Annotated in this window: 48 protein-coding genes (2 of these 48 running past the window's edge); 23 read left to right on the plus strand and 25 right to left on the minus strand. The window is 72.1% G+C overall.

The window, feature by feature from the left end:
* Together AB0B72_RS15605 and AB0B72_RS15610 are read left to right on the plus strand one after the other, a co-directional pair.
* Positions 1–251, plus strand: the end of a protein-coding gene (locus tag AB0B72_RS15605) for a LacI family DNA-binding transcriptional regulator (protein ID WP_367739420.1). The gene continues 742 nt to the left of window position 1, outside the view; only the last 251 of its 993 coding nucleotides appear in the window; its start codon lies beyond the left edge, outside the window; the stop codon is at positions 249–251.
* On the plus strand, positions 248–1,531 hold the full coding sequence (locus AB0B72_RS15610; RefSeq protein WP_367739421.1) for a GH1 family beta-glucosidase: 1,284 nt from the start codon (positions 248–250) through the stop codon (positions 1,529–1,531). The genes AB0B72_RS15605 and AB0B72_RS15610 overlap by 4 nt, the downstream gene beginning before the upstream one ends.
* 34 nt (positions 1,532–1,565) lie before the next feature.
* Here AB0B72_RS15610 and AB0B72_RS15615 read toward each other — a convergent pair whose 3' ends face one another.
* A complete protein-coding gene (locus tag AB0B72_RS15615; protein ID WP_367739422.1) occupies positions 1,566–2,192 on the minus strand; it encodes an FMN-dependent NADH-azoreductase in 627 nt (208 codons plus the stop codon).
* A 90-nt stretch (positions 2,193–2,282) separates the two neighbouring features.
* Here AB0B72_RS15615 and AB0B72_RS15620 point away from each other — a divergent pair, with 90 nt between their 5' ends.
* A complete protein-coding gene (locus AB0B72_RS15620) occupies positions 2,283–2,840 on the plus strand; it encodes a MarR family winged helix-turn-helix transcriptional regulator (protein WP_367739423.1) in 558 nt (185 codons plus the stop codon).
* Positions 2,841–2,849: 9 nt separating this feature from the next.
* On the opposite strand, the gene AB0B72_RS15625 is transcribed toward AB0B72_RS15620, so the two are convergent.
* Both AB0B72_RS15625 and AB0B72_RS15630 read right to left on the minus strand, forming a co-directional pair.
* A complete protein-coding gene (locus AB0B72_RS15625) occupies positions 2,850–3,974 on the minus strand; it encodes a low temperature requirement protein A (RefSeq protein WP_367739424.1) in 1,125 nt (374 codons plus the stop codon).
* Positions 3,975–4,027: 53 nt separating this feature from the next.
* Positions 4,028–5,023, minus strand: coding sequence for an isopenicillin N synthase family dioxygenase (locus AB0B72_RS15630; protein WP_367739425.1), 996 nt, complete (start codon positions 5,021–5,023; stop codon positions 4,028–4,030).
* 248 nt (positions 5,024–5,271) lie between these two features.
* On the opposite strand from AB0B72_RS15630, the gene AB0B72_RS15635 reads away from it, so the two are divergent.
* The 4 genes from AB0B72_RS15635 (at position 5,272) to AB0B72_RS15650 (ending at position 9,298) form a co-directional block, all read left to right on the plus strand.
* Positions 5,272–6,633 carry a sensor histidine kinase gene (locus AB0B72_RS15635; protein ID WP_367739426.1) on the plus strand — a complete coding sequence of 454 codons (1,362 nt, stop codon included), beginning with the start codon at positions 5,272–5,274 and terminating at the stop codon, positions 6,631–6,633.
* Between the two features lie 92 nt (positions 6,634–6,725).
* The gene (locus tag AB0B72_RS15640; protein WP_367739427.1) at positions 6,726–7,670 is read left to right on the plus strand and encodes a serine hydrolase; all 945 of its coding nucleotides are present in this window, start codon (positions 6,726–6,728) and stop codon (positions 7,668–7,670) included.
* 112 nt (positions 7,671–7,782) lie between these two features.
* Positions 7,783–8,178 carry an ArsR/SmtB family transcription factor gene (locus AB0B72_RS15645; protein ID WP_367739428.1) on the plus strand — a complete coding sequence of 132 codons (396 nt, stop codon included), beginning with the start codon at positions 7,783–7,785 and terminating at the stop codon, positions 8,176–8,178.
* 115 nt (positions 8,179–8,293) lie between these two features.
* Positions 8,294–9,298 carry a DMT family transporter gene (locus AB0B72_RS15650; protein ID WP_367739429.1) on the plus strand — a complete coding sequence of 335 codons (1,005 nt, stop codon included), beginning with the start codon at positions 8,294–8,296 and terminating at the stop codon, positions 9,296–9,298.
* Between the two features lie 29 nt (positions 9,299–9,327).
* Here the strand turns inward: AB0B72_RS15650 and AB0B72_RS15655 are convergent, their stop codons facing one another.
* Both AB0B72_RS15655 and AB0B72_RS15660 read right to left on the minus strand, forming a co-directional pair.
* A complete protein-coding gene (locus tag AB0B72_RS15655; RefSeq protein ID WP_367739430.1) occupies positions 9,328–10,164 on the minus strand; it encodes a DoxX family membrane protein in 837 nt (278 codons plus the stop codon).
* Positions 10,165–10,240: 76 nt separating this feature from the next.
* Complete coding sequence (locus tag AB0B72_RS15660; protein WP_367739431.1) at positions 10,241–11,920, minus strand: MFS transporter; 1,680 nt, start codon at positions 11,918–11,920, stop codon at positions 10,241–10,243.
* Positions 11,921–12,131: 211 nt separating this feature from the next.
* Between AB0B72_RS15660 and AB0B72_RS15665 the strand changes: the two genes are divergently transcribed.
* The 3 genes from AB0B72_RS15665 to AB0B72_RS15675 all read left to right on the plus strand — a co-directional run bounded on the left by AB0B72_RS15665 (position 12,132) and on the right by AB0B72_RS15675 (position 18,183).
* Positions 12,132–13,970, plus strand: a complete 1,839-nt coding sequence (locus AB0B72_RS15665) for a tetratricopeptide repeat protein (protein WP_367739432.1) — start codon at positions 12,132–12,134, stop codon at positions 13,968–13,970.
* 57 nt (positions 13,971–14,027) lie between these two features.
* The gene (locus tag AB0B72_RS15670) at positions 14,028–16,376 is read left to right on the plus strand and encodes an AAA family ATPase (RefSeq protein WP_367739433.1); all 2,349 of its coding nucleotides are present in this window, start codon (positions 14,028–14,030) and stop codon (positions 16,374–16,376) included.
* 106 nt (positions 16,377–16,482) lie between these two features.
* Positions 16,483–18,183, plus strand: a complete 1,701-nt coding sequence (locus AB0B72_RS15675) for an ABC transporter family substrate-binding protein (protein ID WP_367739434.1) — start codon at positions 16,483–16,485, stop codon at positions 18,181–18,183.
* On the opposite strand, the gene AB0B72_RS15680 is transcribed toward AB0B72_RS15675, so the two are convergent.
* From AB0B72_RS15680 to AB0B72_RS15700, 5 genes are all read right to left on the minus strand, one after another.
* On the minus strand, positions 18,144–19,073 hold the full coding sequence (locus AB0B72_RS15680) for a biotin-dependent carboxyltransferase family protein (protein ID WP_367739435.1): 930 nt from the start codon (positions 19,071–19,073) through the stop codon (positions 18,144–18,146). The genes AB0B72_RS15675 and AB0B72_RS15680 overlap by 40 nt on opposite strands.
* Positions 19,070–19,681, minus strand: coding sequence for an allophanate hydrolase subunit 1 (locus AB0B72_RS15685; protein WP_367739436.1), 612 nt, complete (start codon positions 19,679–19,681; stop codon positions 19,070–19,072). The genes AB0B72_RS15680 and AB0B72_RS15685 overlap by 4 nt, the downstream gene beginning before the upstream one ends.
* Positions 19,678–20,454 (minus strand): LamB/YcsF family protein, encoded by a 777-nt coding sequence (locus AB0B72_RS15690; RefSeq protein ID WP_367739437.1) that lies wholly within the window; start codon positions 20,452–20,454, stop codon positions 19,678–19,680. The genes AB0B72_RS15685 and AB0B72_RS15690 overlap by 4 nt, the downstream gene beginning before the upstream one ends.
* A gap of 68 nt (positions 20,455–20,522) precedes the next feature.
* Complete coding sequence (locus AB0B72_RS15695; protein WP_367739494.1) at positions 20,523–22,022, minus strand: hypothetical protein; 1,500 nt, start codon at positions 22,020–22,022, stop codon at positions 20,523–20,525.
* A gap of 257 nt (positions 22,023–22,279) precedes the next feature.
* A complete protein-coding gene (locus AB0B72_RS15700; protein WP_367739438.1) occupies positions 22,280–22,534 on the minus strand; it encodes a hypothetical protein in 255 nt (84 codons plus the stop codon).
* Between the two features lie 113 nt (positions 22,535–22,647).
* Here AB0B72_RS15700 and AB0B72_RS15705 point away from each other — a divergent pair, with 113 nt between their 5' ends.
* From AB0B72_RS15705 to AB0B72_RS15720, 4 genes are all read left to right on the plus strand, one after another.
* Positions 22,648–23,214: an HhH-GPD-type base excision DNA repair protein gene (locus tag AB0B72_RS15705; RefSeq protein WP_367739439.1), complete on the plus strand. Its 567-nt coding sequence runs from the start codon at positions 22,648–22,650 to the stop codon at positions 23,212–23,214.
* A 176-nt stretch (positions 23,215–23,390) separates the two neighbouring features.
* Positions 23,391–25,472: a SpoIIE family protein phosphatase gene (locus AB0B72_RS15710; RefSeq protein WP_367739440.1), complete on the plus strand. Its 2,082-nt coding sequence runs from the start codon at positions 23,391–23,393 to the stop codon at positions 25,470–25,472.
* A 218-nt stretch (positions 25,473–25,690) separates the two neighbouring features.
* Positions 25,691–27,373, plus strand: coding sequence for an RNA polymerase sigma factor (locus tag AB0B72_RS15715; RefSeq protein WP_367739441.1), 1,683 nt, complete (start codon positions 25,691–25,693; stop codon positions 27,371–27,373).
* 70 nt (positions 27,374–27,443) lie between these two features.
* Positions 27,444–28,418, plus strand: coding sequence for a hypothetical protein (locus AB0B72_RS15720; RefSeq protein ID WP_367739442.1), 975 nt, complete (start codon positions 27,444–27,446; stop codon positions 28,416–28,418).
* Here the strand turns inward: AB0B72_RS15720 and AB0B72_RS15725 are convergent, their stop codons facing one another.
* The 4 genes from AB0B72_RS15725 to AB0B72_RS15740 are packed head-to-tail and all read right to left on the minus strand — an operon-like array spanning position 28,419 to position 32,352.
* A complete protein-coding gene (locus AB0B72_RS15725; RefSeq protein ID WP_367739443.1) occupies positions 28,419–29,192 on the minus strand; it encodes a YaaA family protein in 774 nt (257 codons plus the stop codon).
* 26 nt (positions 29,193–29,218) lie between these two features.
* Positions 29,219–30,082 carry a carbohydrate ABC transporter permease gene (locus AB0B72_RS15730; RefSeq protein ID WP_367739444.1) on the minus strand — a complete coding sequence of 288 codons (864 nt, stop codon included), beginning with the start codon at positions 30,080–30,082 and terminating at the stop codon, positions 29,219–29,221.
* The gene (locus AB0B72_RS15735) at positions 30,079–31,011 is read right to left on the minus strand and encodes a carbohydrate ABC transporter permease (RefSeq protein WP_367739445.1); all 933 of its coding nucleotides are present in this window, start codon (positions 31,009–31,011) and stop codon (positions 30,079–30,081) included. The genes AB0B72_RS15730 and AB0B72_RS15735 overlap by 4 nt, the downstream gene beginning before the upstream one ends.
* 3 nt (positions 31,012–31,014) lie before the next feature.
* Positions 31,015–32,352: an ABC transporter substrate-binding protein gene (locus tag AB0B72_RS15740; RefSeq protein WP_367739495.1), complete on the minus strand. Its 1,338-nt coding sequence runs from the start codon at positions 32,350–32,352 to the stop codon at positions 31,015–31,017.
* A gap of 103 nt (positions 32,353–32,455) precedes the next feature.
* Here AB0B72_RS15740 and AB0B72_RS15745 point away from each other — a divergent pair, with 103 nt between their 5' ends.
* Positions 32,456–33,211 (plus strand): GNAT family N-acetyltransferase, encoded by a 756-nt coding sequence (locus AB0B72_RS15745; RefSeq protein ID WP_367739446.1) that lies wholly within the window; start codon positions 32,456–32,458, stop codon positions 33,209–33,211.
* A 103-nt stretch (positions 33,212–33,314) separates the two neighbouring features.
* On the opposite strand, the gene AB0B72_RS15750 is transcribed toward AB0B72_RS15745, so the two are convergent.
* Entirely contained in the window at positions 33,315–33,545 is a 231-nt protein-coding gene (locus AB0B72_RS15750; RefSeq protein WP_367739447.1) for a hypothetical protein, read from the minus strand.
* 245 nt (positions 33,546–33,790) lie between these two features.
* Between AB0B72_RS15750 and AB0B72_RS15755 the strand changes: the two genes are divergently transcribed.
* The gene (locus tag AB0B72_RS15755; RefSeq protein WP_367739448.1) at positions 33,791–35,863 is read left to right on the plus strand and encodes a type IIA DNA topoisomerase subunit B; all 2,073 of its coding nucleotides are present in this window, start codon (positions 33,791–33,793) and stop codon (positions 35,861–35,863) included.
* Between the two features lie 61 nt (positions 35,864–35,924).
* Here AB0B72_RS15755 and soxR read toward each other — a convergent pair whose 3' ends face one another.
* The 6 genes from soxR to AB0B72_RS15785 form a co-directional block, all read right to left on the minus strand.
* A complete protein-coding gene (soxR, locus tag AB0B72_RS15760; protein WP_367739449.1) occupies positions 35,925–36,380 on the minus strand; it encodes a redox-sensitive transcriptional activator SoxR in 456 nt (151 codons plus the stop codon).
* 46 nt (positions 36,381–36,426) lie between these two features.
* Positions 36,427–38,664 carry a protein kinase gene (locus tag AB0B72_RS15765; RefSeq protein ID WP_367739450.1) on the minus strand — a complete coding sequence of 746 codons (2,238 nt, stop codon included), beginning with the start codon at positions 38,662–38,664 and terminating at the stop codon, positions 36,427–36,429.
* Between the two features lie 168 nt (positions 38,665–38,832).
* Entirely contained in the window at positions 38,833–39,327 is a 495-nt protein-coding gene (locus AB0B72_RS15770; protein WP_367739451.1) for a beta-class carbonic anhydrase, read from the minus strand.
* A 109-nt stretch (positions 39,328–39,436) separates the two neighbouring features.
* Complete coding sequence (locus tag AB0B72_RS15775) at positions 39,437–39,760, minus strand: hypothetical protein (protein ID WP_367739452.1); 324 nt, start codon at positions 39,758–39,760, stop codon at positions 39,437–39,439.
* Positions 39,761–39,774: 14 nt separating this feature from the next.
* The gene (locus AB0B72_RS15780; RefSeq protein WP_367739453.1) at positions 39,775–40,782 is read right to left on the minus strand and encodes an SPFH domain-containing protein; all 1,008 of its coding nucleotides are present in this window, start codon (positions 40,780–40,782) and stop codon (positions 39,775–39,777) included.
* A gap of 183 nt (positions 40,783–40,965) precedes the next feature.
* The gene (locus tag AB0B72_RS15785) at positions 40,966–41,466 is read right to left on the minus strand and encodes a beta-class carbonic anhydrase (protein WP_367739454.1); all 501 of its coding nucleotides are present in this window, start codon (positions 41,464–41,466) and stop codon (positions 40,966–40,968) included.
* A gap of 185 nt (positions 41,467–41,651) precedes the next feature.
* On the opposite strand from AB0B72_RS15785, the gene AB0B72_RS15790 reads away from it, so the two are divergent.
* Entirely contained in the window at positions 41,652–42,032 is a 381-nt protein-coding gene (locus AB0B72_RS15790; protein ID WP_367739455.1) for a VOC family protein, read from the plus strand.
* A gap of 237 nt (positions 42,033–42,269) precedes the next feature.
* Here AB0B72_RS15790 and AB0B72_RS15795 read toward each other — a convergent pair whose 3' ends face one another.
* On the minus strand, positions 42,270–44,801 hold the full coding sequence (locus AB0B72_RS15795; RefSeq protein ID WP_367739456.1) for a DNA topoisomerase (ATP-hydrolyzing) subunit A: 2,532 nt from the start codon (positions 44,799–44,801) through the stop codon (positions 42,270–42,272).
* Positions 44,802–45,397: 596 nt separating this feature from the next.
* Between AB0B72_RS15795 and AB0B72_RS15800 the strand changes: the two genes are divergently transcribed.
* A complete protein-coding gene (locus tag AB0B72_RS15800; protein ID WP_367739457.1) occupies positions 45,398–46,906 on the plus strand; it encodes an alpha-L-arabinofuranosidase B in 1,509 nt (502 codons plus the stop codon).
* A 179-nt stretch (positions 46,907–47,085) separates the two neighbouring features.
* Here the strand turns inward: AB0B72_RS15800 and AB0B72_RS15805 are convergent, their stop codons facing one another.
* Positions 47,086–47,661: a GNAT family N-acetyltransferase gene (locus AB0B72_RS15805; RefSeq protein ID WP_367739458.1), complete on the minus strand. Its 576-nt coding sequence runs from the start codon at positions 47,659–47,661 to the stop codon at positions 47,086–47,088.
* A 72-nt stretch (positions 47,662–47,733) separates the two neighbouring features.
* Between AB0B72_RS15805 and AB0B72_RS15810 the strand changes: the two genes are divergently transcribed.
* Positions 47,734–49,905: a DEAD/DEAH box helicase gene (locus AB0B72_RS15810; protein ID WP_367739459.1), complete on the plus strand. Its 2,172-nt coding sequence runs from the start codon at positions 47,734–47,736 to the stop codon at positions 49,903–49,905.
* 148 nt (positions 49,906–50,053) lie between these two features.
* On the opposite strand, the gene AB0B72_RS15815 is transcribed toward AB0B72_RS15810, so the two are convergent.
* Positions 50,054–50,944 carry a carbohydrate kinase family protein gene (locus AB0B72_RS15815; protein ID WP_367739460.1) on the minus strand — a complete coding sequence of 297 codons (891 nt, stop codon included), beginning with the start codon at positions 50,942–50,944 and terminating at the stop codon, positions 50,054–50,056.
* Positions 50,945–51,223: 279 nt separating this feature from the next.
* Between AB0B72_RS15815 and AB0B72_RS15820 the strand changes: the two genes are divergently transcribed.
* The 4 genes from AB0B72_RS15820 (at position 51,224) to AB0B72_RS15835 (ending at position 57,154) form a co-directional block, all read left to right on the plus strand.
* A complete protein-coding gene (locus AB0B72_RS15820) occupies positions 51,224–53,848 on the plus strand; it encodes a GNAT family N-acetyltransferase (protein ID WP_367739461.1) in 2,625 nt (874 codons plus the stop codon).
* Positions 53,849–54,034: 186 nt separating this feature from the next.
* The gene (locus tag AB0B72_RS15825) at positions 54,035–54,625 is read left to right on the plus strand and encodes a DUF5998 family protein (protein ID WP_367739462.1); all 591 of its coding nucleotides are present in this window, start codon (positions 54,035–54,037) and stop codon (positions 54,623–54,625) included.
* A 34-nt stretch (positions 54,626–54,659) separates the two neighbouring features.
* Positions 54,660–56,093 carry an alkaline phosphatase family protein gene (locus AB0B72_RS15830; RefSeq protein ID WP_367739463.1) on the plus strand — a complete coding sequence of 478 codons (1,434 nt, stop codon included), beginning with the start codon at positions 54,660–54,662 and terminating at the stop codon, positions 56,091–56,093.
* A gap of 83 nt (positions 56,094–56,176) precedes the next feature.
* On the plus strand, positions 56,177–57,154 hold the full coding sequence (locus AB0B72_RS15835; RefSeq protein ID WP_367739464.1) for a threonine/serine dehydratase: 978 nt from the start codon (positions 56,177–56,179) through the stop codon (positions 57,152–57,154).
* 69 nt (positions 57,155–57,223) lie between these two features.
* Here AB0B72_RS15835 and AB0B72_RS15840 read toward each other — a convergent pair whose 3' ends face one another.
* Positions 57,224–57,671 carry the 3' portion of an SAM-dependent methyltransferase gene (locus AB0B72_RS15840; protein ID WP_367739465.1) on the minus strand. Its footprint extends 371 nt past the window's final position, so only the last 448 of its 819 coding nucleotides appear in the window; the start codon falls outside the window, past its right edge — the gene reads right to left on this strand; its stop codon occupies positions 57,224–57,226.

Consider the following 57,671-nt stretch of genomic DNA (forward strand, 5'->3'; position numbering starts at 1 on the left):
CGGCGGTCGGCCATGTGCTCGGCGCGCTGCGGATCCTGGGCAGGCGGGTGCCCGAGGACGTCTCGGTGATGGCGATCTGCCCCGACGACATCGCCGAGCGGGCCAGCCCTGCGCTGACCTCCGTTCTGATTCCCGCCGAGGACGTCGGCCACCAGGCCGTCCGGCTGCTCATGGCCAAGCTGGAAAGCCAGGCCGTGCCGCAGTCGACGCTCCTCGAACCCCGGTTGACGATTCGCGAAAGTACAAGATGATCTCTTTTCCGGATGATTTCCTGTGGGGCGCGGCGACCGCGTCTTACCAGATCGAAGGCGCCGTCGACGAGGACGGCCGCGTCCCCTCCATCTGGGACACCTTCTCCCACACCCCCGGGAAGGTCGCCGGCGGCCAGACCGGCGACGTGGCGTGCGACCACTACCACCGTTACGCCGACGACGTCGAGCTCATGGCGTGGCTGGGGCTGCGGGCCTACCGCTTCTCCGTGGCCTGGCCGCGCCTGGCCGACCTGAGCTTCTACGACCGGCTCGTCGATGCCCTCCTCGCCAAGGGCATCACGCCCGTCGCCACGCTCTACCACTGGGACCTGCCGCAGTCGCTGCAGGACGAGGGGGGCTGGACCAACCGCGACACGGCGTACAGGTTCGCCGACTACGCGACGGCCGTCCACGAGCGGCTCGGCGACCGGGTCGCCACCTGGACGACGCTGAACGAACCGTGGGTGTCGGCGTTCGTCGGACACGGCTCCGGACGGCACGCGCCGGGAGTGACCGACCCGGCCGCCGCGTTCACCGCCGCCCACCACCTCATGCTCGCGCACGGCCTCGGCGTGCAGGCACTCCGGGCGGCCGGCGCCCAGTCGGTGTCGCTGACGCTCAACCTGTCGCCGGCCCTCGGTGAGCCGGGGCCGGCCCAGCTGATCGACGGCCTGGCCAACCGGCTCTTCCTCGACCCGGTCCTGCGCGGCGAGTACCCGCCGGACGTCCTGGAGCACATCAGTCGCTTCACCGACGTCAAGCTGGACGACCTGCCCACGATCGCCCAGCCGATCGACGTGCTCGGCGTGAACTACTACTCGGTCAACCGGGTGCTCGCCGACCCGGGCTCGCCTGGCAACCCCGAGTTCCCGGGCAGCGAGGGCATCGCCTGGGCCACCCCGCACGGGGAGCTCACGGAGATGGGCTGGGAGGTGAACCCCTCCGGCCTGGAGGACCTGCTCCTGCGGCTCACCCGCGATTACCCGGGTGTTCCGCTGATGATCACCGAGAACGGCGTGGCGTACCCCGACGCGGTGGCCGACCCCGACCGGATCGCCTTCCTCGACGCCCACTTCCGCGCGGCCCGCGCCGCGATGGACAAGGGCGCGGACCTGCGCGGCTACTTCGTGTGGTCGCTGATGGACAACTTCGAGTGGGCCAGGGGCTACGACATGAGGTTCGGCGTCATCCGGGTCGACTACGAGACCCTGGAGCGCACGCCCCGCGACAGCGCCCGCTGGTACCGGGACGTCATCGCCCGGGGCGGCCTGGAGGGCTGACCCGGCTCGTCCCCGCTCGTTTCCGCCGGCGGGGTCAGACCAGAGCGAGGCGGCCGGCGCGCAAGCGGGCCGCCTCGTGGGCTCTGGCCAGCGACTCGGCCGCCAGGCCGCGCAGGCTCTCCATCTGCGGGGTGGTGTCCGCGAGTGTCAGCTCGGCCGTGATCACGTGCACGTCGAGCTCCAGCACCTCGGAGAGAATCTTGACCAGGTAGGGCTCGGAGAAGTCCCAGCCCTCCTTGGGCGTCCCCGGGCCGTACGCGCCTCCCTTGCTCAGCACGAGCGTCGCCGGGCGGCCCGCCACCGGACTCGGCTCCACACCGACCGTCTGGCCCACGACGAAGATGTGATCGATCCACGCCTTGAACGCCGACGGCACCCCGTAGTTGTACATCGGCACCGCGAACAGGTAGGCGTCGGCGCTCAGCAGTTCGTCTATGAGGGTGTCCCGCAGCGCGGCGGCCTCCTTCTGCTCCGCCGTGTAGCCCTCCGCCGGAGTGAATCCGGACGTGAACAGCGGCTCCGACAGGTGCGGCAGCGGCTCCCTTCCCAGGTCCCGGTGGGTGACGGTGCCGGGCCAGCTGTCCCGGAACGTCGCGGCCACCCCGCGGGAGACCGAGCCCTCCAGCCGGAACGAGGCGTCGATGTGCAACAGATGAGGCATGAGACTCGCCTTTCTTGTGAGCAGATTGTCTGTATCTCAGACTGTCTTTAGGGCAGCTCATCTGTCAAGTCACCGGTTATCATGGAGGACGTGAGAGAACTGGCGTGTGAGCTCCCGGCCGGCCTCGAGGTGGACTTCGGCTGGCTGCTGGGTCAGGCGCTGAACGCCCATCTGTCCGCCACCAAGCGCGCAGCGGAGACCATCCCGTCGGGTCATCGGGGTTACCAGGTCCTGTCCGCGGCCGTGCACGAGAGCGCGCGCAACCAGATCGAGATGGCCCGGCAGCTCGGTCTCGACCGCACGGTGATGGTCTATCTCGTCGACGACCTGGTGAAGGCCGGGCTGGTCGAGCGGCGGCCGGACCCGGGTGACCGGCGCAACCGGCTGATCGTGGCGACCGCGGAGGGCCACCTCGCGCTCGCCCGGGTGGCCGAGGCCCTGGAGCACGCCGAGGCCTCCCTGCTGGCACCGCTGGAGGAGGCCGAGCGGGAGACGTTCAGGGAGTTGCTACGGCGCGTCGTCGCCGGTCACCTGGCGGACGGCGACGCGCAGCCCGCCTCGCTGTGCGAGGTGGCGCAGACCCTGAAGGACACGCTGACCATGGACGACGGCGACGCCGGGCACGGCAGGGGCGCCACCAGGCTTTGAGACGGGCCCCTAGGCGCGCTCCACGCAGATGATCACGACGATGAGCGCGACGAGGGCGCCCAGCTGGGCCGTGGGGGACCACAACCCGATCGGGAAACTCGCGGCGGCCACCGCGGCCCCGGCGAGCCGCACCGGGGAGCGTCCCAGGCCGAGGACCCGGCGGAACCAGGCGTGGCCGAGCAGGAACAGCGCGACACCCCCGGCCAGCGCGACAGCGGGGCCCAGGTCGACGTGGTCGTGCCCGACGGCCTTCTTGACGCCGGCCGCCGTCGCGACGATGCCCAGCAGCATGGGGATGTGCGCGTAGAAGTACGCGCCGAGGATGAGCCGCGTACGGCGGACGACGTCGGCCCGCAGCAGCGCGTGCTCCGGCCCCTCCTCGTCGCCGCCGAAGTAGATCCACCACATCGCCGCGGTGAGGGCGAGCCCGAGCAGGGCGACGGCGATCAGCCCGGCGCTCGGATGACCGCCTGCGCCGATTCCGATGGCGACGATCGACTCGCCCAGCACGATGATGACCAGCAGCCCGTGCCGCTCCACGATGTGCGCGGGATGCAGGGCGAAGCCCTTCTGCCCGATGAACAGCGGGCTGGTCCACAGCAGGACGAGCGCCGCTCCCCAGAGGACGTACTTCCAGGGGGATCCGGCGAAGGCCGCGGCGAGGATGAGCGCGGTCGCGGTCAGGTTGAAGGGCAGCACCCTGGCGATGGCGGCGGCGGCCTGGAGGTAGAGCCCGCCGTGGACGAGCACGATCACCAGGTAGCCGAGCGCGAACGCCACGCCGGTGCCGCCGAAGGCGTCGGGGATGGCGAGCGCCATGATCATGAAGCCCGCCATGCCGCACAGGATGAGCACCCGCCGCGCGGGCCGGTGGGGCGGGACGGTGTTGGTCAGCCAGGCGTAACCCGAGTACATCCACCACAGCACTCCGAAGATCAGGAGCGCCTGCAGCGTGCCCTGCCCCGTGAAACCGCCGCCGGCCGGACGGGTGAAGTCGCTCACGAGCAGAGAGGTGAGCTGGGTGACCGTGAAGACGAACACCAGGTCGAAGAACAGCTCGACCGTGGAGACCCGGAGCTCCTCTTCGGGAGAGGTCGGCGCGAGCCGCTCGGCGAACCAGCGGGGAAGGGGCATACTGATCATTGTGCCGCTGTGATGATTACATGTTTACACCGTTTCGGTGACAGCTAGTCGAGCACTCCGGACCGCAGGGCCGGGAAGACCTTGCCGACCTTGCCCAGCAGATACTCCCCGTACGTCCCGGAGAACGCGCGCAGGTCCTGGCCGTCCCATCGGGGGCGGGCCTTCTCCCGCCCGGCGGGGGAGGGCAGCGGCGGCACCTCGCAGTCCCACCCGGGGTCGAAGAAGAAGGGGAACGACAACCGGCTCCTGCCGGTCAGATTGCGTACGCGATGGGGGGTCGACCGGTAGTGGCCGCCGGTCAGCCGGTCGAGCATGTCGCCGATGTTGCACACGAGCGTGCCAGGGATCGGCGGAGCCTCCACCCAGCCGCGGGAGGTGTGTACCTGGAGCCCGGCGTTGCCGTCCTGCAGGAGCAGCGTCAGCAGGCCGTAGTCGGTGTGCTCGCCGACACCCCACCCGCCGGCCTCGGCGGCGGGCGGGGCCGGAGACGGCGGGTAGTGGAAGATCCGGAACAGCAGCGTCGGGCTGGCGGTGTACCCCGAGGCGAAGTAGTCCTCGTCCAGGCCGAGGCTGAGCGCGACGCCCCGCATCACCCCCTGCCCCACCCCGGCGAGCGCGTCGATGTAGGAGAGCACGGCCGGCCGCAGCTCGGGGACCTCGTCCGGGAAGAGATTGCGGCCGTGCAGCGGCCGCGGGTCGTGGTGCTCCAGCTCGGCGCCGAAGTAGAGGCCCTCCTTCAGGTCCGGCCGGCCCGAGGTGAGCTCGGCTCCCACCGGGAAGTAGCCCCGCCATGCGCGGCCGCCGCGCTCCATGGAGATGCGCATCTTGCGGTCGGGCGGCAGCAGGAAGAAGCGGCGGGCGGCGGCGTCGAGCCTGGCGACGAGCTCGGCCGGCACCCCGTGCCCGCTCGCGTAGAAGAACCCGCTGTCCAGGCAGGCCGCCTCGATCCGGCGGGCGGCGGCCGCCCGCTCCCCGGCGGAGCCCGGCCCGACGAGCGCGCTCACATCGATGACGGGCAGCGGCCCGGAAACACTCGGCATGGTCCTCATCCCAGCACACCGCCCCTTCCCCGGGACATCGGCGAGGCTCCATGCGCCGTCTCGGCGCCACAGGCGTCCTTGTGCCCGGCTGTCGTCGCTTTGCGTGCCGATGACCCTGCGGACGCCATGGCAGGCCCTCTGACCTCGGCGTATTACCGGCCGCTGACACGGCGGCAGGTACATTGACAGGGAACCCCGCGCAACCAACGGTGGTCGGTCCTGTCGTGAGCTTTGCTGATCGTTGGTCGGTGAGAACCCGCCTCGCGCTGTTCACCGGCGTGGCGGTCGCTGCGGTCTGCGCCCTTTTCTCCGCCGTGCTTATGTTCGCGATGCACCGGATGGCCACGAACCACCTGATCCGGGAGATCACGGCGGCGGGCGAGGTGATCGCCTACACGGTCGACCGCGGCGGGCTGGACAATCCGCTGCCGCCGATCCCCCGCAACGTCGTCCGCCCGATCCAGGTCGTGGACTCGGCCGGCAAGGTGGTGGCGGCGACGAGCGACCTGCAGGGCAAGCCGCCGATGGCCTCGTTCTTCCCGTCGCCTCCGTACCGCCACGCCGACTCGGTCGTGTGCGACCACGTCTTCGGCCACGGCCGCTGCGACATCGTCGTGGCACAGGAGGTGTACCGGGACGGCAGGACGTGGACCGTCTACAGCGCGGCGCCGGTGTACCCCTTCTACACCTACCCGGCGGTGTTGGTCCTGCTGACGGCCGCCTGCGTCCTGTTCCCGGTCGCGGTGGCGCACGGTGCGGGCCGCAGCATCTCCAGGTCGCTGCGGCCGGTGGACGCCATCCGCGCCGAGCTGGACGAGATCAACAGCACCGACCTGGGCCGCCGGGTGCCGGTTCCGCAGGCGAAGGACGAGATCCACCGGCTGGCCGAGAGCATCAACTACACGCTCGACCGCCTGGAGGACACGCTCGACCAGCAGCGCCGCTTCACCTCCGACGCGTCCCACGAGCTGCGCAGCCCGATAACCGCCATCCGCGCACAGGTGGAGGCCTCGCTGCTGGCGCCGGAGGAGGCCGACCTCCCGGAGATGGGCGACGCCGTGCTGCGCAGCCTCGACCGCCTCCAGTCGATAGCCGCGGACCTGCTGACTCTCGCGCGGCTCGACGCGGGGGCGCCCTGCGTGCGTGAGCCCGTCGATCTTTCCGAGCTGATCACCGCCGAGCTCAAGACGCGCCGCCCGGGCAAGAGGATCGTCCGCGACTTCGCGCCGGGCGTCGTCGTCCGGGCGGACCGGATCCGGCTGGGCCGGCTGGTCGCCAACCTCCTCGACAACGCCGAGCGGCACGCCCGCTCGACCGTGAGGCTGAGCGTGTCCCGGCAGGACGCCGGCGTCTCCGGCGACCCCCGCTTTCGCTCCGGCGCCGCGGTGGTCACGGTGCTCGACGACGGCGCCGGGATCGCGCCGGACAACCGCGAGATGGTGTTCCAGCGGTTCACCCGCCTCGACGCGGCCCGCAGCAGGAACGCCGGAGGTGCCGGGCTCGGGCTGCCCATCGCCCGGCAGATCGCCGAAGGCCACGGCGGCACGCTGAAGGTCGTGGACAGCCCCGAGGGGGCCTGCTTCGTCCTGTGCCTGCCCTTGTCCAGGTAGCGGCTGTCCGGTTCAAGCGGGGCGGTCGTTGACCTCGATATTCCGGAATTTCGGAATTATGATTAAACTGAGGAATGCGCTTAATCCTCAGCATGATCCTGACCGCAGTGCTGGCGGCCCCCGTGGCTGGCGCCGCCTCCGCCTCCGCCGAACCCGCCGACCTCAAGGACGGCGAGGCCGTGCTCGCCTACGTCCGGGCTCATCCCGGCGACGTGGCCCTGGTGACCCGGGGCATCAGCCACAACGCCGATCGCCTCACCCCCGTCGCGTCGGCCATCAAGATCACCCATCTCGCCGCCTACGCCGACGTCGTACGGCAGGGAAGGGCCGAGCCGGGCGAACACGTCTCCGTGGCCCTGTGGAACGCCTACCACCTGCCGGGCACCGACGGCGGTGCCCACGAAGCGGCGCTCAAACGGCTCAACCCCGGAGCGACCGTCACGCTTGACCAGGTCGTCTCCGCCATGATCGAGGAGAGCGACAACGCCGCCGCCGACCTGCTGCGCGACCGCCTCGGGCCCGGCGCCCTGCGTAAGGTCGCGCGAACTCGCGTCGGCACCATCAACGGCGAGATGCTCCGTGCCTTCGGCGGCTGCGCGCTGCCCGCCGACGTCTGCCTGAAGAACTACGTCAGGGCCGGCGAGCAGGTGCGGCTCACGCTCCCCGGTTTCGCCCAGCAGGCCGCCTGGGCCGAAACCGTGGCCCGCGTCGAGCCCGGCGTCCTGCGCGGACTGCTCGCCCGGCTCAGGAAGGACAAGACGGCGAGCAGGCATCTGGAGTGGCCGATGCGCCAGCCCGGCGCCGACCCCGGCACGCTCCTCATCGGCACCAAGGGCGGCGCGCTGCCCGGCGTCATCAGCGAGGCCATGTACACCGTCCGGCCTGGTGAGAAGCCGCGCGAGACCGTCTTCGCGCTGAGGCGGCTGCCTCAGGCGACCTGGCTCTCCGGGATGCGCAGCTATGCTCATCAGCAGTTCCTTCTGCGGATGGCGACCGATTCCGTCTTCTTCGCGAAAGTCCGCGCAGCGTTGAAGTGAGGCAACACTGACCAGTGCCGACGAGCGGTTCCAGGACCTCGAGGCGCGGGTCGCCGCCCTCGAGGCCGCGCTCACCGCCCCAGAGTCGCCGGCGGCCGGCGACGACACCGGCTTGATCACCTACGGCGGCCAGGCCAGGCTCGGCGGCTACCAGTGGCTGTGGGAGGTGGCCCGCAGCCCCGGCTGGCTGCTTCGGCAGCCGGCCGGGCCGTTGGCCGCGGTGCTGGCCGCCGCCGGGCATCCGGCGCGTTTCGAGATCCTGCAACTGCTGGTCGTCGGGCCCAAACCGGTCGCCGCACTGCAGGCCGAGCTGGCCCTCGCCTCGCCCGGCCAGCTGTACCACCACCTCAAGACGCTGGCCTCGGCCGGGCTGGTCGAGCAGCCGGAGCGGGGCGTCTACCGGGTGCCGCCACACGCGATCTTCCCCGTGCTCGCCCTGGCCGCCGCCGCGCTCGACGTGGCCGAGCGCTCCGGCGGTCCGGCGACACCTCGCGATCTTCCCGGCTGAGGCGTCTCTCCAGCCGTACGGCGGCCTCCGGGATGATGTCCGAAACCCGCTGACATTAAGGTGCTATCGGGCATTACGCTCCTTACCGGCGTACGAGGCGAGGGAAGGCACACGAATGCGGCGGTGGGTTCCGTCTTTCATCCTGCTGGCGGCGATCTGGGGGAACAGCTTCTTCTTCATCAAGGTGGCGCTCGGCAGCCTGCATCCGCTGCAGATCTCCTTCGGCCGGATGGCGATCGGAGCCCTGACGCTCCTGGTGACTCTGCTGGTGCGCGGCCGCAGGTTGCCCAGGGACCCAAGACTCTGGGGGCATTTCGCCGTCGTGTCCGTGGTGCTGACCACCGTGCCGTTCACGCTCTTCGGGTACGGCGAGCAGCACGTGTCGTCGGTGCTCGCCGCCATCTGGAACGCCACCACGCCGCTGTGCACGCTGCTTTTCGCGCTGCTGCTGAAGAGCGAGAAGGCCACGGCCGCCCGGTTCACCGGCCTCGGCCTCGGGTTCGCCGGGGTCATGGTGGTGCTCGGGGTGTGGGAGCCGATCACCGGCGGTGAGATCGCCGGCAGCCTCGCCTGTTTCGGAGCCGCCGCCAGTTACGGCGTCGGCGGGGCGTACATGGGCCGGTTCATCGTCCCGCGCGGCGAGGAGCCCGGCGTGCTGGCGACCGGGCAGCTGCTGACCGGCGCGGTGGAGCTGGCGGTGATCACGCCGCTCGCCGGGGTGGCGCTGGTGAACCCGCACGCCCCGGCGGCCGTGTGGGCCGCCCTGGTGGCGCTGGGAGCCTTCGGCACCGGCATCGCCTATCTGCTGCTCTACAGCGTCCAGCGGATGGCGGGGGTGACGACCACCTCGACGGTGACCTATCTGATGCCGCTCTTCGCGGTCGTCTCGGGCATCGTGGTCCTCGGGGAGCGGCTCACGTGGAACCAGCCCGTGGGGGCGGTCGTGGTCCTCCTGGGCGTCGCCGTCATCCAGGGCCTCGTCCCGCTGGGGAGAAGGGTGCGCCCCGTCCCGGCCGCGGCGGGCGCCGCCGCGGCCGATCCCCTGACTCCCGCCCCCGGTCCTTCCGCCGCCGCGCCCGCTCCTCGCGCTCCGGTCGCCGCGGAGGCCGAGACCTCCTGACGCGGGGCGGCCCGGCGCTGGCGGGCCCGTCAGTCGCGCTTGGCCGGGGGGCGGCGGCCGGCGACCAGCGTGTCCCCCTGTCCGGCGGCCCGGGCCGGCGCCTCCGCGCGGCTCTCCGTCGTCTCACTTTCGCCCCGCTTCGTGCGGCGGGGCCGGGGCGAGGGCGCCGTCGGCGCCTCGGGGCCCGCGTCGCCCTTCGCCGCGGGGAACGTGACGGGCCCGGCCGCGCTGGGCGCGGACCCTGTGGAATCCGAGGCCGTAGCGCCGGAGCCTGTGGATTCCGAGGCCGTAGTGCCGGAACCGGCCGGCTTGGCCGGCTTGGGAGACGCCGGCTGGGCGCCGGATCCCGGCGGCCGCTCGCCGGCGGCCGCGGGCCGGTCCGGGAGGCGTCCCTCGCGCAGCGCCGCGATCACATCGGCGGCCTCGGCCTCGGCGGCGAACTCGCCCGCGGCCTCCGCCTCACGACGCTTGATCACGACCATGTGGTCGACCGAGATGCGGCCGCCCCCGACCACGGCCAGCAGCACCGACGCGGCCCCGAGCGCAACGATCAGCTCGATGGCGCCGCCGGTGAGGGGCAGGCCGGGGTCGCCCGCCGTGAGAACGAAGACGGCGAGAGCCTCGATGAACAGCAGCAGGCCGACGGCGGGAACGGCGAGGCCCGCGATCAGCAGGGTGCCGCCCACCAGCTCGATGAGCATCGTGGCGGCCGACCAGACTCCTGGCATTGGGGCGTGCAGCTCGCTGAACTGCGCGGAGGTCGCGGTGAGGCCGGCTTCGAGCTTCTGCCAGCCGTTGGCGAAGAAGATCCCGCCGACGCCCATGCGGGCGGCCAGCGATGCTATGTCGTGCAGGGTTCTCTTCACGGCTACTCATTCTGGGGGGCGGGGGGCGGCTTGCCCAGACATCTCCCCATTACCGCCCCGGTCATGCACGCGGGCGTCAGACCGTGACGCGCTCGGGCTCCTCGGCGGCCTCGGGAACGGCGGGGCGGGGGACCAGCACGGCCACGGCGACGGCCGTGAGCGCGAGCAGCGCCACGCTGATCATCACGGTGGAGTGCAGCGCCGTGACGAAGGCCGTCCTGGCCGTCTCCAGCAGGGTGGCCCCGGCGGTGCCGCCGGTCTCCCCGGCGACGTGCGCGGCGGCGGCAAGCGACTCCCGTGATTGGGCCATGAGCGTGCCGGAGAGGCCGGAGACCGCCTCGACGCCCGGCGCGTAGACGAGCGTGGTGATCGTCCCCAGCACGGCGATGCCGAGCCCGGCGCCGAGCTCGTACGCCGTCTCCTCGATGGCCGCCGCGCCCCCGGCCCGGGACTCCGGGACCGACGCCATGATCGTGTCCGAGGCGGCGAGCAGCGCCACCTCGACGCCGAAGCCGATCCCGACGAAGCAGATCGTCAGCATGCCGGTGTGGGGCTCGGCGCCCCAGGTCAGCACGGGAGTGAGGGACAGCGCGGAGAGGGCCAGCCCGCCGCTGACGGTGGCCCGCAGCCCGATGCGGCGAAGGACGTGAGCCGCCGCCAGGCCACCCGTGATGGCGGCGACCATCAGCGGCAGCATGCGAACGGCGGCCTCCAGCGGGGACAGCCCGAGCACGAGCTGGAGGTACTGGGCGAGCATGAGCTCCAGCCCGACCAGCGCGAATATCGACAGCAGGACGCACGCCACGCCCGTCGAGAAGCCCCGCTGCCGGAACAGCCCGACGTCCACCAGCGGGAACGCCAGCCGGCGCTGCCGCCGTACGAACCAGACCAGCAGCGCGAGGCCGCCCAGCAGCACGGCGGCGGCGGCCTCGCGGCTCATCGCGTGGCCGTTGCCCGCCTCCTTGAGCCCGAAGGCCACAGCGAGGATGCCGGCGGTCGACAGGGCGGCGCTCAGCGCGTCCCAGGGGCGCGAGGGGCGGCGCGGCGAGCCCGGGAGGATCCGTACGGCGACCGGGAGGGCGGCGAGCAGCAGCGGCACGTTGATCAGGAAGACCGCCCCCCACCACAGGTGCTCGACCAATACGCCGCCGACCAGCGGGCCGACGGCCGCCCCCGCCGCGGCGACGGCGCTCCACACGCCGAGCGCGATCGCCCGCTCCCGGCGGTCGGTGAACACCTGCCGGATGATCGACAGCGTCGCCGGCATGATCATCGCGCCGCCCACACCGAGCAGCGCGCGGGAGGCGATCAGCGCCGCCGGCGAGGAGGAGAACGCCGCCGACAGCGACGCGAGCCCGAACACCACATAACCGCCCAGCACGAACGGGCGCCTGCCGTACCGGTCGCCCAGCGTGCCGAAGGTGATGAGCAGCGGCGCCACGACCAGCGAGTAGCCGTCGATGATCCACAGAAGCTGCACGGCCGACGGCTCCAGGGCCGCGGTCAGCGCGGGCACCGCGATGTGCAGCACGGTGGCGTCGACGGCGATGAGGAGCAGGCTGAAGCAGAGCAGCGCGAGGATCGACCATCGGCTAGCGCCGTGCTCGACTCCGTGCTCGACTCCGTGCTCAACACCATGCTCAGCACTGTGCTTGCCACCGCGCTCCGCGCCGTGCTCGACGCGGAGCCCCTCGACGCGAGGGGCGCTCTTCGCGCGGACGGCGCCGGGCTGGGCCTCGACTCCGGCAGACGTCATAGGCCGCTCAGTGCTCCTGGGCCCGCTGGAACATGCGTGGCAGCCTAGGGCATGCGGAGCGAATCTCTCAGGCCTTCGGGGCGGTCCGGTGGCATATCGCCAGATCGCTGCCGACATATGCCGCCAAGCTCGGCCGACGCGCCTCTCTAGAGAGATATAGGTATATATCCCGCGTCTAGGCAAGCGAGGACCCGCAACGGATCATGCGGGGGTGGGGAGCGATGCCGAGGGATGGGATGCGACCCCGGTGCCGCCCCCGCTCGACAACGGCGACCCCCGGGCCTGGTGCGCGGTCGCGGTGGCCCGGCTGGCGCGTGACCAGCCGGAGGCCGCGCTCGACGCCGCACGCCAGGCGGTGGGCCGCGACCCGCAGGGCGAATGGGGACACCGCCTGGTCAGCGTCGCCCTTGAGCGCCTCGGCCGCGACTCCGAGGCGGTCGCGTCGGCCCGGGAGGCCGTAAGGCACAGCCCCGGCTCCTGGGCCGCGCGGCTCCGGCTCGGCTCGGCGCTGCGGCGCCGGCCCGGAGGGTGGCGGGAAGCCTGGGCCGAGGCCCGGGCCGCCGTCCGCTTCGCCCCCGAGGAGCCCGACCCGCACGTGCTCGTCGGCGACCTCGCCCTGCTGCGGGGCGACCACGACAGCGCGGCGCGCGCCTACGCCGCCGCGCTGCGCAGGCGTCCCGACCATCCGGCGGCACGGGTCAACCTCGGCCTCACGCTGCTGCGCTGGGACCGTCCGCGCCCGCATCACGACCCCGCCTGGGAGGTGGACCCACGTGAGACGGGCCAGGCGCGGCGCGCTCTGGAGAGCTGGTCGCGCCAGGTCCGCGTGCTGCTCGCGGCGGCCCTGACGGCGGCGTCGGCCGCGGGCCCCGGCTTCGGGCTGCACCGGGAGGCGCAGGCCGGGGGAGCGCTGGCCCTCGCGGGCGTCGTGGCGGTCACGGTGCGGCAGGCCGGTCGCGTGCGTGCCTGGCCGTACGTCCCGGCGATGCTCGGGCGCGATCTGTGGCTGGCCCTGTCGGTGGCGCTCGGGTTCGTGGCCACGGCCGCGTACGTCGTCTGCCTGGCCACGCTGCCCGCCACGAGACCGGCGTCGTTCCAGGAGGCGGCCGACGAGGCCGGGGGAGCCTGGGCGGGCGCCGCCGGCCTGGTCCTGCTGAACGCGGCCGCCCCTCTCGTTGCGCGTCTGTTCGTGGAGGCGTGGCGCGGCCGGCCGATCCAGGCCCTCGCGCAGTTCGCCGCCGCGCTGCCCGACCGGACGGCCGTGCGCGACGTCGACGTGGCCTCCTGGGTCGTCGCCGGCCGGGTCTGGCAGGGCGCCGTCGCCGTGGCCCTGCTCCCGCCGCTGACCGGCCGCCCCGTGACGGCTCTCGCCTCGATCGCGGTGCTCGGCGCCGTATGGCGGGCGAGGACGCGGGCGGCGCGGAGGGGGGCGCCGCCGCTGCGCCCGGTTCTGAGGGCCGACCGGTGGCTGGCCGTCGCGGTGTCCGCGCTCGCCGCCGCGCTGGCCTGCCTCGCGGTGGTGGGGGCGGCGGGCACCCTGCCGGGCGGCGATCCCGGCGCCGGAGCGGTGGTGTGGGCGGCGTGGGCGGCGCTCACGCTGTCCGCCGCCGCGTTCGCCGGGCGCGCGGCGCGTGCGTGGTGGCGGGGCGGCCCCGGCCCCTGGCGTGCCTCGCTCGTCCCGTCCGAGTCGCACGGGACGCGGCTCCCCGGCGACAGCACCCCCTCCACCGGCCTCAGCGACGAGGTGCGGCACGCCGCCACCTACTCGCGGAGCGTCGTGCTGGCCTACACCGAGCCCGGCGGGCCGCGGGCGCTCGCGGTGAGCGCGGTGACGTCGGTGACCTCGTCGGGGGAGTTCCGCCTGATCGCGGGGGACGAGGCGTGGGACGCGGTGGAGCGCGACCCCCGGGTCGTCCTCTTCGTGAGCGACCCCCGCTTCTGGGCGGAGGTGCGCGGCGTCGCCGTGGCCGAGGGCGACGTGCTGCGCGTGACGCCCCGCCAGGTCCTCATGAGGGAGTACCCGGGCCGCCACCAGGCACGCACCCGTTAGGTCCACCCATTCCGCCCTTCCTTGCGGTATAACCGGGGCTGAAGCGGGGAGGCGCCGATGCGGGACTCCGACAGGGCACGGGCGGCGGGCCTGTTAAGTCGGACTGCGGCACGTGACCTGTTCGAGCAGGTCCGATTCCGCTATTTCCACCTTCCGCCCTTCGTGCGGCGCGTGATGTTCGTCGCGGTGCTCGTCGCGACCATGGGGACGGCGGCCGCGCTCAACTGGCCGCTGTGGAACACGTTCGTCTGGGCCTTCGTCGTGCTGGCCTTCGTCGCGCTCTCGCTCAGCTACCCGCGTGCCGCGGCCACGGTGCTCGTGCTGGCCGGGTGGGGCCTGCTGCTCCCCGTGCTCATGGCGGCGTTCGGCGCCTCTTCGCCGGCGCCCGGCCTGCTGATGCTCCTGGGCGCGGGCGTCGCCGGGGCCGCCCATCTCATCCGGTGGGTCCCGCCGTGGCTGACCACGCTCATGGCGCTCGTCCCCGCGGGGGTGGTCGCCTTCGCGCTGTCCCCCGTCTCCACGCCGGCCGCCCTGTGGGGCGCGTACGGCGCGGCGGCCGCCGTGCTGGTCTACCGGTTCGTGCTGGCCCGCAGGATACGCGGCGAGCTGGAGCGTGAGCCCGCCGGCGGCGAGGCCCAGGTCCAGCAGCGGATCAGGGCGGGAGGCCATCAGCAGTCCGGCGGCGACCAGGGCGCGCCCCCCGAGATCACCGTCGAGCAGGCGCTGGGCGAGCTGGAGGCGATGATCGGCCTGGAGCCGGTCAAGGAGCGCGTGCGGGCCATCGCCGCGTCCATCGAGGCCGCCAGGCTCCGCAAGGAGGCGGGCTACGCCAACGAGCCGCCGATGCGGCACTTCGTCTTCCTCGGCCCGCCGGGCACGGGCAAGACGAGCGTCGCCCGCACGCTCGCCAAGATCTTCTACGCCTTCGGGCTGCTGGAGACGCCGTTCGTCGTCGAGGCCCAGCGGGCCGACCTCGTGGGGGAGTACCTCGGCGCCACGGCCATCAAGACCAACGAGCTGATCGACCGGGCGCTCGGCGGCGTGCTGTTCGTCGACGAGGCCTACGGCCTGATCAACTCCGGCGACGGGCAGCCCGACCGGTTCGGGGCCGAAGCCGTGCAGACGCTGCTCAAGCGGGCCGAGGACGACCGCGACCGGCTGATCATCATCCTCGCCGGATACGAACGCGAGATGAACGGCTTCCTGTCGTCCAACCCCGGGCTGTCGAGCCGGTTCTCCGGCAGGGTCCGCTTCCCGAGCTACTCGCCCGACGAGCTGCTGGAGATCACCGAGGCGCTTCAGGAACGCCGGGGGGACCGGCTGGAGCCCGACGCCCGGCCCGTCCTGCGGCGCCTGTACGAGGACGTGCACCGCAGGGGACTCGTCGACGACCTGGGCAACGCCCGCTTCGCGCGCAGCCTCGCGGAGGCCGCGGCCCAGGCCCGCGACGTACGGGTGGTCAGCGCCGGAGGGGCCCCGCGCGGGGAGGACCTGGTCACGATCACCGTCGGCGACGTGACCAAGGCGTTCAACGAGATCACCGCGAGGTACCGCGGCTACCAGGCCACGCCCACCCTGGAGGAGGCCCTCACGGACCTCGACCGGATGGCGGGGCTGGAGCCGGTCAAGCGGCAGGTCCACGCCATCACCGCGCAGCTCAAGGTCGCGCGGATGCGCCAGGAGCAGGGCCTGCCCGTGCACTCGCAGATGCGGCACTTCGTGTTCGTCGGCCCGCCGGGCACCGGCAAGACGACCGTCGCCCGGATACTCGGGCGGATCTTCTCCGCGCTCGGCCTGCTCGCCCGCCCCGACGTCGTCGAGGCCTCCCGCGCCGACCTGGTCGGCCAGCACCTGGGCGCCACGGCCATCAAGACCAACGAGCTGGTGGACCGGGCGCTGGGCGGCGTGCTGTTCGTCGACGAGGCCTACAGCCTGGTCAACGCCGGATACTCGGGCGGCGACGCGTTCGGCGCCGAGGCCGTGCAGACGCTGCTCAAGCGGGCCGAGGACGACCGCGACCGGGTGGTGATCATCCTTGCGGGGTACGAGCGCGAGATGGACGCCTTCCTGGCGACCAACCCGGGGCTGGGCTCGCGGTTCAACCAGCGGGTGTCGTTCCCGTCCTACTCGCCGGAGGAGCTCGCCGAGATCGCCGGCCTGCTCGCGGCCCGGGGCGGCGACCGCTTCGACGACTCCGCCGCCCGGGACATGGCGGACGTCTTCGACTGGGTCTGCAGGGAGGGCCTGATCGACGGCCTCGGGAACGGCCGCTTCGCCCGCTCGCTCTACGAGAGGGCGGCCCTGCGGCGCGACGTCCGCCTCGCCGCGCAGGGGTCGGCGAACGCCGCCGAGCTGACCACGATCACCAGCGCGGACGTGCGCAGCGCCGTCGACGAATTGTCCTGACGTTGTCCTGAAAACTCCGTCTTCGTTCGCGTGTCCCGGAGCCCGCGGCGATTACTTTCTGCTACTAATCGACTGCGAAAGGTAGCTGGAGGGATCGGAGAGACACGTGAGAGCACGATGGCCGGTTGCCCTGGTCGCGCTGGTCGCTCTGTGGGGGGCCGCGGCCTGCGGCGGCGAGCACGCGACCGGCGGTCGCGACAGCGGCCTGTCCCCCTCTCCGGTCAAGGCGTTCGACATCAACCCGGCCCCCCGGGAACAGGTGAAGGACGGCGGCACCCTGCGCTGGGGGCTCAGCGACCTGCCGACGCAGTGGAACGCCAACCAGCTCGACGGCGACGTCGCCAACGTCAGGACCGTGATGGAGGCGCTGATGCCGCGCCCGTTCCGGTCCGACGAGCGGGGCCGCCTGACCATCGACCCCGACTACGTCACCAACGCGCGCGTCACGGCGACCTCCCCCAAGCAGGTCATTACCTACACGCTGAACCCCAAGGCCCGCTGGTCCGACGGCAGGCCGATCACGTGGATGGACTTCGCCGCCCAGTGGAAGGCCATGAGCGGCCACGACAGGGCCTACCGCGTCGACTCCACCATCGCGTACGAGAACGTCCAGAGCGTCGGCAGGGGCGCGAGCGACCACGAGGTGGTGGTCACCCTCGCCCAGCCGTTCAACGAGTGGCAGTCGCTGTTCACCCCGCTCTACCCGAGCGCCACGAACGCCACCCCGGAGGCGTTCAACGCCGACTGGATCAACAAGATCCCGGTCACGGCCGGGCCGTTCCGGCTGGAGCGGCTCGACCCCAAGGCCAGGAGCGTCACGCTCGTCCGCGACGACACCTGGTGGGGCAACCGGGCGAAGCTCGACCGGATCGTGTTCCAGGCCCAGCGGGCCGACGGCATGGTCCGCGCCTTCACCAAGGGCGACGTCGACGTCTTCGACGTGGGCCCGTCGGCGGACGACTACTCCCGGGTCAAGGAGGCCTGGGACGCGGTGCTCCGGCAGGCGGCGGGCACCGAGTACCGCCAGTTCACGCTGAACGGCGAGAGCGAGATCCTGTCCGACGTCCGGGTCCGCCAGGCGATCGCGAAGGGGCTCGACCGGCGGGCGCTCATGCAGCTCGACCTGAAGGGCCTCGGCTGGCCGGTGGTGACGCTCGACAACCACTTCCTGATGAACAACCAGCACGGCTACGAGGCCAACGCCGGCGACCTCGGCTCCTACGACCCCAGGCAGGCCGGGCGGCTGCTCGACCAGGCCGGCTGGAAGCTGTCGGGCAAGGTCAGGGAGAAGAACGGCAAGCCCCTGGCGCTGCGCTTCGTCATCCCCTCGGGGGTCGCGGCCGGCGACATCGAGGCCGGGGTCGCCCGGCTGATGCTGCAGCGGATCGGGGTGCGGGTGACCGTGCAGACCGTGCCGTTCGACGACTTCTTCAGCAAGCATCTGATCCCCGGCGACTTCGACATCACCGCGTTCGCCTACCCGAGCTCGCCGTTCCCGATCTCCAGCGCGTTCGACATCTACGTCAACGGGGAGAACGTCAAGAGCGACGACATCAAGTGGTACTCCAACCTGGGGCGGAGCGGCAGCAAGCAGATCGACCAGGCGATGTACCGGGCGGGCAGTGTCCTGGACGCCTCCAAGATCAGGGACCTGGTGAACGCCGCCGACGCGCTGGTCTGGAAGAAGCTCAACGTCCTGCCGCTCTACCAGTGCCCGCAGAACGTCGCCGTGCGGTCCTCGCTCGCCAACGTCGGGGCCAACGGCTTCTACGACCTGCGGTACGAGGACATCGGCTTCGTCTCCTGAGCCGGGCGGAACCGCAGCCGGTCGCCCGGCCGCAGCTGGGCCACCAGCGGGACGTCGCCGGACGCCACCACGCCGATCACCGGGTAGCCCCCGGTCGGCGGGTGGTCGGCCAGGAACACGATCGGCTGCCCTCCGGGAGGGACCTGGACTGCCCCGAGCGGCATCCCCTCGCTGGGCAGCTCGCCCTCCCGGGCCCGCTCCGGCGCGGCGCCGCGCAGCCGCACGCCGACGCGGTTGCTGTCCGGGGTGATCTCGTACGGAGCGGCGCACAGGGCGGCCACGGCCCCGGGGGCGAACCAGTCGTCCCTCGGCCCCGGCACGAGGCGTACGGCGGGGCACCGGGGGAGCGGCCGCTGCGGGGCGAGGTCCACGCCGATCGCGCCGGCCGGCGGGTCCGTCTCGAACGGAAGGGCCGTCCCGGCCCGCAGGGGCGGCGGCCCGATGCCGGACAGCGAGTCGGTGGACCGGCTGCCCAGCACCGGCGCCACGCCGATGCCGCCGCGCACGGCGAGGTAGGTCCGCAGCCCGTGCGGCGGCACGCCGACCCGCAGCTCGCCGCCGGCCGGAACCCACACCGGGGCGCACATGCCCGCCGGCCGCCGGGCGACCGTCACGGGGCAGGGCGCCCCGGTCAGCGCGGCCCAGGCCCCCGCGGCGAAGCGCAGCACGGCGCCGCCGAGGGTCAGCTCGATCCCCGCGGCGGACTCCGGGTTGCCGACGAGCCGGTTGGCCAGCCGCAGGGAGGGCGCGTCCGCCGCACCCGACCGGGGCACCCCCAGATGGGCGAAGCCGGGCCGCCCGAGGTCCTGCACGGTGGCGTACGGCCCCGGCGCCACGACCTCGATCAGGCGGTCCTCGATCAGGCGGCCACGGTCTCCCGTCCCGCTCACGGCCGGAACCGTACGCGGGTGCCCGGCGGAAGCAGCGCCGGGGGATCGGCGTCCACGTCCCACACGCGGGCGCCGGTGCGCCCCAGCAGCCGCCAGCCTCCGGGCGACGCCGAGGGGTAGACGGCCGAGTACGGCCCGGCGACCGCCACCGAGCCGGGCGGCACCGACGTGCGGGGCGTCTCCAGCCGGGGCACGTGCAGAGCCGGGTCCAGCCCGATGAGGTAGGCGAAGCCCGGCGCGAAACCGAGCCAGCCCACCACGAAGTCGGACGCGGCATGCCTGCGCGCGACCTCGCCGGCGGTCATGCCGGTCAGCTCGGCCACCGCCGCCAGGTCCTCCCCGTCGTAGATCACGGGGATCTCCACCGTCGGCCCGCCGAGCGGCCCGGCGGCCGTCTCCCTCGCCGTACGCAGCAGCGAGGCCAGTCGCGACGCCAGGCGGGCCCGGTCCGCTCCCGGGGCGACCACCAGGACGGTCTCCGGGCCGGGCACGATCTCCTCCACCCCCGCGGGGCGGTCGGCCCGCAGCAGCGCGTCCAGCCGGTGGGCCGCCTCCAGCGAGCCGGTCTCCACCAGCAGCGCCCCCTCGCCCGCCGCCCGGACGGTCATGCGAAGGACTCCAGCCGCACCCCGGCGCCGGTGAGCGCCTCACGCACAGCGGCGGCCAGCCGCACGGCGCCGGGGGTGTCGCCGTGTACGCAGATCGACCGGGCGGCGACCCGCACGTCGGCGCCGCAGACGGCGGTCACCACGCCCTCGCGTGCCATGCGGACCGCGCGGGCGGCCACCTCGGCGGGGTCGTGCAGCACGGCGCCGGGCTCCCGCCGCGACACCAGCGTCCCCGACGCGGTGTAGGCCCGGTCGGCGAAGCACTCGCCCACCGCCGGCAGGCCGTGCCGGGCGGCCGCCTCCGCCAGCGCCGAGCCGGGCAGCGTGAGCACGGGAAGCGGCGGCCCGCCATGGGCGGGGGCGTAGGCCGCGACGGCGGCGGCGACGGCCTCGGCCTGCGCGGCGTCGCGGCAGGCCCGGTTGTAGAGCGCCCCGTGCGGCTTCACGTAGGACACCCGCCCCCCCATCGACCGGGCGACGCCGTCGACCGCCGCGAGCTGGTAGAGCACGTCGGAGCACAGCTCCTCGGGGGCGATCTCCATCTCCCGGCGGCCGAATCCGGCGAGATCGCGGTAGGAGACCTGGGCCCCTATCGCCACGCCCCGGTCCACCGCCGCCGCGCAGACGCGCCGGATGATGAGCGGGTCTCCCGCGTGGAACCCGCAGGCCACATTCGCGCTGGTCACCACGTCGAGCAGGGCGTCGTCGTCGCCCAGCCTCCAGATCCCGAAGCCCTCTCCGAGGTCCGCGTTCAGATCGATCACAGTGTCCAACTGCCTCGCCTCCGGCTCGGCGGGCTCCTACGTCCATCAATCTTGCCGCAGATCGGGGGAGCCGGAGGTCAGACGGGCGGTTCGTCCGGGATGTCGGCGATGTCGTCGAGGGCGGCGGCGAGCTCGTCGGGGTGGTCGCCGATCCGCTCGGCGATCTCGATGAGCACGTGCAGGACGTCGTGCCGGTCGTGCCCGAGGTCGGTCAGCCGCTGGGCCGCCTCCCACATCTGGGCGGGGTCGCCGTCCCAGAGGCGGCCGGCGATCTCCTCGTGCCAGGCCAGGTGCTCCTCGAGGTCGTGCCTGCCGAGCTCCGCGGCGTGGTCGATCTCCAGCAGGATGCGCCGGTCCGCCTCGTCCGCGGGGTTGAGCAGGTCGAGGTTGGTCGAGCCGCGCATGCCCTGGAGCAGCGGGAACGCGAAGGCCCGCCGCGCCAGCGCGGACAGGTCGCCGTCGGGCAGGAGCCTTTCCACGAGGGAGCGGTCCAGGCCGAACGTCGTCGGGTCCCGGTAGGCCTCGCCGAACCGGGCCGTCGCCTCCCACACCGCGTCGAGCGTCGCCCGCACGCCCTCCTCGGGCAGCCCTATCCGCGTTCCCGCGAAGCGGACCCACGCCGACAGCACGTGCGGCATGGCGTCCTGCTCCGCGGTGGACAGCAGGACCTTGCGCGGCAGCCAGTCCAGCAGGAACGTCTCGCACTTCATCGGGCTGACCCGCATCGGCCGCCCGAAGTCCTGGTCGCAGCCGTAGTCGATGATGTGGTCGGCGCAGCGCGACGCCGCCGAGGGGTCCGACAGGTTCTCCGCCGCGTCGGACGCCAGGAACTCGGCCGCCAGCATCGCCCGCCGGTCCCGGCTGTACGGCGCCTCGGCGTGGGCGGGCGCCGGCCGCATCCGCCCCGGCGGCAGCGCCTTGATCCGGGCCCTGGCGAACGCGTGGTAGGCGCTGTAGCTGTCGCTGACGAGCCGGGGCCCCTTGCGTACGTGCGCGGCCCTGGCCGCCTTCATGGCGAACTCCAGCAGCGCCCGCGCCTGCTGCGGCTCCAGCTCCTCGAACCTGAGCAGCGCGTTGCCCGCCGCCTCCAGCCTCGCCTGCTCCAGCAGCTTGTCGACCTGGGAGGACACCCAGGCGTCCCGGGCCATGCCGCCCATGTTGTAGTCGACGACCATGACGAGGGCGTGGGTGTCCTCGCCGTTGTAGGCGAAAGTGCACACCACCGTGTCCTGGTCGCCGTAGACGTCCCTGGAGACGTAGCAGCCCGCGGGCTTCACCGCGCCGACCCGGTCCGCCCACCGCGGCCTGGCCACGTCGGACTCCATCAGGGCGAGCGCGGCGCCCTCGGCCTTGGCCGCCTGGCGGGCCGTGCCGAGGTAGGCGACGGAGATGAGCAGGGTGAGGGCGGCGGGCGTCCCCGCCTTGGCCGCGTAGTCCACGAGGCCCTCGCCGAGGATCTGCTCGACGTCGCCGCCGCGCAGCCTGCGGCCCCACCACGCGCCCAGCATGTCGGACACCATGAGTTCGGCGTCGAGGGGGCTGCGGACGGCGAGAAGCTCCCGGGCTGCCAGCAGCATCTCCGCGAACACGTCGTCCGGCGGCCGGGTGCCGGCGGGGTCTCGTCGGTGCCGACGACTCACGCGATCTCGCTCCGCTCGCTCACGGACTCCACCTTCTCGCATTCCCGCGGCCGACGGCATCAGGAACACGGGCCGGTGACATCCCCGTTATGTGCGGGCCCGTTATACACCGGCGGGCCGGCGCGTCCCGTCGAGGACGGGCGGGACGAGCGGGCCGGGCCCCCTCCCTCCTGGTCCGGTCGGGGGCCGGGCCCCTAACGCCTGGAAGGCGGCGCCGAGTTCACCAGGCCAAGCAGGTGCTCGCGGGCGACGCGCTCGACGATCTCGGGCGTCACGGCGAGCCCCAGATGCTCGCCGCGGGCCCACGCGTCCGCCACGGAGCGGTCGACGGTGGACAGGGGGACGGTCAGGAATTCGGCGGCGAGCCGGGCGATAACGAGCTCCACGAGCTCGCGGAGGCCGGGCGCGGTAGAGGGGCCGCCACTGATTCGAGTTGCGAGTGCGGGCATCGGCTGCGTTCCTCGCTGCATGGGGACCTGCCGCCCCCAATTCCACAACTTTCCGGCCGACTGTCAACCCTCGGCTTCGTCCTCCGTGGGAAGTCCATGGGAAACTCGGGGGTATGCGCATCCAGCTCGCCCAGCAGGCGGAGGCCGACGAGCTGCTCGGCCGCAGCTCTCTCGCATTGCTGATCGGCATGCTGCTTGACCAGCAGGTTCCACTGGAGCGCGCGTTCGCCGGGCCGCACACGATCAGCGAACGGCTCGGTCACGATCTGGACGCGCGCGAGATCGCCTCCTATGATCCTGCGGAGTTCGCGGCCTTGCTGGCGGCCAAGCCCGCCGTCCATCGGTATCCGAAGTCGATGGCGACCCGGATCCAGCAGCTCGCGGCCTACCTTGTCGAGAATTACGACGGCGTGGCCGACGCGGTATGGGAAGATGTGCCGGACGGTGCCGAGCTGTCGCGTCGTTTGATGGCGCTGCCGGGCTTCGGGCGTCAGAAGGCACAGATCTTCCTGGCCCTGCTGGGCAAGCAACGCGGTGTACGTCCCGCGGGGTGGCGCGAGGCGGCCGGGCCGTACGGCGAGGAGGGGGTGCACCGGTCGGTGGCCGACGTCGTGGACGCCGCGAGCCTGGAGTTGGTGCGCGCCACGAAGCAGGAAGCGAAGCGGGCGGTGAAGCAGTAAGCCAGATCTTCCTGCGCGAGCGCCGGTCTTTTGACAGGATGCGTTGACCGCATGCCGGGCGGGGCTTCCGTCCGCGCACGTCGATCACCGATGATGTAGGGCAGATCTGCGCTACCAATCACAGTTATGGAGATGTGCCTCGTGGGAGACGCTGGCACGCGACGGAGGTGCCGACCATGAGCGCCGAAACCTCCGTGCCCCGGCCCCGGGAGTCCGGTTTGGATATATCAGACTCCGACCTCTTCAGAGGCCTGATGTCGGAGGCGCCCTTCGCCTTCGCTTTTTTCGACCCGACTGGCCGTTTCGTCCGGGTCAACTCGACCTTTACCGAGTTGACTGGGCATCCTGTCGAACGGCATCTGGACCGCCTTCCGGCCGAGATTCTCCCGGCCGATCTGACGGCCTTAATCGACTCGGCGCTCCACCGGATCGCCGGGGAGCGCCTGCCGGTGACCGACCAGCGGATCAGGACCCGCGCCGAGAACGGCGACACCCGCCACTGGGCGGTGTCGTTCTTCCCGATGCACGCCGGTGACGGCCTCATCGGCGTGGCCCTGTTCGGCGTCGACCTGACGCAGCGGCAGCGGACCGAGGAGGAGCTGCGGCGCAGCGAGGAGCGCTACCGGTCCCTGGTGGAGTCCCAGCAGCAGCTCGTGTGGATCACCTCGCCCACCGGATCCGCGATCGAGGACGCTCCGCAGTGGCGCGCCATCACCGGCCAGGGCCTGGAGGAGTACCTCGCCCAGGGCTGGCTCGACGCGGTCCACCCCGACGACCGGCCGGGCGCCGAGGAGGCGTGGCGCGAGGCCCTGCGCGGCCGGACGATGTTCGAGTGGAGCTACCGGGTGCGCACCCGGGCCAGCGGCTACCGGCACTTCGAGGTGCGCGCCGTGCCGATCATCAGGCACGGCCGCGTGGTGGAGTGGGTCGGCGCGAACACCGACGTCACCCCGCAGCGGGAGGCCGAGGAGATGCGCGGCCGTCTCACCGACCAGCTCGGCGCCGCCGCGCGGCGCACCGCCCGCCTGCAGGGCGCCACCGCCATCCTGGCCGAGGCTCTCACGGTGGAGCAGGTCGTCCAGGTCATCATCGACGTCGGCCGGACGGCCCTGGCCGCCGACCACTCCGCGGTCGCCCTGCTCGACCCCGACCGGGCCACGCTCAAGGTCATCAACAGCGGCGGCATCCCGGACGCGCCCGGCGAGGACATCGAGCTGTCCCACTCCAGCGTGATGACGATGGCGGTCAACAGCAGGCGGCCGGTCTTCGCCGAATCGCCGGAAAGCCTGCGCGGCCAGCTCGTGGACGCCGGCGCCGACGAGGAGCAGATCGACGGCTTCCTCACCCATACCGACGAGCGGGCCTGGGTGGGTCTGCCGCTGCTGGCCGCCGGCCGGGCCCTGGGCGCGCTGCGGTTCTCGTTCACCAGGCCGCAGAAGATCTCCCAGGAGGACGGCGTCTTCCTGGAGGCGCTGGCCGGGCAGTGCGCGCTCGCGGTCGAGCGGGCCACGCTGTTCGAGCGTGAGCACCGCACCGCCGAGACCCTGCAGCGGAGCCTGCTGCCCGACCGCCTGCCGGTCGTACGGGGGCTCGTGCTGGCCCAGCGGTTCCGCTCGGGCTCCCGGCACGTCCAGGTCGGCGGCGACTGGTACGACGCGTTCGTCCTCCAGGACGGGCGGGTGGCGGCCGTCGTCGGCGACGTCATGGGCAAGGGCGTCAAGGCGGCCGCCGGCATGGGCCGGATCCGCAACGCCATGCGCGCCCTGGCGCTGACCAACCCGCCGCCCGCGGCGGTTCTCACCGGCCTGGACCGGGTGTTCGAGGCCACCGAGGAGGAGGAGCAGGTCACGACCCTGGCGTACATGGTCGTCGAACCCGGCACCGGGGAGGGCACGCTCGCCCTGGCCGGTCATCCGCCGCCGCTGCTCGTCTCACCCCAGGGGGTCGGGCTGTTGCACGAGACCGAGCCGGGCACGCCGCTCGGCTGGGCCACCAGCCGCAAGCAGTTCCGGTTCTGCGTGCCGCCAGGGCACACGGCCGTGCTCTATTCGGACGGCCTCGTGGAGAACCGCAAGCGCGGCCTCGACGCGGGTCTGCGGGAGCTTTCGTCCGTGGTGGCCGAGGCGCCGCCGGAAGTCGTGAGCAGTCCGCATATGCTGCTCGATTTTCTGGTGGACCGCATGTTGTCCGGGTATGAACAGGATGACGACGTAACGGTGCTCGCGGTTCACGTGCCGCCGACCACGAAGAGTGACTGAATGAAACCGTCATAACGGTTGCTTTCGGGTCTCGGTGACCTCCATCCGTACGCACTAGTGTCTCGGTCGGCCTAGGGTGGAGGAGCAACCGGTGGGACGGGGCCGTATCACGTGCCGTGGCGTGCCACAATGGCATGTCGCGGTCAGCGCGACCTCACCACCGGAAAAGAAGAAGCACCTGGGTCCATTCTCGCCATGCGTTCGTTCGAGAGGTGTTCGTGTCGCCTGCAAGTTCGACTCGCTCGAAGCCGTCGGAGCTGAACGAGCCAGTGATTCAGCAGCTCCTCGAGCGTGGGCGCTCGCAGGGTTTCCTCGAGTCCGAGGATGTCCGCAAGGCCTTCGAGGAAGCGGACATTCCGCTGTCGCACGCCGCTGGATTCCTGCGCAGCCTCAGCAAGGAGGGGGTGACCGTCGTGGTGACGGCCGCAGACTCCGCCGGGCCCAAGCGGTCTCGAGGTCAAGCCAAGCGCCGCACCACCGCGCCCGTCAAGAAGACGACGAAGTCCGCCGCGGCGAAGGAGTCGCAGCCGGAGACCGTCACCGCAGTGGTGACCGACTCCGCGCCGGCCCCCAAGCCCGCCGCGAAGAAGCCCGCGCCGGCGAAGCCCGCCGCGCCCAAGCCCGGGCCGCCCAAGCCGGGCCCGCCGGGCAAGAAGACCGCGCCCGCGGCCAAGGGGAAGCCGGAGGCGCCCGCCGCCGGCCCCGAGCTCAAGGCGCCCAAGGCCGAGCCCAAGGCCAAGTCGGCTGACCTGGCCGAGGACGAGGAGATCGACCTCGAGGGCGACGTCGACATCGAGGACTTCGACATCGAGGTCGAGGACGTCGAGATCGAGGCCGAGGTCGCCGAGGTCGAGGTCGAGGCGGAGCCCGAGGTCGAGGCCGAGGCCGAGGAGCCCAAGGCCGAGGTGGTCGTCCAGTCAGAGGACGAGGTGCTGATCCTCACCGACGACGACGACGACGCTCCGGTGGCCCAGGTCGCGGCCGCCGGCGCCACCGCCGACCCGGTGAAGGACTACCTCAAGCAGATCGGCAAGGTGCCCCTCCTCAACGCCGAGCAGGAGGTCGAGCTCGCCAAGCGGATCGAGGCCGGCCTGTTCGCCGAGGAGCAGCTCGCCGGCGACGGCGAGGTCCTGCCCGTCGACGTCCGCGCCGAGCTGGAGTGGATCGCCGAGGACGGCCGCCGCGCCAAGAACCACCTGCTGGAGGCCAACCTCCGCCTGGTCGTGTCGCTCGCCAAGCGCTACACCGGGCGCGGGATGCTGTTCCTGGACCTGATCCAGGAGGGCAACCTGGGCCTGATCCGGGCGGTCGAGAAGTTCGACTACACCAAGGGCTACAAGTTCTCCACGTACGCCACCTGGTGGATCCGGCAGGCGATCACCCGGGCCATGGCCGACCAGGCGCGGACCATCCGCATCCCGGTCCACATGGTCGAAGTGATCAACAAGCTGGCCCGGGTCCAGCGGCAGATGCTGCAGGATCTCGGTCGCGAGCCCACTCCCGAGGAGCTGGCCCGCGAGCTCGACATGACGCCCGAGAAGGTCATCGAGGTGCAGAAGTACGGCCGTGAGCCGATCTCCCTGCACACGCCTCTCGGTGAGGAGGGCGACAGCGAGTTCGGCGACCTCATCGAGGACTCCGAGGCCATCGTCCCGGCCGACGCCGTCAGCTTCACGCTGCTGCAGGAGCAGCTGCACTCCGTTCTGGACACGCTGTCCGAGCGGGAGGCGGGCGTGGTGTCGATGCGGTTCGGTCTCACCGACGGCCAGCCGAAGACCCTCGACGAGATCGGCAAGGTCTACGGCGTGACCCGCGAGCGGATCCGCCAGATCGAGTCCAAGACCATGTCGAAGCTCCGTCACCCGTCCCGCTCCCAGGTCCTGCGCGACTATCTCGACTAGTGAACGGTTAACAACTCCGTAACGCCGTGGTAGCGCCCGGATGACCTTGACACTCCTAGGCTCGCGCCTCATGGGAGTGATCGAAGTGGATCGGGCGCGTGCTCGGGGGCCACGAGTGATCCCGGACCGCCCTTGGGCGGACACCATCCTCGACGACGCGGTCGAGGCCGCGCGTCGAGGGAACCTGGCGGCGGGGCTGGCGGCACTCGTGGCGACCCGGGGCGATCCTGAGGTGCGATCGCTCCGGGTCGAGGCGCTGTCGCGTGCCATGATCGGGTCCAGCCGGTCCATCGAGGCGCTGGTCGCGCGTGATCAGGGCAATCCGGAGCTGTGGCTCTGGCTCGGCAGGACCCGGCTGGAGGAGGCGTGGGACCTCAAGCCGGACGTGCGGGCCAGGGCCGTGCAGGCGAACCGCCTGCAGACCTACCACACGGCCATGGAAGGGGCGCGCCAGCCGCTGCTCACCGCGGCCGCGCTGGTGTCGCACGACCCTGTGCCGTGGGAGTGCATGATGTGGCTCGCCCTCGGCCTCGAGCGGCCCAGGGCGGACAAGGACACGGTCTGGTTCGAGTGCTCGCGCCGCTGGCCCATGCTGTACCCGGCGGCGGTGGCGCGGCTGATCACGCTGTCGCCCGGCTGGGGCGGCTCGGCGCAGGAGATGCTGGAGTTCGCCCGCGCGGCGGTGGCCAAGGCCGAGGAGGGCAGCCCGCTGCCGGCGCTGCTGCCGCTGGCGCACTTCGAGATCGCCGGATCGGGCCGTACGCCGATGTCGCGGGGCGGGTGGTTCTCCTTCGACGTGCAACGGGAGATCGTCTCGGCCGCCGGCCACTGGTCGGAGCGGCGGCTCGGCGGCGCCCACCCCCGGTCGGTCGAGGCGCACAACGCCTTCGGGGCCGCGTTCTACCTGGCAGACCTGCGCCGTCCCGCCCGCGGGCATCTGGTCAGGACCGGCGGCCGGTTCAGCCGGCTGCCCTGGTCGCATCTGGGAGACCCGGCGCAGCAGTACCGCAGGGCGTGCGCCCGGCTCAACCTGCCCACGACCTGATCACTCCTCCACGATCACATCGAGCGTCCACGACCCGCCCCGCCGAGGGCGTCCTCCGAGCTCCACCCGATGTCCATGGCCGCCGGGGAGGCCGCCGAGGAGGCCGGTGAGGACCTCGGCCAGCTCCTGCGCGGTCCGCGGCCGCTCCGGCGTCTCCACCAGCGCCCTGGCGACCACGCCCCGCGTCGCCTTCGCCATGTGGCTCACGACGGTCCGCGTCCCCGCGGCCTCCCTCAGCACCCGTACGGCCACCGACCGCTCGCCGGGCTGCCAGGCCGCGGCGTACGTGGCCGACCGCAGGTCCACGACGAGGCCCTTCGCCGGTTCGAGCGCGGCCGTGATCGCGGGGCGCCAGAACGCGGTCAGGCCGCCCATCGGCGGGAGCCGTACGCCCATGGACAGGCGGTACGGCGGGACCCGGTCGGCGGGCCGCAGCAGCCCCCACAGCCCGGAGAAGACGACGATCCGCCGGTCGGCCCGCCTGCGCGCGGCGGGGGACAGGGTGGCCAGGCCCAGGTGATCGTAGAGCACGCCGGTGTAGAGCTCCGCGACCGGCAGCGCGCGCGCCGCGGCCAGCTCCCGGTTGCGCGCGATCTCGCCCGCCTGCCCGGCGGACAGGCCGAGGACGGCCTGGGCGGTCTCCGTACGGCAGAGCGCGACCAGGGCGTCGAGCACCTTCTCACGAGGGGAGTCCAGCTCGGGGAAGCTCAGCCTCCTGGTCGCGGAGGTCCCCCGGGCGGCCTTCCCCTCGGACGGCGGCAGCAGGATGAGCACGGTCCAGCAGCCTACCGGGGAGCCCGTCAGCCCCTCTGGCCGGTTGTGGCGATGCCCTGCACGAAATACCGCTGGCCGATGAAGAAGATCACGATCAGCGGCAGCGTGGTGATCACCCCGGCCGCCAGGACGATCTCCCACTTGGGGTCGCCGCCCTGGTAGAACTGGTCGACGATGGCCTTGAGCCCGCGCGGCAGCGTGAAGAGCCCGGGATCCTGCAGGTAGATCAGCGGCTTCATCAGGTCGAACCAGCTCGCCTTGAGTTCGAAGATGAACGCGATGATCAGGGCCGGACGCCCGAGCGGCAGCGCGATGCGCCAGAACAGGTCGAGATAGGACGCGCCGTCCACCCGCGCCGCCTCGAAGACGTAGCGCGGGATGCCGAGGAAGAACTGGCGGAGCAGGAAGATGTAGAAGGCCGAGCCGCACAGGTTGCCCGCCCAGAGGGGGACCTGGGTGCCGGTGAGGCCGACCGAGTTCCAGATCAGGTACGTCGGCACGAGCGTGACCGCCGCGGGGAGCATCATCGTGCCGAGCACGCTGCCGAACAGCACACCCCGGCCGGGGAAGCGGAAGTAGGCGAACCCGAACGCGACGAACGCGCTGGACACGGTCACCGTGAGCGCCGCCATGAGGCCCACGACGACGGTGTTGAGCAGCCACGCCCCCATCGGCGCCGCGTCCCAGACGTTCACGTAGCTCTCCGGCGCGAACGGGTTCGGCCAGGGGAGGAACGGGTCGCTGAACGTCCGGTCGCGGGGCTTGAGCGAGGCCACGACCAGCCAGACGAACGGGTAGAGGAACACGGCCGACGCCGCCGCCAGCATGATCAGGAAGAACGCCCTGCGGGTGCCGCCGCTCCCGGGCCGGTCGCCGGCCTGCCCGGTCATCGCCCCGTCCGTTCCGCCGTGCCCTGCGGCTCGGCCTCGTAGTAGACGAACCGGTTGCCCACCTTCACCTGGATCACCGTGATGATCAAGATGATGGCGAACAGCAGCCACGCCAGGGCCGAGGCGTAGCCCATGTGGAGGAACTGGAAGCCCTGCTGGAAGAGGTAGACGACGTAGAACAGGGCGGCGTCGCCGTTGGCGTGCTGGGCCGTCTGGTTGCCGAAGAACATGGTGTAGACCTGGTCGAACATCTGGACCGACGAGATCGTGTTGATGATCAGGACGAAGAACAGCGCCGAGCTGATCATCGGCGCGGTCACCGACCGGAACCGCTGCCAGGCCCCCGCCCCGTCGATCATCGCGGCCTCGTACAGCTCGCGGGGGACGTTGCGCAGGGCGGCGAACAAGATGATCGTGGTGGAGCCGAGGTTCCACAGCGACATCAGCACGATGCCCGGCTTGACCCACGCCGGGTCGCTCGTCCACTGCGGCCCGTCGATCCCGAAGACCCCGAGGACCTGGTTGACCAGCCCCGCCTGGCCGTTCAGCAGGAACAGGAAGAGCACGCCCACCGCGACGTACGGCGTCATGGACGGCAGGTAGAACACCGTGCGGAAGAACCCGGCGGCCCGCCCGGTGATCCGGTTGAGCATGAGCGCGAGCAGCAGCGAGATCACCAGGGCCAGCGGCACGTGCAGCACGGTGTAGAACGCCGTGTTGCCGATCGCCCTGGCGACCTTCGGGTCCTCGAGCATGGTCGCGTAGTTGCCCAGGCCGACGAACTCGGGGCTGGAGATCAGGTCGTAGTCGGTGAGGGAGAGCACGAAGCTGGCGATCATCGGCCCGGCCTGGAAGAGGACCAGGCCGATCAGCCACGGCAGCATGAAGATGTACGCCCAGCGCGTCTCGTGGCCGGATCGTCTCCTCATGGCTCAGCCCGCCGCCTCGATGGCCTTCTGCGCCTCCTGCTGGGCCTGTGCCAGCGCGGTCCGCGCGTCCTGGCGGCCCAGCGTCACCCGGGTCGCGGCGTCCAGCCACGCGCTGCGGAACTCGGAGGCGGCCGGCGTCTGCGGGACGATGAAGCCCTTGCCCTGGACGTCGAGGATCGTCTTGATCGCCGCGTCGTACGGCTCGTGCCCGGTGGGCTTGACCACCTGCGAGAAGATCGCCTCGTCGGCCTTGACGTTGCCCGTGTAGGTGCCCGGGTACGCCTTGCCCTCCTGGGCGCGCTTGGCGGCCCTGGCCTTGGCGGCGGCCAGCCAGGTGTCGGCCGAGGTCATCGTCTTCATCCACTGGCAGGCGACGTCCGGGTGCTTGGCGCCCTTGGGGATCATCCAGGCGTTGCCGCCGACGTTGTTGATCGGGTTGCCCTGCCGGTCCTTGAACGGCAGCACCGTGATCTTGGCGTCGGGCGAGGTGCCGGCCATGGAGGTGATCAGGAACTGCTCGGTGAGCATCATCCCGATCTGGTCCTCGGTGATCGGGTTCCGCTCGCCGAAGTAGTCGAAGGTGTCGGTGAACGCCTTGAGCTTCGTCCAGCCGCCCTGGGCCTTGAGGAGCCCGTTGGCGTAGTCGAGCGCCTCGACCACCTTGGGGTCGTCCAGATGTGACGTCCTGCCGTCGGCGGACAGCAGGTCGGCGCCGTTGGCCTTGGCCCACAGGGGCAGGAACTCGGGCAGCTTGGGATAGAAGCCGAAGCGCTGGATCTTTCCGCCGGAGACCTTGTTCATCTTCTTCGCCAGCGAGGTGAGGGAGTCCCAGTCGGAGGTGTCGATGGACGCCGGGTCGGCCCCCGCCTCCTTGGCCGCCTTGTCGTTCACCAGCAGGACGATCGAGGTGTAGAACTCAGGCACGCCGTACCAGGTGTCCCCGAGCTTCACCTGCTGCTGGGCCGCCGGGTAGAAGTCGGACATCGCGATGCCCTGCTTGGCCACGCAGTCGTTCAGCGGCTGGATCGCGCCCCGGGCGGCGTAGGTGCCGAGCAGCTTCCGGTCCAGGTAGACCACGTCGGGCGGGTTGCCGCTGGCGACGGAGGAGAGGAAGGCCTGCTCGTCGAACTGGCCCTGGTTGATGGTGAGCCTGACCTCCGGGTGGGCCTTCTTGAAGGCGTCCACGCGGGTGGTCGCGATCTCGTCGGGCAGGCCGAAGCCCATGGTCGTGAGGGCGGCGCCGCCGCCCGCCGACGGGTTGTCCTCGGCTCCCACGCCGCCGCACGCGGCGAGGGCCAGGCTGCCTGCCAGGACGACGATGCCGGTACGGCTCGTGCGCATGAGAGACACCGCCGCTCCTTGGGGGTCGAGCGATTGATGGCGCTCAACTTCCCCGCGAACGGGCCCTAAACCCGGCAATGCCAGGTCAGCTACGCTGCGGCGGGTGGACTCAGGGACATCACACTTCGACATGCTGGTCGATGAGGCGTGGCCCGCCCCGGTGCGCGCCGAGGCCGGCGGCTGGATCCTGCGGCACGCCGGAGGGGTGACCAAGCGGGCCAACTCGGTGCTGCCGGTGGGCGTCCGGGAGGATCTGGCGGGGGCGGTGGAGGAGGCCGAGAAGTTCTACGCGGCCCTCGGGCTGCCCTGCGTGTTCTCCATCGGCGCGGGCGCGGCGGCGGGCCTGGACGCCGAGCTCGAACGCCGGGGATACCGCGTGGTCGATCCGACGCTGGTGATGACGGCGCCGGTGGCGGGAGCCGTATCGGCCGCCGGGGCGGAGGCCGCAGTAGAGGGCGAGGCGGAGATCGAGGACGCGCCGTCCGAGCGGTGGCTGCGTACCTGGTGGTCGGTCGACGGCGGGCGGCATGGGGACACCGGCGAAGTGCCGGCCCGGGAATGGGCCGAGCGGGTCCTCACCGGGGTGCCCGCCGGCTACCTGCTGATGAGCGGGGGAGCCGTCGGCAGGGCGGTGCCGCAGGGAGAGTGGCTGGGGATCTACTGCATGGCTGTGGAGCCCCACCTCCGGCGGCGGGGCCTCGGGACGGCGGTGCTCCGCTCCCTGATCGCGTGGGGACGCGAGCAGGGTGCGGATCGCGCGTACCTGCTCGTGACGACGGCCAACGTGGCGGCCCGCACGCTCTACGAGCGGGCGGGCTTCGCCGTCGCCGGCCGGTATCACTACCGGGTCGGCCCCTGACTTCGGATCATCGGCGCCTCCGGGGGCGGGGGGCCGTGAAACGAGGTCCGGGTACGGCGACGGCGTGCGGAAGCGTTTTCCTGCTCCGTCACGCCGCCTATTGTCAGCGTCCTTCACTCACAGCGGACGCGGGGGATTCACTGAGTCGTGCCGACTCGTCCTGGATCTCAGCACCTTTGTCGCGCAGCACAGTCACGTGCTGACGCCCATGGTGGGCGCAGAACAGCAACTCCCCACCCACGGGCAGGGTCGCGCGGATGTAGGCCTGAGCACCACACCGGTCACACCGGTCCAGGGCCGTCAGCGGCTTGATGGGGGCGAGAGCTCCAGTCACGTATCGCCTTTCGGGTCGCCCCACGTTGTGGGGTCGTTGGCGTCAGTCACTTGGCTCAACATCTAACCGGATGAGGGCGTTCCCAATCATGCCGCGACTACGCCGAGAGCAGAATGATCGGAAAAGTGACCCAGATCACAGCGGAAGTGCCGCCCACCCTGCTGCGCCTGGCAAGCTTGTACGCGTAGAAACGACAGTGACGCTAAGCTGCGTACGCGTGTTCGATTGATAAGTAGGAGCCAGGTGTGACGGCGGTTCGCGCGGAGACGGGGTACACGGCCCGTCATCTCTCGGTGCTGGAGGGCCTCGAAGCGGTCCGCAAGCGCCCAGGGATGTACATCGGGTCCACCGACACCCGCGGGCTGATGCACTGCCTGTGGGAGATCGTGGACAACGCGGTCGACGAGGCGCTCGCCGGCTTCTGCACCAGCATCGAGGTGGAGCTCCACCCTGACGGCTCCATCGAGGTCCGCGACGACGGCCGCGGCATTCCCGTGGACGTCGAGCCGAAGAGCGGCCTCGCCGGCGTCGAGCTCGTCTACACGAAGCTGCACGCCGGCGGGAAGTTCGGCGGCGGCTCGTACGGCGCCTCCGGCGGCCTCCACGGCGTCGGCGCCTCGGTGGTCAACGCGCTGTCCTCCCGCCTCGACGTCGAGGTCGACCGGGACGGCCAGGTCCACCAGATCAGCTTCCGGCGGGGGGTCCCCGGCGTCTTCGAGGGCGACGGGCCGTCCGCCAAGTTCCGCAAGAAGTCGGGCCTGCGCGACGGCGGCCCCGTCGGCGGGCATGTCACCGGCACCAGGGTGCGCTGGTGGGCCGACCGCCAGATCTTCCTGCCCGAGGCGGAGGTCTCGCTCGACGAGGTCCACGTACGGCTGCGCCAGACCGCGTTCCTGGTCCCCGGGCTCACGCTCCGGGTGCGCGACAGCCGTGGCGAGGAGCCCGCCGAGGAGACGTTCCGGTTCGACGGCGGCATCAGCGAGTTCACCGAGTTCCTCGCCCGCGACGAGGCCGTGTGCGACGTGCTCAGGCTGCAGGGCGTGGGCCACTTCCACGAGACCGTCCCCGTGCTCGACGACCAGGGCCACATGACGGCGACCGAGGTTCAGCGGGAGCTCACGGTGGACGTCGCGGTCCGCTGGGGCAAGGGCTATGAGACGACCGTGCGGTCGTTCGTCAACGTGATCGCGACCCCCAAGGGCGGCACGCACCTCGCCGGGTTCGAGCGGGCGCTGGTCCGCACGGTCAACGAGCAGCTCAGGGAGACCCGGCTGCTCAAGAACGGCGACGAGCCGGTGTCCAAGGAGGACATCCTCGAAGGCCTCACCGCCGTAGTCACCGTGCGCGTCCCCGAGCCCCAGTTCGAGGGGCAGACCAAGGAGATCCTCGGCACCTCGGCGGCCAGCAGGATCGTCGCCCATGTGGTCTCCCGGGAGCTGAAGGAGCTGTTCGCCACCCCGAAGCGGGCCCAGAAGCAGCAGCTCCGCGCGGTGCTCGAGAAGGTCGTCGCGGCGGCCAAGGCCCGCATCGCCGCCCGCGAGCACCGGGACAACCAGCGGCGCAAGTCCGCCCTGGAGAACTCGGCGCTCCCCGCCAAGCTGGTCGACTGCCGAAGCGACGACGTCGACCGCAGCGAGCTGTTCATCGTGGAGGGCGACTCCGCGCTGGGCACCGCCAAGCTCGCCCGCGACTCGGAGTTCCAGGCGCTGCTGCCGATCCGGGGCAAGATCTTGAACGTGCAGAAGGCCTCGGTCGCCGACATGCTCAAGAACGCCGAGTGCGCCGCGATCATCCAGGTCGTCGGCGCCGGGTCGGGCCGCTCGTTCGACATCGAGGCGGCCAGGTACGGCAAGGTCATTCTGATGGCCGACGCCGACGTGGACGGCGCGCACATCCGCTGCCTGCTGCTGACGCTGTTCCACCGGTACATGAAGCCGATGGTGGAGGCCGGACGGGTGTTCGCCGCCGTCCCGCCGCTGCACCGCATCGAGATCACCAACCCCGGCCGGGGGCAGGACAAGTACGTCTACACCTACTCCGACGCCGAGCTGCACAAGGTCATGCGCGACCTGGAGCGGCGCGGCAAGCGCTGGAAGGACCCGGTGCAGCGCTACAAGGGCCTCGGTGAGATGGACGCCGACCAGCTGGCGGAGACCACGATGGACCCGCGCCACCGGGTGCTCCGCCGCGTGCGGATCGAGGACGTCGAAGCCGCGGAGGCCATCTTCGACCTCCTCATGGGCAGCGACGTCGCCCCTCGCCGGGAGTTCATCGTCGGCAGCGCGGCCGAGGTCGACCGCGACGCCATCGACGCCTGATCCCGGAGCGCCGCCGCGACGCCCTGGCGCCCGGCTGCCCGGCTCTGGCGGCCTCCCGGTTTCACGGGCCGAGCAGCCGGCGCGGCCCCGGGCCCTCCCCGCCCAGCCGGTCGTACGGGTTGGCCAGCGCGCACCGGTCGATGGACAGGCAGCCGCAGCCGATGCAGTCCGCCAGGTGGTCGCGCAGCCGTTCCAGCTGCTTGATGCGGCCGTCCAGGTCCTCCTGCCAGGACAGCGACACCCGCGCCCAGTCGTCCCTGGTGGGGGTGCGCTCCTCGGGCAGCAGGGCGAGGACCTCGCGGATCCGCGCGAGCGGGATGCCGACGCGCTGGGAGACGCGGATGAAGGCCACGCGACGCAGCGTGTCGCGGGTATAGCGGCGCTGGTTGCCCGCCGTACGGCGACTGCTGATGAGCCCCTGCCGCTCGTAGAAGCGCAGGGCCGAGGTGGGGACGCCGCTGCGCTCCGCCAGCTCGCCGACCGCCAACTCGCGCGCCTTCCAGGAGACGTGAGTCACCCGCCCAGGCTAACCGACTTCAACCATTGTCCAGGTTCGGGGGCGCTCAGCTCGGAATGAGGCTCCAGACGCGTACCGTCTCGTCGCGGCTGCCGCTGACGGCGATCGGACGGCCTCCGGCCTCGCCCAGCGCGACGGCCCACACGATGTCGCTGTGGCCCCGGAACGGCGGCCCCATCTCCGACCCGGCCCTGAGGTTCCAGGCCCGCACGGTCCTGTCCTCGCCCCCGGAGACCGCGACGGCCGTGCCGTTCACCATCCCGGCCGCCACGGACCAGACAGGCCCGGTGTGCCCGGTGAGGGAGGCGCCGGCCTGCCGGCCATGGGCGAGATCCCACAGGCGCACGGTGTGGTCCTCGCCGCCGCTGACGGCGTAGGTGACACCGTCAAGCTCCGCCACCGCCACCGCGCGCACCCATCCCGGGTGACCGGTCAGCGCGGCGCCGCGCTGCCGCCCGGTCTCCAGGTCCCAGACGCGTACGGTGCCGTCGTCACCTCCGGTCACGGCGACGGGGCGGCCGTCGAGGGTGCCGAGCGCCACCGACCAGACGGTGCCCGAGTGGCCCTTCATGAGCCGCAGCTGCCGGTGGGTGGCGAGGTCCCAGACGCGTACGGTGGCGTCCTCGCCGCCGCTGACGATGACGGGTTTGCCGTCCAGCTCTCCGAGGGCGACGGCCTTGACGCCGCCCGTGTGCCCGGTGAGGGGCGCGCCGATGAGGGTCCTTTTCGTCAGGTCCCACACACGCAGCGTCTTGTCGTCGGCGGCGGTCACGGCGACGGGACGGCCTTCGAGGGTGCCGAGGGCCACCGAGCGGACCCACCCGGTGTGGCCCTTCAGGGGTTTGCCGAGCTCACGGCCGCCGGACAGGTCCCAGAGCCGGGCGGTGGTGTCGTCGCTGCCCGTGAGGGCCACCGGTGTGCCGTCGAGGACTCCGAGAGAGACCGACCGCACGTCGTCGGCGTGTCCGGTGAGGGGCGCGTAGAGGGGCCGGCCGAAGGCGGGCGGCGCCGCCGACGCCGATGTCGCCGACTCCGGTGACGCATGGGTCGTCGCGCCGGCTGTGGCCGGGCCGGGTCTCCCCTCGTTCCGAGGGCGGTCGAGCAGGAACGGCACCACCGCGATCGCCGCCACGGCCACCAGGGCCGCGCCGGCCGCCAGCAGCGCGCGCCGCCGGGCGGGCCGGCTCGCCAGGCCGTCCTGCGCCGCCGTCCGGGGGTCGGACGGAGCCGAGGACGGGGATTTCGAGGGAGCGCTGGATGCCGCCGCGGCAGGCGACGTGGAGAGGGCGCTGGAGGGCCCCGTCTGCGCCAGAGGGGCGTCAAAGGGCTCGGCGGGTCCAGCGGAGGGGCTGGATGGCCTGGGAGCCTCAGGAGGCCCGGCAGGGGCGTCCGAGGCCGCGCGGGCCCGCGCCGGGGAGGAGCCCTGGCTGGACGTCGGCATCAAGGCGGAGGGGCTCCGGGCCGACGCGGGCCCCGCGAGGCCTTCGCCGGTCAGCGTGCGGTACAGGTCCGCCGCGGTGGGCCGGCCATCCGGGTCCTTGGCCAGGCAGCGCGCGAGCAGGGGCCGCAGCCCGCCGGGCACACCGGTCAGGTCGGGATCCCGGTGCAGGATGGCGTGGAGCACGGCGGGCACGGTCTCGCCGGGGAACGCCCGCCGGCCGGTGGCGGCGTAGACCACGGTGGCAGCCCAGCTGAAGACGTCCGAGGCCGGGCCGGCCCTGTCGCCCGCGATCTGCTCCGGTGCCATGTAGCCGGGGGTCCCGATCGAGCCGGACCGGGTCGCGGTGTGGTCGCCGTCCCGGGAGATGCCGAAGTCGATGACGACGGGCCCCTCCGGGCCCAGGATGACGTTGCTCGGTTTGAGGTCCCGGTGGACGACCCCCGCCCGGTGGATGGCCGCCAGGGCGCTCGCGGTCGCGACCGCGAGGCGCTCCAGGCCCCCGCCGGTGCGCGGTCCTGCGTCCCGCACGACCTGCTCAAGCGACGGCCCCGGGACGTACTCGCTCACGATGTACGGCCGGCCGTGGTGGAGCCCCATGTCCATCACGCGGGCCGTGCAGAACGGCGCGACGCGGCGCGCGATGTCGGCCTCGCGGAGGAAGCGCCTGCGGGCGTCGGGGTCCTCGGTCATCGATGCGTGCAGGACCTTGACGGCGACCTCGGCCCCCGAGGGCGTCTCGCCCAGATAGACGACCCCCTGGCCGCCCTGACCGAGAAGGCCCGTCAGCCGGTAGTCGCCTATTTGCCCGGGCTCTCCCGGATTGAGCGGGCGGCGGTTCGGCAATGCCCACCTCTGCGGAAGATCCCGGCGGATTCAAGCCCCTCGAGCATACGGCCTCGCATGCCGGGGGTGCCGCCCGCAGGCGGATCGGCCGGTCTCACCCATGGTCGCGGGGGCGTGGCGGAACGGGTCCTTCTCCCGGGCGCCGCTCCGCCTCCCGGCCGCCGTACGTCAGGGTTTGACCTCGCGCAGGCGCCCGGTCTCGACCTCGTAGACGAAGCCGCGTACCGACTCCTTGTGGGGGATGAAGGGGTCGGCCTTGATCCGGTTGATGGACTGGACGACGTCCTCGTCGAGGTCGGAGAAGGCTTCTGCGGCCCAGTCCGGCTTGATCCCGACCTCGTCCTGGATCTGCCGCTTCAAGGCGTCGTCGGTGAAGGTGAGCATGCCGCAGCCGGTGTGGTGGATCAAGATGATCTCCCGAGTGCCGAGCAGCCGCTGGCTGATGGCGAGGCTGCGCCGGTCGCCGGCGGTGACCACCCCTCCGGCGTTGCGGATCACGTGGGCGTCGCCCTCGGAGAGGCCGAGGAGGCCGTACGGGTTGAGCCGGGCGTCCATGCAGGCGAGGATCGCCACGCCTTTGCCCGGGGGGAGCGGCAGATGTCCCTTGTCGAATGCCGCCGCGTAGCGCTCCGCGTTGGCGAGCAGCTCGTCGGTCACGCTCATGGTGTGCCCTCCTGGTGTCCGGCCGTCCGACCCACTCTTATCGGTAATCCCTACCAAGTCAATGGGTAATGTGACGGACCGTGAGGTTCACTCGCCGTTTCGTGATCGGTCAGCTCGACTCGAGCTCAAGGGTGCTCACCCGCGCGCGGGCCTCCGCCATGCCCTCCCGGTAGCGCTCGTCCCAGTGCGGGTCGTCGTCGGGGATCGCCCGGACCGTCTGGCTCGTCAGCTCCACCGGCCCCTTGCGGCCCGGCGCGACCTTCCTGACGACGATCAGCGTCCAGCCGTTCTCCATGACCGTGTCGACCTCCCAGCGCGGCGGGGCGGCCGCGCCGCGCCGCGCGTACGCGGGCGTCCCGCGCAGGAGCACTACCAGCAGGTACACGAGCGCGGCGACCAGGATGAAGGCCACCGGGAGGGCGAACACTCGCATCGGGTCCCGGCCCCTTACTTGGTGGGGAGTGCAACGCCTCCAGTATTGCCCGGAGCGTAGACGGTGATGCCCTGCGGGAGCGCCTTGAGCTTCTCGATCTCGGCGCATGTGGGGCACTTGTTGTAGCCGTCCTGGCGTGCCTTGTTGGCGTCCGCCTCGGCCCGCGCCTGGGCGACCTTCGCCTGCGCCTCCGTGACCTTGGCGAACGCCGCCTGCGCCTGGTCCACGGCGGCCTGGACCTCGCCCGGCAGGGTCACGCGGGACAGGTTGAAGTGGATGTCGGTGAGGAAGTCCGCGCCGAGCGTGGACTTGAGGTCCTCGGCGAGGCTGGTGTTCACCGCGTTCTGGATCTTGGCGATGTTGGCGTTGTTGCCCTGCTGCGGCAGGCCGCCGCCCTGCTGGTTGGAGGCGTTCTGCACGAGGGCGCAGGAGGACACCAGCTCGGCGCAGCGGAAGCTGTTGACCTGCGTGCGCAGGTCGTTGTCGATGACCGGGCGGATGATCTGGTCGAGGAAGGCCGACCATCCCAGGTCGCCGTCCCAGGGGAAGTACGTCCCGCCGTCCGCGCTGCGGAACTTGCGGGTGCCGAACTTGTCGTCGAACGACTTGAGCGTGGCGTGGTCGAGGTTCAGGCCGAAGTAGAGCGTGCCCTCGATGCCCATGTTGACGCCGTCGCTGCTCGGCACGGTCACCACGTCGACGCCGGAGCGCTCGCCGCGGCCCGCCTCCGAGGTGATCGTGTAGAACCGCTGCTGGGCGGGGTAGCGGTGGATCTGCGACCACCAGCCGATCCAGGTGACGCCGGAGGCCGGGTCGATGATCTGGCGCACGCGGTTGTCGTCGAGCGGGCCTCCGTCGCGGATGACGGCCACGTCGCCGCCGCTCGTGCGCTCGAACCCGTTGAAGGCGCCGATCACGGCGGGCACGGCGACGACGATGAGTGCGATCACCGCCAGGATGGCGATCCCGCGAAACGATCTTCTGGTTCCACCCGCGGGGGTGGCGGAGGTACGGCTGGGCATGGGGGGCTCCTCGGGGGGGCGACCGCCGCGGGCCGCGACGGGCGGCCCGGGCCGGGCGTGGAGAGGGTGGCTCGGCAGGACAAGCTAGCAGCAGCACGCCCGGGGTCCCGCATCCCCGCTCACAGCGCCGGAGCCGTGCGGGTCCCGTACGGCCCGCGGGACCGGGCCGTACGGGACCGGTGGTCAGAGCTCGACGGGGGCGAGCCTGCCGGTGTGGACGTCGTAGATGGCGCCGCCCACGGTGAGCGTCGAGGGGAGGAAGGGGCTGGCCTTGATACGGGTGACGTCGTGCCGCAGCGCGGCGTTCTGGTCGGGCACGGTGTGGAACTCCAGGCTCCGGGTGTCGATACCGCGCTCGGCGGCGATCAGGTCGTGCACCTCCTCGTCGGTCGACTTCGACATCCGGCAGTCGGTGTGGGGCATCACCAGGACCCGGTCGACGCCGAGCAGGTAGACGGCGAGGACGAGGGTCCTGAGCACGTCGTCCGTCACCCGGGCGCCGGCGTTGCGCAGGATCTTCGCGTCGCCCGCCCGCAGGCCCAGCAGGCCGAGCGGGTCGATGCGTGAGTCCATGCACGTCACCACGGCGAGCCCGCGGAGTGCACGGCCGGTCAGGTCGGAGCCGGAGAAGTCGCTCGCATACTTCTCGTTCGCGGCTAGCAGGTCATCGAAAGCACCGGTCATGGGGTAGATGCTGCCGCATGCCCATTTCCGGTGTCGTCGCGGGAGCCCCTTCACGGGACCTCCCCGGGTGAGAACGGCCGTCTCCTGGGCAGCCGCAGTGAGACAAGGCCCCCTTTTCGCTGGCTCCGCCGCGCGACACCGGTATAGGCTCTTCGGTGGTGTTCACGGCTAGAGAGGAGAGACCGATGAGTGGTATCGCCCGCATGCGGTCCGTGGTGATCGACTGTCCCGACCCCAAGGCCCTCGCGGAGTTCTACGGCGCCCTGGTCGGGTGGGACGTCATCAACCAGGACGACGAGTGGGTCACGCTGTCGGACGGAGGCCAGGTGCGCCTGTGCTTCCAGGCGGCGCCCGACCACAAGCCCCCGATCTGGCCCGACCCCGAGCACCCCCAGCAGTTCCACCTCGACGTGAGGGTCGACGACCTGGACAAGGCGGAGGCCGCCGTACTCGAAATCGGCGCGGTCAAGCACGGCCATCAGCCGAGCACGGAGGGCGGCTTCCGGGTCTACCTCGACCCCGCGGGTCACCCGTTCTGCCTGTGCGTGGCCGGCGCGGGAGACTGATCGCCGCCCCATCCCGCGCCGCGACGCGGTCCGGGCGTCTGGAGTCAGGCATGAAGCCGAACCGCTCCATCCCCGTCCTGATCCACCCCGATGTCGGCCAGGCCGTCGCCCCGGAGACGTGGGGCGGCACGTCCGCCGCGGCCGGTTGACGCGTCCTCGGCCGCGCCATGACATGCCGCTCCCGCGCCGGCCACACCGGCGCCGGAGCGGCACGTCGGCCGCGATGTCGCTGAAGCGCTAGACGCGCGGGTCCTCGCCGCCGGTGTCGCCGGTGGTGGCCATGCCCGCCGCTCCGGCGGCGGCGTCCTGCCTGCCGATGTCGGCCCCAAGGGCGCCGCCGAGCGCGGCGACGGCGTGGACGAGCCGCACCCCCGAGCCGTCACGGCGGCCCACCTCGTCGGGGAGCGACACCGGCTTGCCGGTCGGGGAGGCCGCCTTCACGGGAGCCGGGCCCGCCCAGGCCAGCAGCAGGACGTCCTCGCCCTTGAGGAAGCGCTGGGCCCGCACGCCGCCGGTCGCCCGGCCCTTCGCCGGGAAGTCGGCGTAGTCGGACACCTTGCCCGTGCCCATCTGGGTGCCGGGCAGGGCCGTCGAGGAGCCGGCGATGGTCACCACCCGCGACTCCCGCGAGGGGTCGACCACACCGAACCAGACGACCCGGGCGTCGCCGTCGAGCCTGACCCCGGCCATGCCGCCGGCCGGCCGGCCCTGCGGACGCACGACGGACGCGGGGAAGCGCAGGAGCTGGGCGTCGGAGGTGATGAAGACCAGGTCGTGGTCGGGGGAGACCAGCTCAACCGCCCCGATCACCGTGTCGCCTTCGCGCAGGCCGATGACCTCGAACTCGTCGCGGTTCGCCGGATACTCGGGGGTGACCCGCTTGACCACGCCCTGCGCGGTGCCGAGGGCCAGCCCCGGGCCGTCGGGGTCCAGCGAGCCCAGGCCGACGACCCTCTCGTCCGGCTCCAGCGAGACGTACTCCGCCACCGGATGGCCACCCGCCAGCGTCGGGGGGTTGGCCGTGGGCGGCAGCGTGGGAAGGTCGACCACCGACACGCGGATCGCCCGCCCCTTGGAGGTGACGACCGCCACCTCGCCCCTGACGGTGGAGCGGACCACCGACACCAGCACGTCGTGGGCCGCGCGGTCGCCGTCGCCCTCGATGGGCGAGGCGCCGGCCGTGCGGGCCAGCAGGCCGGTGGAGGACAGCAGGACGGCACAGGGGTCGTCGGGCACCTCCAGCGGCACCACGGCCGTCCTGGCGGCGTCCGACGACTCCAGCAGCACCGTCCGGCGCGGCGTGCCGTACGTCTTGGCGATCTCGGCCAGCTCGGCCGACACGACCTTGCGGAGCCGGTCCTCCGAGGCGAGGATGCCGCTCAGCTCGGCGATGTCGGCCTGGAGCGACTCCTTCTCGCGGTCGAGCTCCAGCTTGTCGTACCGGGTGAGGCGGCGCAGCGGCGTGTCGAGGATGTAGTTGGCCTGGATCTCGCTGAGCTCGAAGACCTCCCTCAGGCGCGCCCGCGCCTGCCCGGAGTCGTCCGAGGAGCGGATCACCTGGATGACCTCGTCGATGTTGAGCAGCGCGACGATGAGGCCGTCGACGAGGTGCAGCCGCTCCTCGCGCCTGCGCAGCCGGTAGGAGGAGCGGCGCCGTACGACGTCGAGCCGGTGGTCGACGTAGACGCTGAGCAGCTCGCGCAGGCCGAGCGTGCGGGGCTGCCCGTCGACGAGCGCGACGTTGTTGATGCCGAAGGTCTCCTCCATCGGCGTGAGCCGGTAGAGCTCGTCGAGGACGGCCTCGGGGTTGAAGCCGTTCTTGATCTCGATGACCAGGCGCAGGCCCTTGTGGCGGTCGGTCAGGTCCTTGAGGTCGGCGATGCCGGTGATCCGCTTGGCGTTCACCAGCTCCTTGATCTTGGTGACCACGCGCTCGGGGCCGACGTTGAACGGCAGCTCCGTGACGACGAGCCCCTTGCGACGCGGCGTCACGGGCTCGATGGACACCTTGGCCCGCATGCGGAACGTGCCACGGCCGGTGGCGTACGCGTCCCTGATGCCGCTCAGGCCGATGACGGAGCCGCCGGTCGGCAGGTCCGGCCCGGGGATGAAGCGCATCAGCTCTTCCAGCGTGGCGTCCGGCCGCTTGATCATGTGCCGGGCCGCGGCGATGACCTCCCCGAGATTGTGGGGGGCCATGTTGGTGGCCATGCCGACCGCGATGCCGGACGCGCCGTTGACCAGCAGGTTGGGGAACGCCGACGGCATGACCGACGGCTCGGTCTCCTGGCCGTCGTAGTTGGGCTTGAAGTCGACGGTCTCCTCGTCGATCGACTGCACCATGAGCATGGCCGCCGGGTCCAGGCGGGCCTCGGTGTACCGCATGGCCGCGGGGGAGTCGTCGGGCGAGCCGAAGTTGCCGTGCCCGTCGACCAGCGGCAGCCGCATCGAGAACGGCTGCGCCAGCCGTACGAGGGCGTCGTAGATCGCTGTGTCGCCGTGCGGGTGCAGCTTGCCCATGACGTCGCCGACGACCCGGGAGCACTTGACGTGGCCGCGCTCGGGGCGCAGGCCCATCTCGCTCATCGAGTAGAGGATGCGGCGCTGGACCGGCTTGAGGCCGTCGCGCGCGTCGGGCAGCGCGCGCTGGTAGATCACCGAGTAGGCGTACTCGAGGTAGCTGCTCCGCATCTCCGCGGAGACGTCGATGTCGACGATCCGCTCCTCGAAGTCCTCATCCGGCGGGGGTGTCGTCGTGCGTCGGGCCATATCGAACATTGTGCCGATGACTGGGCGTGGTCGCGACCTGCCTGCCGTCTCCGGCCGATTTCACCGGTCCTGTCGTACGGTCCTCCTCCCGAGCACGCGACGCGGCTCGTGATCATAGACAGTCATGTCCGCTCCTCGTTCGGAACGCCGGTGGGCGGTGTTTCCGCGCGTCCGGGGGGCGTCCCGATGCGGCGGCGAATCCACGTTCGCGATACCACCGATCCCCGTCAGAAGGCCGGGCTGGGGGAAGGCGCCGGGCGGCGCGTGGCTGGGTGCGTTGTGGTCGTCGGGGATAGCAGATCCTCGTCGTCGAGGCATGGCGGGAAGGCCGCGTCGTGGACGATCGGGCGATTCCCTTAACCGGTCGGAAACCTTGACGCAACATCCGAACAAACGCATAGTGAGGACGATCGCGCCGCTCGGGCGCAGCATCATCCATGGAGGCCGCAAGCGCATTTCCGGCCGGTGAAGTGTTAACGCTAACAATTCTTCTCTCGTACCTACGCCTTCCACCCCCCGAAACGCGAGAGGTAATCATGGTGGTTCGCTCAGGAATCCCGCAGCTGAGAAGGGCCCTGCTAGCCGCTGGTGCGGCAGTGGCGCTCGCCGCCGGCTTCGTCACCGGCACGGCCGGCACGTCACAGGCCGCGGGATCGCTGTCGTGCGACATCTACGCCGCGGGCGGCACGCCCTGTGTGGCGGCGCACAGCACGACCCGTGCCCTGTACGCCAACTACAACGGCCCGCTGTACCAGGTGCGCCGTTCCTCCGACAACACCACCCGTGACATCGGCGTCCTGAGCGCGGGAGGAGTGGCCAACGCCGCCGCGCAGGACTCATTCTGCGCCGGCACCACCTGCCTGATCACGATCATCTACGACCAGTCGGGGCGTAACAACCGGCTCACCCAGGCGCCTCCGGGCGGGTTCTCCGGCCCGGCGGCGGGCGGATACGACAACCTCGCCAACGCGACTGCGGCGCCGGTCACGGTCGGCGGCCAGAAGGCCTACGGCGTGTACGTGTCTCCGGGCACCGGCTACCGCAACAACAACACCAACGGCGTCGCGAAGGGGGACCAGCCCGAGGGGATGTACGCCATCTTCGACGGCACCCACTACAACGGCGGCTGCTGCTTCGACTACGGCAACGCCGAGACCAACAGCCGTGACAACGGCAACGGCACGATGGAGGCCATCTACTTCGGCAACATCAAGGTCTGGGGCTACGGCGCCGGCAACGGCCCCTGGATCATGGCCGACCTGGAGAACGGCCTGTTCTCCGGCGTCAACCAGCACTACAACGCGAACGACCCCAGCATCAGCCACCGCTTCCTCACGGCCATCATCAAGGGTGAGCCCAACCACTGGGCCATCCGCGGCGGCAACGCCCAGTCCGGCGGCCTGTCGACCTTCTACAACGGCGTGCGGCCCAACGTCTCGGGCTACAACCCGATGAAGAAGGAAGGCGCCATCATCCTCGGCATCGGCGGCGACAACAGCGTCGGCGCCGCGGGCACCTTCTACGAGGGTGTGATGACCTCCGGCTACCCGTCGGACGCCACCGAGAACGCGGTCCAGGCCGGCATCGTCGCCGCCGGATACTCCACGTCGACAGGCGGGCCCCAGAACGGCACGCTCACCCCCGGCTCGTCGATCTCGCTGAAGGCCACGACCGCCGGCTACACGGACCGCTACATCCGTCATTACAACGACAACGCCATCACGTCGGTGATCAACTCGTCCAGCTCGTCCACCGACAAGAGCGACGCCACCTGGATCGTGCGCAGCGGCCTGGCCAGCAGCTCGTGCGTGTCGTTCGAGTCGAGGAACTACCCGGGTGAGTACCTGCGGCACTACAACTACCAGTTGCGCCGGCAGGCCGCCGACGGGAGCGCGCAGTTCCGCGCCGACGCCACCTTCTGCCCCCAGGCGGGCAGGAACGGCCAGGGCACGTCGTTCGCCTCGTACAACTACCCGACCCGGTTCATCCGCCACTACAACAACACCGTCTACATCGCCTCGAACGGCGGGTCGAACGCCTTCGACAACTCCAGCTTCTGGGCCGACGACGTGAGCTGGATCGTCTCCCAGCCCTGGGCGGTGTGAGCACCGGCGCCTGAGTGGGCGCCCTCCTGACCGGGCGTCCACGGCGGGAGCCGTCCCGGGGGCGGCTTTCCACGGGACCGCTTTTCACGAGGCTCGTGTTCACGGGGGGTTCGTGTTCAGGGGAGTGTGCGAGTGCCGGGCGGGGTCGCGTGATCGAGCGTGGAAGCGGGCGGGCGCGGTCAGGCGCGCGGGCCCGCCCCCGGCCAGGGGCCGGGGGTGGCGCCCTCGTCCTCGTCGCCCGGCGCGTTCCGCTTCTCGTCGTAGATCCGGAAACCCCTGGCCCGGTAGTTGGCCAGCGCCGCCGGCCCGTCGAGCGAGCAGGTGTGCACCCATACGCGCCGGGTGGCCTCCCGACCGGGCCAGCGGCCGGCGAGGTCCCAGGCGCGCGCCGCGCCCTCGGACAGCAGGTGCCCGCCGAGGCCCCGTCCGATGGCGTACGGCAGCAGCCCGAAGTAGGCGATCTCCACCGTGCCCTCCTCCTGGGCGTCGAGCTCCACGTAGCCTGCGGGCGTGCCGCGCAGCCAGGCCACCCAGATCTCGGCGCCGGGACGCGCGAGCCAGTCCATCCACTGCCGCCAGGTCCACGGCAGCCGGTCCGTCCACTGCCAGTCACCGCCGACGGCCGTGTAGAGGAACCGGCCGAACTCCGGGCTCGGCACCTCGGCGCGGACGATGTCGACAGGCTCGCCGGGCCGGTGAGCCGGCCGTAGGTCGGCGGGGCTGGTCTGTTCGAGATACCACGTGGTCACGTCCATAACGGGACACATCCAACCATCCGTCCCGGGCGGCGGCGGAAATGGTCGGCCGGACCTGATACCAATGGCGGAGTGAGCGAAGAAGAGACGCTGCGCGAAGAGGCCGAGGCCCGGCTGCGGGCCCTCGCGGGCGACGGGGCGCGCCTGCGTGACGACCAGTGGACCGCGATCAAGGCCCTGGTCATGGACCGCCGCCGCGCGCTCGTCGTGCAGCGCACCGGCTGGGGCAAGTCGGCCGTCTACTTCATCGCGACCGCGCTGCTGCGCGAGCTGGGGGAGGGGCCGACGGTCATCGTCTCGCCGCTGCTGGCGCTGATGCGTAACCAGATCGCCGCCGCCGAGCGCGCGGGCATCCACGCCGAGACGATCAACTCGGCCAATCCCGAGGAGTGGGAGAAGGTCTACGGCCGGGTGGCCGAGGGCATGGTCGACGTGCTGCTGGTCAGCCCCGAGCGGCTCAACAACCCTGACTTCCGCGACCAGGTGCTGCCCGAGCTGGCCGAGAGCGCCGGGCTGCTGGTGATCGACGAGGCGCACTGCATCTCCGACTGGGGCCATGACTTCCGCCCGGACTACCGGCGCCTGCGCACGCTGCTCGCCGAGCTCCCGCCGGGCATCCCGGTCCTCGCGACGACCGCCACCGCCAACGCCCGGGTCACCCGCGACGTCGCCGAGCAGCTCGCCACCACGCAGGACGGCGCCCCGGAGTGGGACGAGCCTTCCGGCGACGGCGACGGCGACGGCGACGGCGACGGCGACGGCGACGGCGGTGCCGGTGCCGGTGTGCTCGTCCTGCGCGGGCCGCTGGAGCGGGACAGTCTGCATCTCGGCGTCGTACGCCCCTCCTCCGCCGAGCAGCGGCTCGCCTGGCTTGCCCGGGCGCTCCACGAGCTGCCCGGCTCGGGGATCGTCTACACGCTGACGGTGGCCGCCGCGCAGGAGATCGCCGCGTACCTTCGGGAGCAGGGCCACCGGGTGGCCGCCTACACCGGGCAGACCGAGCCCGCCGAGCGGCTCGCCGCCGAGGAGGACCTCCTCGGCAACGAGATCAAGGCGCTTGTGGCGACCTCCGCCCTCGGCATGGGCTTCGACAAGCCCGACCTCGGCTTCGTCGTCCATGTGGGCGCGCCGCCCTCACCCGTGGCGTACTACCAGCAGGTGGGCCGCGCCGGCCGCGGCGTCGAGAGGGCGGAGGTCGTCCTGCTCCCCGGCACCGAGGACAGGGAGATCTGGAGCTACTTCGCCTCGCTCGCCTTCCCGCCGGAGCAGCAGGTCAGGGCCGCGCTGGAGGCGCTGTCCGAGGGTGGCGTGCTGTCCACCGCCGCCCTGGAGACGAGGGTCGACCTCAGCCGCGGCCGGCTGGAGATGATGCTCAAGGTCCTCGACGTGGACGGGGCCGTCCGCCGGGTCAGGGGCGGCTGGGAGGCCACGGGGGAGCCGTGGACCTACGACGCGGAGCGCTACGCCCGGGTGGCGGCCGAGCGCCGGGCCGAGCAGGAGGCCATGCTCGGCTACATCGCCACGACCGAGTGCCGGGAGCGTTTCCTGCGCCGTCACCTCGACGACGACACCGCCGAGCCGTGCGGCCGGTGTGACAACTGCACGGGCGCACACCGCTCACCGGAGTTGGAGGCGTCGGCGGTCGAGGCGGCGCACGCCCGGCTGGCCCGGCCCGGAGTGGAGATCGAGCCGCGCCGGCAGTGGCCGACGGGGCTGCCGGACGTGAAGGGCCGGATCAGGCCGGAGCTGTGCGCCGAGCCGGGCCGCGCCCTGGGCAGGCTCACCGACATCGGCTGGGGCACCCGGCTGCGGGAGCTCCTCGCGGCCGGTGACGGACCGGTGCCCGACGACGTGTTCGCCGCCGTGATCGACGTGCTGAAGTCGTGGGAGTGGGAGCGGCGCCCGGTGGCCGTGGTGACCGTGCCGTCGGCCACACGGCCGGTTCTGCTCGCCACGCTGGCCGAACGGCTGTCGCGCGTGGGCCGCCTCGATCACCTCGGGGAGCTGGGCTACCGGAGCGGGCCGCCGGCCCGCCGGCACAACAGCGCCCAGCGGGTGGCCGCGATCAGGGCCACGCTGGGGACGCCCCGGGAGCTGGCCGCGAAGATCGCCGCGGCGGACGGCCCGGTGCTGCTGGTCGACGATCGTGTGGAGACCGGCTGGACGATGGCCCTCGCCGCCGCCCAGATCCGGCACGCGGGAGCCCCAGCGGTGCTGCCCCTGGCCCTGGCGGCCACGACCTGACCGCCGTCCCGGCCGTCCCTGTTCCGGCGCCCGGCGGCGACGGCCTGACCGCCGTCCCGGCCGTCCCTGTTCCGGCGCCCGGCGGCGACGGTCTGAGCGCCGCTCTGCCGCCGTAGGAGATCTGCCGTAAGAGATCGCCGTAGGAGGTCTAGAGGCGGGGGCGGGCGCCGAGGTTGGAGATGCACTTGGCCGCGAGCGCGTTGCCGGCGGCCAGGGCCTCGGCGGGAGGCTTGCCCTCCAGCCACGTCGGCAGGAATCCGGCGGTGAACGCGTCACCCGCGCCGGTGCCGTCCACCATCCGGTCGACGATCTCTCCGGGGGCCCGGACGGGCTCGGGCCGGTTGTTGGTGTACCAGAGCGCGCCCTCGGCGTTGAGCTTGATCACGACCTGGGGGAACCAGGCGGTCAGCACCTTCGCCGCCGCCGCCGGGTCGTCCCGGCCGGTCAGCACCTTGGCCTGGTCGATGTTGGCGAACAGCAGCTTGGCGCCGTGCGTCCACTCTAGGAACGGCTCCGCGCCGGTGCGCTCCAGGGGCGCGGCCGAGGCGCAGTCGATGGAGATCGTCATCCCGGCGCGGCGGGCGAGGTCGAGCGCGGCCAGCCCGGCGTCGCGCGAACCGTCGTTGATCAGGGTGTAGCCGGACATGTGCAGGTGGCCGCCGTTGAACAGGTCACGCGGCAGGTCCTCGGGGGACAGCGCGGCGTTGGCGCCGGGATCGGACAGCATGGTCCGCTCGCCCTTGTGGGTGACCAGCACGACGCAGGTGCCGGTGGGCCGCTCGGGGTCCATCACGAGCCGGGCGTCCACGCCGTAGCCCATGAGCTCCATGTCGCGGTTGCGCCCGGTGATGTCGGCGCCGCGCCGGCCGATGAAGGCCACTTCCGAGCCCTCGACGGCGAGCCAGCTGGCGATGTTGGCTCCGGAGCCGCCACCGTGCATGGTCACCACGGCCGGGGTGTCGCTCGCCCTCGCGAGAGGGAACCTGGCGCGGGCGACCGCGTCGGTCATGAGATCGCCCACCACGACGACCCGCGTCATGATGTCACCACCTTGCCAACTGCTTGTGGAGGAGGAGCGCGGCCCGCTGGAGGGGCGGCTTCCTCTCCGTGCTGTGAGGCTGACGCCCAGAAACCTAACAGTTTCCGGCCTAGTCGTGGGGCCGGGATCGGACAGACGGTCACAGTCGATGCACAAGCGTTGTCCAAGCCGAGCGTACCCCGAGCCGGCGAAGTGCGGATATGTCGTCATGCTCGGCGGGGACGTCGCGTGGGGAAACCGCCCAAGTCACGTAAGCCGGGCACGGCTAGCCTCGGATGCGTGCACCCTCAGTACCCCGCGCACTGGGAGGCCGACGTCGTCCTGTCCGACGGCGGCACGGCCCACCTGCGCCCGATCCGTCCGGACGACGCCGGCCTGCTGCGCTCCTTCTACTCCAGGCTGTCGGAGCAGTCGATCTACTACCGGTTCTTCGGCCCGCGCCCACGGCTCACCGACCGGGAGATCGCCTGGTTCACCAACGTCGACTACGACGACCGCGTCGCGCTCATCGCGACGATCGGCGCCGAGATGGCCGCCGTCGTACGGTACGACCGGGTGGAGCCGAGGGACCACGCCGAGGTCGCCTTCCTCGTCGAGGACGCCCACCAGGGCAGGGGGATGGCCTCGGTGCTGATGGAGCACCTGCGTGCGGCCGCCCGTGAGCGCGGGATCAGGACGTTCATCGCCGACGTGCTCCCGGGCAACCACCGGATGACCTCCCTTTTCCGGCAGGCGGGCTACACGGCGCAGAGCCAGTTCGAGGACGGGGTCGTCCGCATGACGCTCGACCTGTCCAGCACCGAGACCGCGCTGGAGGTGCGGCTCGCCCGCGAGCACCGGGCCGAGGCCAGGTCGATCGCCCGCCTCCTGACGCCCGAGTCGGTCGCGGTGATCGGCGCCAGCCGGGAGCCTGGCGGGATCGGGCAGACGGTGCTGCGCAACCTCCTGGCGGCCGACTTCTCCGGGCCGGTCTATCCGGTCCACCGGTACGCGCGGGCCGTGGCCGGCGTCCGGGCGTACCCGAGCGTCTCGGCGATCGACGGAGGCGTGGACCTGGCCGTGCTCGCCGTGCCGGCCGAGGGCGTGCTCGAACTGGTGGAGGAGTGCGCGCGCAAAGGGGTGAAGGGCCTGGTCGTGGTGTCCTCCGGCTTCGGCGAGACCGGCCCCGAGGGCGTGGCCCGCCAGGAGGACCTCGTCAGCATCGCCAGGGCGTACGGCATGCGCGTGGTCGGGCCGAACTGCCTCGGGATCGCCAACACCGACCCCGCCGTACGGCTCAACGCGACGCTCGCGGCGACCCTGCCGGGACGGGGGAGGGTCGGCTTCTTCAGCCAGTCGGGCGCGCTCGGCACGGCGCTGCTGCAGCGGGTGGCCCAGCGGGGCATGGGCATCTCGACGTTCGTCTCGGCGGGCAACCGGGCCGACGTCTCGGGCAACGACCTGCTCCAGTACTGGGAGGAGGACGCCGACACCGACGTGATCCTGCTCTACCTGGAGTCGCTGGGGAACCCCCGGAAGTTCACCCGGCTCGCCCGCCGGATCGCGCGCGCCAAGCCGGTGGTCATGGTGAAGAGCCGCGGGGTGCCCGGCGGGCACGCCGCTCCCGTGCTCGGCCTGCCCGACGGCGCGCAGAGCTCGCTTTTCGCACAGGCCGGGGTGATCCGGGTGGACGACCTCACCCAGCTCTTCGACGTGGCGCAGCTCCTCGCGCACCAGCCACTCCCGGAGGGGCCCCGGGTGGGCCTGGTCGGCAATTCTGACGCTCTGGCGTTGCTCGCGGCCGAGGCCTGCGCGGGGGCGGGCCTGGAACCGGCCGCGCCGGTCAACCTGGGGGCCCGCGCCGGCGCCGCCGAGTTCTCCGAGGCGCTGGCCGCGGTCCTGCCCGAGGTCGACGCGGCCGTCGTGATCTACATGCCGCCGATTCCGGGATGCGTCGACGAGGTGGCCGCGAGGCTGGTCGCCGTGGCGCGCGAGTCCGGCAAGCCGGTGCTGGCGACCTTCCAGGGGGAGCTCGGCATGCCGCCCGCCCTGCGCGTGACCGGCGAGGAGGGGGAGCCCGCCCGGGGGTCGATCCCGTCATACCCGGCGCCTGAGGAGGCCGTGCGCGCGCTCGCCCACGTGGTGCGGTACGCCCGGTGGCGCCGGGAGCCGGCGGGGACGGTGCCACTGATCCAGGGCGCCGACCCGGCCCGGGCCCGCGAGATCGTGGCCGGGGCGCTCGCGCGGGGGGACGGCCGGGACCAGGAGCTCGACGCCACCGAGCTGCTGGCGTGTTACGGGATCGAGGTGTGGCCGGCGCGCGTCGCGGACTCCGCCGACGAGGCGGTGGAGGCGGCCGGCGACATCGGCTGGCCGGTGGTGGTCAAGTCGGCGGACCCGGAGGACGCCCGGCGGGCGGGCACGGTCCGGATCGGCCTCACCGAGCCCGCCGGGCTCCGGCAGGCGTACGCGGACCTTGCCGCGCTGCTCGGGCCGGGGGCGCGGCTCGCCGTTCAGCGCATGGCGCCGCAGCCGTCGGTGCCCACCGTCGTCGGCGTCGTGCAGGACCGGCACTTCGGCGGGGTCGTCTCGTTCGGCCTCGGCGAGGTGACCGCCCGCCTGCTCGGCGATCAGGCGTACCGGCTCGCGCCGCTCACCGCCGACGACGCGGCGGGCCTGGTGCGGTCGGTCAGCACCGCGCCGCTGCTCTTCGGCGAGTACGGCTACCCGCCCGTGGCGGTCGAGGCGCTGGAGGACCTGCTGGTGCGGATCGGGCTGCTGGCCGACGCGCTGCCCGAGGTCGCCCGGATGGACCTCGACCAGGTGCTCGTCGGACAGGCCGGGGTGGCGGTCCTCGGCGCCCGGGCCGTCCTGCGGCCCGCCACCGGCCCCCGCCCGGACGTCGGGCCGCGCCGCCTCGGCTGACAGCCGGGCTATGAGGGCCGTCCCGGAGGTCAAGGCGGTGAGGGGCGGGGAGGGCGATGCGGGAGCCGGCCGGCGCGGGGATGGGGAGCGCCGAACGGCGAGGGACGGCCAGGCAAAGGGGGTCCGGCGGAAAACCTGTCCCGTTCAGGTGTGAAACACCCGTCCCATACAGGGCAGGATGGACCCATGAGGGAAACCCGACTCTCCGCCGCGGGCATGCGCGAAGCCATCGACCGCAGCGGTTACTACCCGGACCTGGTCGCCGGCGCGGTGGACGACGCGCTCGGCAATGAGCCGGTCACGGCATACGTCGTGCATCACGAGGCAACGTTCGATCCCGCGATGGAGGTGCGCAGGCACGTCACCGTGCTGGTGCTGTCTCCGACCAGGCTGCTGGTGTGCCACACCGACGAGCATCCGCCCGCCGAGGGCATGCCGGCCTCACACGCCTCCACCACGACCGAGGCCGTGCGGATCAGCCGCATCCAGTCGGTCGCCGTCACCAGGGTGGTCCCCGACCCGGCGTCGTACGTTCCGGGCGTTCCGCCCACCGAGGTCACGCTGACCATCGGCTGGGGCGCCATCTCCCACGTCGATCTCGAGCCCGCGACGTGCGGCGACGAGAACTGCGAGACCGACCACGGCTACACCGGCGCGGTCACCGCGGACGATCTTTCCCTGCGCGTGAGCGAGGCGGCCGACGGCCCCGAGGCCGTCACCCACGTGCTGGCCTTCGCCAAGGCGCTCTCCGAGGCCACGGCCCGCGCCGCGAGCTGACGGCCCTCGTCCACGCCGATCCCAGGGAGGCGACGTGATCGGCCCCGATCCCCACATGGTGCCCGACGGAGTTCCCGACGCCGGTCCCGATGCGGCGCTGGACGGGGTGCGTGACGCCGGTCCCGATGCGGCGCTGCACCCTGGGCCGTCCGTGCATGGGCCCAATCTCGGGCCGCCCGGCGCCGGGCGGCCCTCTGACGGGCTCGGGGCCGTCGACGGTGCGCGGCCGTCCGAGCCGGTTGCGGGGCCGGTTGCCGAGCCGGTTGCGGGGCCGGTTGCCGGGCCGCAGGGGGTGCCGGACGCGAAGCCGTTCGCGGCCGCCGCCGGGCCCCTGTCCGCGCCCCCGTCCGGGGCCGGGGTGGAGCCGTTCGTTCCCGCGTACGGCACGGCGTCGCTGGCGGACCTGCCGGGATCGCTGCTAGCCTCCCTCGGCCTGCCCACCCCGAACACGCTGAGCCTGGATCCCGCCGGGCGGGTGTGCCTGTTCCTCGTCGACGGTCTCGGGGCCGAGCTGCTCGCCGCGTATCCCGATGCGGCGCCGTTCCTGTCCGAGCGGCTCCGCCGGACGCTCACGGCCGGCTTTCCCTCCTCGACCCCGACCAGCCTGGCCACGCTCGGCACCGGCGCCCCGCCCGGTGAGCACGGCATGCTGGGCATCCAGATGGCCGTCCCGGGTGAGGGGCGGCTGTTCAACTGCCTGCGCTGGACCGCTCCCGGGCTGCCCATCGACCCCGACGTGTGGCAGCCGGCGGAGACCGTCTACGAGCGCATGGCGGCCCAGGGGGTGGACCCGGTCTACGTGGCGCCCGCGTCCTTCGACGGCACCGGGCTGACCCAGGCCGTCTACCGGGGGATGCGCTACTGGGCCGCCGACACGGTGGACGAGCGGGTGGAGGGCGTGCGGAGGGCACTTCGGGACAGCTCGTTCGTCACCGTCTACTACGGCGACGTGGACCGCGCGGGTCACGAGTCCGGCTGGGGCAGCCCCGAGTGGCTGGAGCAGCTCGCGATCGTCGACCGCATGGCCGAGCGGATCACCGAGGCGCTGCCGCCCGGGTCGGCTCTCTACGTCACCGCCGACCACGGCATGATCAACGCCGCCGACAAGGTCGACTTCGACCGACGCCCCGACCTGCGCGAGGGGGTCCTCATGCTGGGCGGCGACGCCCGTGCCCGGCACCTGTACACGGCCCCGGGGGCCGCGCCGGCCGTGTACGACACCTGGCGCGAGGCCCTGCGCGGCCGGGCCTGGGTGGTCACCCGGGAGGAGGCGGCCGACGCCGGCTGGTTCGGGCGCCGGCTCCGCACGGAGTGGCTCGGCCGGATCGGCGACGTCATGGCGGTGCCGTACGGCGACTGCGTGATCGTCGCCTCGGAGGCGGAGCCGGTGGAGTCGTCGCTGGTCGGCTACCACGGCTCCCTCACCCCGGCCGAGCAGAACGTCCCCCTGCTCGAGATCCGCCGCTGACGACTGGCGCGGGCTCGGCTCCGCCGGCGGCTGCGGCGGTCGCCGGTCGGTCACCGGAACCGCCGGCGCTAGGCTGCTGTGCCGTGCAGACGACGCGCCTCGACACCGCTCGGATCCGGGCCGCTCGCCGGGTGATCGACCCGATTTTCCTCGACACCCCGCTGTACCGCTGCGAGGCGCTGGAGCCCGTTCTCGGGTGCGCGGTGAGCGTCAAGCTCGAAACGGCGAACCCGGTCCGCAGCTTCAAGGCCCGGGGCACGGAACTGGTCGCGAGCCTGCTCGCCGGCGACGGCTCGGGAGCCGTGGTGTGCGCCAGCGCGGGCAACCTCGGCCAAGCTCTCGCCTGGTCCGGTCGCGGCCGGGGGCTCGACGTCACCGTCGTGGCGTCCCGCTTCGCGCCCGCGGCCAAGCTCGATCGCATCCGCGCATTGGGCGCCAGGCTGGAATTGGTGGACGGCGACTTCGACATGGCCCGGGAGCGCGCGGCGGCCGTCGCACGGCACGACGGCATCCGGCTGGTCGAAGACAGCCTGGACATCGAGACCTGCGAGGGCGCGGCCACCATCGGCCTGGAACTGGTGGACACCGTGCCGTCGTTCGACACCGTCCTGATCGCTCTCGGCGGCGGGGCGCTGGCCACCGGTGTGGGTCATGTGGTGAAGGCCTTGGCGCCCGAAGTCGAGGTGATCTGCGTCCAGCCGCTGGGCGCACCGGCGATGACACACTCCTGGCACAGGCGGCGCGTCGTCACCACCGACTCGACCGACACCATCGCTGACGGCGTCGCCGGCCGCCGCCCCATCCCGGCCGTCCTGGACGACCTCCTCCTGGTCGCCGACGACGCCGTCCTGGTCGAGGAGGCGTCGATCATCGCCGGCATGCGGCTGCTCCTCGACCACGCCGGCCTCGTCGTCGAACCGTCGGCCGCCCTGGGCATCGCGGCGATCCTCGAAGACCGTGACCGCTTCGCCGGCCGCCACGTGGTCACCATCGTGTGCGGAAGCAACGTCGACGTGGACGCCTATCACCGCTGGGTCGGTGCGGCCTCCGACCACAGATAGACGAAGCCTCGGTGCGGGCCGGGGCGGCAGACCGCGCGGGCCGGCGAGCGAGCCCCTCAGAAGAACCGGTCAAGGCTTGCGGCCCACGCCGCAGAAGGCGTCGACCTCCTCGGGGATGCCCCAGGGGATGGATTCGGCCCGCCAGCGCGACACTGACACGATGCCCGGGTCGACAAGCTCCAGGCCGTCGAAGAAGCCGGCGATCTGGGCCGGGGTCCGGGAGGTGTAGGGCGCTCCGCCTCGTTCGTCCCAGACCTGGATGGCCTCGTCCCGCGCCGAGCCGTGGACGACGCTGGTGCCGTCGTTGAGCGCCATGTAGCTGCCCGACGGGAGGGCGTCGATCAGCGTGCGCACGATCGCGTTCGCCTGGTCGTTGTCGACCACGTTGCCCATGATTCCCAGCATCATCAGCCCGATCGGCCGGCTGAAGTCGAGCGTCTTGGCAGCCTCGGCGAGGATGATGCCGGGGTCGCGTACGTCGGCGTCGATGTAGTCGGTCGCACCTTCGGGGGTGCTG

The sequence above is a fragment of the Microbispora sp. NPDC049125 genome, from assembly GCF_040802045.1.
Taxonomy (GTDB): Bacteria; Actinomycetota; Actinomycetes; order Streptosporangiales; family Streptosporangiaceae; genus Microbispora.

Coding starts and splice junctions, on each gene's coding strand:
- AB0B72_RS15685 (WP_367739436.1), bottom strand. CDS start 19,681: ATGACCGTCCGGGCGGCGGGCGAGGGGGCGCTGCTGGTGGAGACCGGC.
- AB0B72_RS15775 (WP_367739452.1), bottom strand. CDS start 39,760: ATGCGAGTGTTCGCCCTCCCGGTGGCCTTCATCCTGGTCGCCGCGCTC.
- AB0B72_RS15825 (WP_367739462.1), top strand. CDS start 54,035: ATGAGGGAAACCCGACTCTCCGCCGCGGGCATGCGCGAAGCCATCGAC.
- AB0B72_RS15795 (WP_367739456.1), bottom strand. CDS start 44,801: ATGGCCCGACGCACGACGACACCCCCGCCGGATGAGGACTTCGAGGAG.
- AB0B72_RS15730 (WP_367739444.1), bottom strand. CDS start 30,082: ATGACCGGGCAGGCCGGCGACCGGCCCGGGAGCGGCGGCACCCGCAGG.
- AB0B72_RS15805 (WP_367739458.1), bottom strand. CDS start 47,661: ATGGACGTGACCACGTGGTATCTCGAACAGACCAGCCCCGCCGACCTA.
- AB0B72_RS15735 (WP_367739445.1), bottom strand. CDS start 31,011: ATGAGGAGACGATCCGGCCACGAGACGCGCTGGGCGTACATCTTCATG.
- AB0B72_RS15815 (WP_367739460.1), bottom strand. CDS start 50,944: ATGACGCGGGTCGTCGTGGTGGGCGATCTCATGACCGACGCGGTCGCC.
- AB0B72_RS15610 (WP_367739421.1), top strand. CDS start 248: ATGATCTCTTTTCCGGATGATTTCCTGTGGGGCGCGGCGACCGCGTCT.
- AB0B72_RS15640 (WP_367739427.1), top strand. CDS start 6,726: ATGATCCTGACCGCAGTGCTGGCGGCCCCCGTGGCTGGCGCCGCCTCC.
- AB0B72_RS15650 (WP_367739429.1), top strand. CDS start 8,294: ATGCGGCGGTGGGTTCCGTCTTTCATCCTGCTGGCGGCGATCTGGGGG.
- AB0B72_RS15615 (WP_367739422.1), bottom strand. CDS start 2,192: ATGCCTCATCTGTTGCACATCGACGCCTCGTTCCGGCTGGAGGGCTCG.
- AB0B72_RS15770 (WP_367739451.1), bottom strand. CDS start 39,327: ATGAGCGTGACCGACGAGCTGCTCGCCAACGCGGAGCGCTACGCGGCG.
- AB0B72_RS15710 (WP_367739440.1), top strand. CDS start 23,391: ATGAGCGCCGAAACCTCCGTGCCCCGGCCCCGGGAGTCCGGTTTGGAT.
- AB0B72_RS15630 (WP_367739425.1), bottom strand. CDS start 5,023: ATGCCGAGTGTTTCCGGGCCGCTGCCCGTCATCGATGTGAGCGCGCTC.
- AB0B72_RS15780 (WP_367739453.1), bottom strand. CDS start 40,782: ATGCCCAGCCGTACCTCCGCCACCCCCGCGGGTGGAACCAGAAGATCG.
- AB0B72_RS15705 (WP_367739439.1), top strand. CDS start 22,648: ATGCGCATCCAGCTCGCCCAGCAGGCGGAGGCCGACGAGCTGCTCGGC.
- AB0B72_RS15700 (WP_367739438.1), bottom strand. CDS start 22,534: ATGCCCGCACTCGCAACTCGAATCAGTGGCGGCCCCTCTACCGCGCCC.
- AB0B72_RS15740 (WP_367739495.1), bottom strand. CDS start 32,352: ATGCGCACGAGCCGTACCGGCATCGTCGTCCTGGCAGGCAGCCTGGCC.
- AB0B72_RS15720 (WP_367739442.1), top strand. CDS start 27,444: ATGGGAGTGATCGAAGTGGATCGGGCGCGTGCTCGGGGGCCACGAGTG.
- AB0B72_RS15695 (WP_367739494.1), bottom strand. CDS start 22,022: ATGCTGCTGGCAGCCCGGGAGCTTCTCGCCGTCCGCAGCCCCCTCGAC.
- AB0B72_RS15790 (WP_367739455.1), top strand. CDS start 41,652: ATGAGTGGTATCGCCCGCATGCGGTCCGTGGTGATCGACTGTCCCGAC.
- AB0B72_RS15785 (WP_367739454.1), bottom strand. CDS start 41,466: ATGACCGGTGCTTTCGATGACCTGCTAGCCGCGAACGAGAAGTATGCG.
- AB0B72_RS15660 (WP_367739431.1), bottom strand. CDS start 11,920: ATGACGTCTGCCGGAGTCGAGGCCCAGCCCGGCGCCGTCCGCGCGAAG.
- AB0B72_RS15625 (WP_367739424.1), bottom strand. CDS start 3,974: ATGCCCCTTCCCCGCTGGTTCGCCGAGCGGCTCGCGCCGACCTCTCCC.
- AB0B72_RS15670 (WP_367739433.1), top strand. CDS start 14,028: ATGCGGGACTCCGACAGGGCACGGGCGGCGGGCCTGTTAAGTCGGACT.